Below are 57491 nucleotides of genomic sequence, written 5' to 3' on the forward strand. Positions count from 1 at the left end.
ATCCAGCGGTTAACCCGGTGAACGTTGCCGGTCACAGCACCAGCACGGTGGCAGGGGCACTACCATCGCGGCATGGCCCCCACCAAGGCCGACCTGGAGGCGGCGCGGAACGCGACGATCGACGACGTGCTCGGCCCCGAGCTCGACGTGCTGTTCTGCGGGATCAACCCCAGCCTCTACTCGGCCGCGACCGGTCACCACTTCGCGCGGCCGGGCAACCGGTTCTGGCCCGTGCTGCACCTGTCCGGTCTCGTGCCACGCAGGCTCGCGCCGTCCGAGCAGCACCTGCTCCCGTCGTACGGGCTCGGCATCACCAACATCGTGGCCAGGGCGACCGCGCGGGCCGACGAGCTGACCCCGGACGAGCTGCGCGAGGGCGGCGCGCGGCTCGCGCGGCTGGTCGCGGAGGTCCGCCCCCGCGTCCTGGCGATAGCGGGGGTGTCGGCCTACCGGGTCGCCTTCGCGCGCCCCGCCGCCCGGATCGGCCCGCAGGAGGAGACGGTCGGCGGGACGGCACTGTGGGTGCTGCCCAACCCCAGTGGGCTGAACGCCCATTTTGATCTCGATAGGCTCACTGCCGAGTACGTACGGCTGAGGCGCGCCACGCCGGATTCGCCGGCCGATCGTCCCGAAGGAGGCCGTCCATGACAGCGGCAGCGGATCGCCCCGTCCTCTCACTGATGCTTGCCGTGCCCGACGCGAGCGCGGCAGCACGCTGGTACGCACAGGCGCTCGGCGCCACCACGCTGTGGGACCTCGGCGGGGTCGTCGGGCTGACGGTCGGTGGAGCGCCCTTCTTCCTCGGCGAGCCGGAGAAGAACGGCTGGGCCACCCCCGCCGAGGCGGGCACGAGGACCGTGCGGGTGGAGGTATTCGTCGACGATCCGGACGCCTTCATCGCGCGCGCCGTGGCCGCCGGAGCGGACGGCAGCGTCGATCGGATTCGCGACCACGAGATGCCCTGGGGCGTTCACCGCCAGGGCGGCTTCCTTGACCCGTTCGGTCACCTGTGGCTCGTCGGGGACAGGTCCCCGCTCACGGCCCACGAGGTGTGACCGCCGGCCCGTTCGGCGGACCGTTCGGCGGACCGAACGCCCGCTGGAGGCTGGAGGCCATCGCGGCCGAGATGGCCCGCCTGCGCCCGCCGCCGGCCTGACGGGATCGGCCGCCGCGGTCAGGGACGGCCCGCTCCCGGCTCCTCTCCGCCCAGAGGCCGCTCCACCTCTGCCTCGTGCCCGGCCCGCACCCTGGCGGACAGGAAGCCGGCGGCCTCGTCGAGCGCCGCGTCGGCCTCGTCGAGGTGGCCGAAGTGGTTCTGGAAGACGTGCGGCACCTGCGGCCAGACCCGCAGCGTGACCTCCACCTCGTCGGCGGCCGCGCGCCCGGCGAGCCGGACGGAGTCGTCCAGCAGGAGCTCGTTCGAGCCGGCCTGCACCAGCAGCGGGGGCAGGCCCCGGAGGTCGGCGAAGACGGGGCTGGCCAGCGGCTGGGTGGGGTCCTGACCGGCCAGGTAGGGGGTGGCGAACGCCTGGAGCGCCTCCGGGACGAAGATCGGGTCGGCGTCCTTCTTCGTGTGCATGCTCTCCCCGCTGAGGGTCAGGTCGGTCCAGGGGGAGAAGACGACGGCGCCCGCGGGCTGCGGCAGGCCGGCGTCGCGGGCCGCGACCAGGGTGGCGACGACCAGCCCGCCGCCCGCCGAGTCACCGGCGAGCACCAGTTCCTCCGGTCGCACCCCCTCGTCGAGCAGTGCCCGATAGGCGGCCAGGCCGTCCTCCACCGCGGCGGGGAACGGATGCTCGGGGGCCAGCCGATAGTCGACGGACGTCGCCCGCAACCCCGTACGGCGCACCAACTGGGCGGTGAACCCGGCGTGCGTGCCGGGCGACCCCAGGACGTAGCCGCCGCCGTGGAAGTGGAGCAGCCGCCCGCGTGCGGCGCCGGTGGCCGGGGTCAGGTCGAGCGCGGGACGGCCGCCGAGCACCGTCTCCTGCACGGTGACGTCGCCGGGCACGGGCCGGGAGAGGGCGAGGGCGAATCCGGCGCGCTGCTCCTCCAGGGTCGGGTTCGGGTGGACGGGGGCGTTGCGGTGCAGGGCGTCGACGGCCTCGCGCTGCTGGCGGGTCATCAGAACCTCCGGGGAGTCGGTAGTGAAAGGATGCATTCCGTGGAATGCACGTGTGGCCGGAAACCCGATTCCCGGGAAGATGATTCCCCGGAATCTTCTGCGGCCGAGAATATGACGGACGTCACTCGCCTGTTCACCGATCTCGTCCGCGTCGAGACCCGGCTGTACAACACGGCGAGCGACCGGCTGCGCGCCGAGCACGGCATCGGCCTGGGACAGTTCGAGTTCCTGGACATCATCGACGGCCGTCCCGGCTGCCGGGTGCTCGATATCGTGCGCGAGGTGGGGATCACCGTCGGAGCCGTGAGCAAGGCCGTGGACCGGCTCGAAAGCGCGGGCCTGTGCGTCCGCACGGCGCATCCGGACGACCGGCGGTCCTCCGTCCTCAGCCTCACGCCGGAGGGCTCCCGGCTCCTGGCCGTGGCCCGCCCGACCCTGCGGGACGAGCTGGCCGCCCGCACCGCCGCGGTCCCGGCCGCCGAGCTCGCCAGGACCGCCGCGACGCTCGCGACGCTGCGCGCGGCGCTGGAGGAGCACGGGCGGGACGGGACCTGAGCCCTGCCCCCGCCGTCACCTGCCCGGCCGGCTTGGCCGGGCGCGTCTCACGGGTGGCCGGGGCGGGACAGGATCCGTCCCGTGCCCGGGGGCGGCAGCCGCGCCACCTCGCGGTCGTGGAAGGCCACCATGTCCTCGGCGTCGGCGTACAGCTCGGCGACGGCCCGAGCGCAGCCCTCGACGACCCGGGTGTCGGTGATCCGCCGCCCGCCCACATGGGCGCCGATCTTGTCGTAGAGGATCTCGTACATCAGGTCCCTGGTGAGGATCAGCAGCTCGGGCAGCGGAGCGCGGGTCTCCAGGTGGCGTACGGACCGGGCGTGCAGCGCCCGCGCCCGCTCGCCCGCCCGCGTGCGCGCCGCGAGCAGCACGATCTCCCACTGCAGGTAGGGCGTCGGCGGCATCTCGACGATCCGCAGCCGGCGCAGCTCCGCCCGGGGCGGCAGGTCGTCGGCGAAGCGCATCTCGTTCATCAGCGCGAGCGACCGGTCCCAGTCTCCGCTCATCATGGCGACCCAGCTCGGGGTGTCGGGCTCGTGGAAGTGCTGGGCGCGTTCCAGCTTCCATACGACGCCCTCCATCCGGCGCAGGTGGTCGTAGAGCTCGGTCCGGTACTCCGCGACGGGAAGCACCTCTCCCGCGGCCTGTCTGACGTGCTCGAACGCTTCTCCGGGCATGAAGTCTCCTTCGGCCAGAAGCCGAATCGCTGGTCGGAGCGCGCCAGGCTCCGGCCCGGATATGGAAACTGGCGCGCTTGGGTCTTCCGTGGACGTCTGGTCAGTCAGTTCCCCGTCGAGTTGCTGCACACGGCCGTCTCGGTCGCGTCCAGCAGCCTGATCGTGATCTGCCTCGTCCTCGCCGTTCCTTCGGTTTCCTGCACCACCTCGGGTTCTGGCTCGGCCGGCTTCATCTCACCCTCCGCTCGTCGGCGTGGCCGCAGACTCTCCCCCGAGGGCGACACGTCGATCGTTGGCCGCTGCCGATCCAGGGTCAAGGCCCAATCTCTGCGGACTTCTCCGACAGATCGAGCGGGGGCGGCAGCGGGGCCACCTCGCGTTCGAAGAACGGCATCAGGTCCTCGCCCTCGCCGTACAAAGAGGCCAGAGCGGACAGACAGGGGGCGACGACCGCGGTGTCGGTGATCCGGCGGGCCCCGACAGCGGCGCCGATGTCGTCGTAGCGGACCTCGTACAGCAGGCCAGGGCCGAAGACCACCAGTTCGGGCAGCGGTGCCCGGGTCTCCAGCGGTGCGACCGCCGCCGCTCCGAGCACTCTGATCTCCTCGCCCGCCGCCACCCGTACGGCGAAGATCTGCGCCTCCCACTGCAGGTAGGGAGTCAGGGGCAGCTCGACGACGCGCAGCCGCCGGAACGGGGCCCGCTCGCGGTACATCGCGGTCAGCGGGGCCCGCATCCGCTCGATGAGCTCGACGGCCCGTGTCCAGTCGCCCGCGTCGGCGGCCCGCCAGCTCGGCAGGGCCGGCTCGTGGAAGTGCTGGGCGCGCTCCAGCTTCCACACCACCTCCGACGCGTCGCGATAGACCTCCTCGAACTCGGCCTGGTAGGCCTCCAACCCCAGGAACTCGCCGTCGGCGGCCCTGACCTCATCGAACACATCGCTCGGGATCACGGTTCCTCCTCAGCAATCCGGCGGCACGGCGCGCCTTCGGGCCGTGCCTGCGCCACCACGTCGTGGCCCAGAGGACGTGGAATCCGGTGACGACCAGCACCGTGACCACGCCGTCCGCCGCGGCGACCCAGCCGGGCGGGTCGAGCAGCGCGCGTACGGCACCGGCGAGCAGGCCCAGGGTCGCGGGAATCGTCACCACGGCGGCGAGCCAGAGGCACAGCGCGGTCCCGGCGACGAGCAGCGCGGTGTACGCCCGGACCCACCGGCCCTCGGCCCGCGGCAGCCGGGCGAGCGGGTCGGCCGACCGGCGCAGCAGGGCCCGGCGGCATACGTGCGCGGAGTACGCGACGGAGTCGCCGTACAGGTTCCGGCAGCCCGTCACGTCCTGCAGGACGAAGTAGAGATCGGTGCGCATGAACACCAGGAACTGGGCCGACAGCATGACCAGCGCCGTCAGGGCGACGACGGACAGGGCCGGGCGCGGACCCGCCGCCACGGTCAGCAGGAGGCAGACCGCGCACACGGCGGCGTCCACCGCCATGCCGGCAAGGTAGACCGTCAGCCGGACCCGGCGCTCCGCCAGCCAGATGCCCGACACCTCGGTCTGCGCCGTGAGGAACTGCAGACGGGTGCCGAACCTGATGCGACCCGGCACGCCGGCGGCGCGAGCCGTGCACAGATGGGCCAGTTCGTGCAGGAGGATCAGCAGCCAGCCGGCCGCCGTCTGCGCGAGCAGGACCAGCGTTCCGCGGTCGCTCCAGAGCAGGTCGCGCCAGCCGGGCATGACGCCCGGCCGCAGCAGCGCCACCGCCGCACCGGCGAGGATCACCGCCGCCAGGGCGGCGTGCAGCACCGGATCGAGCGTCCACCGCACGTGGCGGGGCAGCAGCCGCGGAAAGGTGGGCGGCGGGGGAGCGGGCGCGGGAACGGGACGGCCGTCCACCGCCGCCACCAGTCCCGCGCGGACCAGGCCGTCGACGAAGCCGCCCACGTTCATGCGGATCCCGGTCTCCGCGCCGAGCCGGCGCTCCACCTCGGGGACCGTGGCCCCCTCCTGGAACAGGCGGATGACCCGCATGCCCTGCGCGGGCACGGCGATGACGTCGCCGGTCTCCACTCGCCCGACGATCCACTCCTCGCGATCCCGGCGTACGCCGAGGTCGTGCAGGATGACCCGGGTCGGTGTCATGACGAGCGGCCCACGGGGGGCACCGGGGCGGGCGCACGGCCCACCCCGGTCCTGCCTGACGAGTCACACCCCGCTGCGTACGGCACCGCACTGCGGGTCACCCCTGGTGAACTCCTCGCGGAAACGGATTTTCCGGGAGGACCGAAATCGGCGTCCCGCCCGTGATGATTCCGTGCGTGCCTGGAATCACCGCAGATCCCGAAATCACCACACGGCCCGAAACCGCCCCGGGGCCCTAAATCACCACACGGCCCGAAACCGCCCCAGGGCCCGAAAATGCGTTCACGGAAATGCCGCGCGGGCCCGGGCTTTCCGCGGGACCCGGGAAAGACGCCCATGGCTCCGCTGCGGCCTCCTCCGCCTTGCGATGCGTCCACCGGGAAACCCGCTCGTGACGGGCGGCATGTGTCAGGCACCGCTGGGCGGCCTCAGGTCGAGTTCCCCTGGCTGAAGGCCGTCGTTTCGATCTTGTCCAGTCTGCGGATCGCGATATCGGCCGCGACCGGCTCGACCTCTTCCTCCGGCTGGGTCTGGTTTTGCTCTTGAGGGGTCATCGAGCACCTTCTGTTTGTGGATTTGTCTGGTGCGGACCTCGCGCGAGAAAACATCTAAATGTTCGGATGATGCACATGATCGGTCAAGTCCTATTTTTGTGACTCGGCCGATGTCCGCTGAATTCCACAGACCGGGCAGTCGGGGCGGGGCGGATGCCGGACCCACACGTGCTGGTCGGGTGCGATGAGGTTCAGCCCGACGACCGTTCCGGTGGTGGGCTCGGGCACTCCGGTGATCAGCGAGATCACCGAGTGGGCGACCAGGTGCCCCGAAAGGCCGGCCGAGGCGGCGACCACGCCCGGTCCGCCGAGGTCCACCGGAAGGCCCGGCCTGCGGCGGTGCGCCTCGCCCGCCGCCAGGCACTCGTAGCAGGCGCCGCGCCCGGGGGCGAAGGTGCCCACGGTCACGAGCGGGCCGTTGTAGCCTCCGCCGACCCAGGGCACGCCGGCCCGCGCGCAGACACGGTTGGCCCAGATCCGGATGCCCGGCTCCCTCGGCTCGTCAGCGCACAGCGCGAGGACGTCGGCGCCCGCCAGCACGGACAGCAGGTCGGCCTCACTGCCGATCGCCCGCCGCTCGCCGGTGACCTCGATGTCGGAGTTCAGCCGGCGCAATCTGGCGACGGCCGCGTCCGCCTTGGCCCGGCCGAGGTCGTCCTCGGTGTAGAGGACCTGCCGGTTCAGGTTCGACAACTCCACCACGTCGGCGTCGACGCAGTGCAGGCGGCCGGCACCGGACGCGGCGAGGGCCCACGCGGCGTGGCTTCCCGTGCCGCCGAGGCCGAGCACCACGACCCGGGCGGCGCGCAGCCGCACCTGCGCGTCCCACCCCTGCCGTCCCGGTGCCAGGTCGACCTGCTGGAAGAACGCCTGGCTCCTGTCATACCGCGTGCGCTCCCGTTCGGTCAGCTCGCGCGGCGGCGGAGCGGCGGCGTCCTCCACGTGCCCCGAGGCGATGAGAGCGGCGACGATCCGCGCCGCCTGGGGCGCGGAGACGCCGGGCAGCCGCCGGCACACGGCCTCCGCGACGTCGCCGGGAGACCGGGTGCCGTCCATCAGGGTGAGCGCGGCCCACGCGCCCCCTGTCGGATCGCTGATCTCGCCGGCCAGCCCGTAGATCTCGCCGCCGATGCGTACCGTTCCGTCCTCGAAGCGGTGCGGCTCGTGCCTCCGCTTGACCCGTGGCAACAGCACGTCTCCCGGTTCCTCCTCGGCAGAGCGTTGCGTGCGGTCCTACCGAGAAGTCATCACCTGGAGCTCCGATTAGCAAGACCCGGAGTCAGTGCCGGGTGTAGGGCCCTTGACGGCGCCGGTGGTGGGGCATGCCCAGCACCGCGCGCACCACAAGGGCGACGAACACGAGCTTGAGCACCAGGAACGGCGGCCACATCGGACCTGCCACCAGGAGGACGATCGCGGCCACCGGGATGAGGAACATGGCCGGATGCCGGCGGCGGCCGTGCCACCGCGGGGCCATGCCACGTCCCCAGTGCGGGCCGCCGGGCCGGAGGCGATCGTACGGACCGTACGGGCCGGGGCGGGCGCCCATGGGGGAGCCCGGAAGACCGGGGAAACCGGGCAGCCCGGCGGACGGGAAGCCCGGGTGCCACGGGCTCCCGGTCCGCGGGCCGCCGCCTGGCGCGCCCTCGGTCCGGGCGTCGCCCGGCCACGCGCCGGGCAGGTCGGCGGTCACCCGCCGGAGGTCCTCGGCGGTGCGCGCCGAGAGCGTCGCGTCGAGGCGCTCGTCGAGCTCCTCGCGGGTGATGCGGCCCTGCGCGAACGCGTCGTGCAGCAGCCGCGTCACCTCGTCGCGCTCCCGGTCGCCGATCCGCAGCCCGCCGTGCGCCGGACGGCTCGGCGGGGTGCGGCCCGCCGACCCCGCCCTCGGCGTGGCGCCGTCGTGGCCGGCGGGTGCGCCGCCCGCGGCGGCGGGCTCGTCGGGGGAGACCATCGTCATTCCTCCACAGGGTCGCCGTCGGCGAGGATCTGGTAGAGCCGTCGCCTGGTCTCCGTCAGGACCTGCCGCGCCTGCCTGACCTGCCCCTCGGTGCCCGAGTGGGCGATCTGGACCAGCGCCGACGCCGCCTGCCTGGACAGGTCGAACAGCTCGTGGACGTTGTCGCCGATGTCCGGGGTCATCTCCTCCCAGGGCGCCCGGACCTCGTCTCCGTGCTCCTCGACGTAGGCGCGGCCGGCCTCGGTGAGCTGGAACGTCTTGCGCCCGTCGGTCTCCTCGGCGCGCACCAGGCCCTCGTCGGTGAGCTGCTGCAGCGCCGGGTAGACCGCGCCCGGGCTGGGCTTCCACCCGCCCTGGCTGCGCTCGGCGATCTCCTGGATGATCTGGTAGCCGTTGCGCGGCTCCTCGGCGAGCAGGGCGAGGATCGCCGCCCGCACGTCACCGCGCTTGGCCTTCCTGGTCCGCCCGAAGCCCCGCGGGCCGAACGGGAAGTTGCCGCCCGCCCACGGCGGCCCGAACGGGCCCGGTCCGAAACCGCCCCACGGGCCGCGCCCCCGCATGCCGCCCCTGTGCCGGTGCTCGTGAGGACCGCCGCCCTCGTGATGTTCCTGCTGCCACATGGCCGCCCCCTTCATGAACGCCTCGCGCATGGCGCGGCGCATCTCGTGTCTCAACCGGTGCTCGAACCCTGTGCGAGCCCACGGCCCCCCGACCGTGTGTGTCGAACTCATTGCAAAGCCCCCTTTGGTTCCCGATTCGACTGGTTCACGATCTGTTCTCGATGGCTCAACGATATATCGCGATGCTTCTTCCAACAATCCCCGGGTAAGAGTGACATAGCTCACGAGGAAGTTTTTCGAGTAGGGGGAACAGGCCCCGAGACCGTAGCGTTATCTCTCACGAAGACGGGATCGTTCTGCTCTGAGAGGGCTGGGGGGTGCTCTTGGAGCGGGACGATCCCGTCTTTGTCATTTCCCGGCTGACGCCTCGCCGGCCGGCGCGGGTGGCGCTCCGGAGGCCGGGTCAGTCCGGCAGGAGCGTGCGCAGGGCAGGCCGGCGACCTCGCGAAGCTCCTCGCGGGTGCGGCCCGCCGCCGCCTGAGCTCGTGGGCTCCGCGGGCACGCCGACCATCACGCAGCCCAGGCCGGGCGTCTCCATGCACTGGACGGATTGGGTGGCGATCGAGCGCGCGGCCGAGAACGGCGGCACGGAACACGTCTCGTGACATGACCTACAGTGCGGCACTGCCCGCGGTGCTGCTCCTCGTGACGGCGGCCGGGGCTCTGCCGCGGCGACACGCATCCGGAGGGGTGGGTGCTTCGCGGAATTTGTCGGTGCTTTGCCGTAGAGTCTCAAGGCGTGATCTTGTCATGATGGGGCACTCGCACGCCCTCAGCGGGGCCGCGGTGTGGCTGGCGGTCGCGCCGGGCCTGGTGGCACTGCCGGACCTGCTCGGGCATCCCGAGCTGGCGACGCTGACGGGGCCGGTCCTGAGCCCGCCCGAGCTCGTCGCGGGCGCCGTGGTGTGCGCGGGCGCGGCCATGCTGCCCGATCTCGACCACCCCAGTGCCACCATCGCCCAGACGTTCGGACCGGTGACCTGGCTGCTCAGCAAGGGCGTGAACTTCGTGAGCGGCGGGCACCGGCACGCCACCCACTCGCTGCTGTTCAGCGTGCTGGTCGGAGTGGGGGCCCACCTGCTCGGCGACCGCTACGCCGTCGGCCGCGACATCCTGGTCGTCCTGATGATCGGCCTGGCGATCCGCGCCGTGGGCATCGGCGTGCCCGGCAAGACGCTCACCTCCGCGATCGTGAACATCGGCCTCACCGCGGCGCTGTTCGTCACCTTCCTGTCGCTCGGCGTCACCTACTCCTGGCTGGGCTTAGCCATCGGCGTCGGCTGCCTGGTGCACGTGATCGGCGACTGCCTGACCGAGCGCGGCTGTCCCGTCTTATGGCCGATCAAGGGGCGCTGGCTCCTGCCCTGGGACATCGGGATCAAGACCGGCAAGGCGTTCGAGAAGCAGTTCCTCGGCCCGGCCCTGTCGATCGTGGTGATCGCGCTGTTCTGCCTGCGGTTGATGCCCGCCTGAGCGGTGACGCCCCGCGGCCGCCGGCGATGCCCGGACGCTCCACGGCCGGCGCGTACGTAGGAACTTCCTGAAACCGAAAAATCCGCATGCTTGCCGACGTCAGCAATGATGGCCGTCGGCCTACCCATTAGTAACTTGATGTCGAGATATCTTGAGGGATATCTTGATGTCGAGACATCCGCCGACGCCGCACAGGTTAGGGCAACCTAATTGTCAGGAGTGTCCCGTGCGTGCGGGAGGATGCACACGAAACCTGTGACTATCCCGGAACCCTGGGGAGGCGAACTTCGTGTCCGCGAACAGCTTCGGCAGCCGTGACACGCTGCGCGTCGGTGACGCGTCATACGAGATCTACCGGCTGGACGCCGTCGAGGGGTCGGCGCGCCTCCCGTACAGCCTCAAGATCCTGCTGGAGAACCTGCTCCGCACCGAGGACGGCGCGAACATCACCGCCGACCACATCCGCGCCATCGCGGGCTGGGACCCGAACGCCCAGCCGAGCGTCGAGATCCAGTTCACTCCCGCGCGCGTGATCATGCAGGACTTCACCGGCGTGCCCTGCGTCGTCGACCTCGCCACGATGCGCGAGGCCGTACGCGACCTGGGCGGCGACCCGGCGAAGATCAACCCGCTCGCCCCGGCCGAGATGGTCATCGACCACTCGGTCATCGTGGACTTCTTCGGCCACCCCGACTCCTTCCAGCGCAACGTGGAGCGGGAGTACGAGCGCAACCGCGAGCGCTACCAGTTCCTGCGCTGGGGCCAGACGGCGTTCGACGAGTTCAAGGTCGTCCCGCCGGGCACCGGCATCGTCCACCAGGTCAACATCGAGCACCTGGCGCGCGTGGTCATGACCCGCGACGGCAAGGCGTACCCGGACACCTGCGTGGGCACCGACTCCCACACCACGATGGAGAACGGCATCGGCGTCCTCGGCTGGGGCGTCGGCGGCATCGAGGCCGAGGCCGCGATGCTCGGCCAGCCGATCTCGATGCTGATCCCGCGGGTGGTCGGCTTCAAGCTGACCGGCAAGCTGCCGGCCGGCGCCACCGCGACCGACCTCGTGCTCACGATCACCGAGATGCTGCGCAAGCACGGCGTCGTCGGCAAGTTCGTGGAGTTCTACGGCGAGGGCGTCTCCAGCGTGCCGCTGGCCAACCGCGCCACGATCGGCAACATGAGCCCCGAGTTCGGCTCCACCTGCGCCATCTTCCCGATCGACGGCCAGACGATCGACTACCTCAAGCTCACCGGCCGCTCCCCGGAGCAGGTCGCGCTGGTCGAGGCGTACGCCAAGGAGCAGGGCCTGTGGCTCGACCCCTCGGCGCCCGAGCCCGTCTTCAGCGAGTACATCGAGCTCGACCTGTCGACCGTCGTCCCGTCGATCGCCGGGCCCAAGCGCCCGCAGGACCGCATCCCGCTGGCCGACGCCAAGTCGTCCTGGCGCGCGGCGGTCCGCACCTACGTCAGCGACGGCATCGAGGGTCCGGCCGACGAGGCGTCGGCCGAGTCGTTCCCGGCCTCGGACCCTCCGGCGATCGACCACGGCGGGGCGGGCGACGCGCCGCACCCCGTGCGGCGCAACGGTGAACGCCCGCACCGGCCCACGCCGGTGACGCTGTCGGACGGCACGTCCTTCGAGATCGACCACGGCGTCGTCACGATCGCCGCAATCACGTCCTGCACGAACACCTCCAACCCGTACGTCATGCTCGGCGCGGCCCTGCTGGCGAAGAACGCGGTGGACAAGGGCCTGTCGCGCAAGCCGTGGGTGAAGACCTCGCTCGCCCCGGGCAGCCAGGTCGTCACCGGCTACTTCGAGCGGTCGGGTCTCCAGCCCTACCTCGACAAGCTGGGCTTCAACCTCGTCGGCTACGGCTGCACCACCTGCATCGGCAACTCCGGCCCGCTGGAGCCGGAGATCTCGGCCGCGATCCAGGAGAACGACCTCGCGGTCACCGCCGTGCTGTCGGGCAACCGCAACTTCGAGGGCCGGATCAACCCGGACGTCAAGATGAACTACCTGGCCTCGCCGCCGCTCGTGGTGGCGTACGCGCTGGCCGGGACCATGGACGTCGACCTGAACAACGAGCCGCTCGGCGTCGGCGCCGACGGGCAGCCGGTCTTCCTCAAGGACATCTGGCCCGCGCCCGAAGAGGTCGCGGCGGTGGTGTCGGAGTCGATCAGCCAGGACATGTTCAAGCGTGACTACGCCGACGTGTTCAAGGGTGACGAGCACTGGCAGTCGCTGCCGATCCCGACCGGCGACACCTTCCAGTGGGACCCGGAGTCGACGTACGTCCGCAAGGCGCCGTACTTCGACGGCATGCCGGCCAAGCCCGAGCCCGTCACGGACATCCGGGGCGCCCGGGTCCTGGCCAAGCTGGGCGACTCGGTCACCACCGACCACATCTCGCCCGCGGGCTCGATCAAGGCCGACACGCCGGCGGGCCGCTACCTGCGCGAGCACGGCGTCGAGGTCAGGGACTTCAACTCGTACGGCTCCCGCCGCGGCAACCACGAGGTGATGATCCGCGGCACCTTCGCCAACATCCGGCTGCGCAACCTGCTGCTGGACGGCGTGGAGGGCGGCTACACCCGCGACTTCACGAAGGGCGGGGAGCAGGCGTTCATCTACGACGCGTCGCAGAACTACCAGGCCGCCGGCATCCCGCTGGTCGTCCTGGCCGGCAAGGAGTACGGCTCGGGGTCGTCGCGTGACTGGGCGGCCAAGGGCACCGCGCTGCTCGGCGTGCGCGCCGTCATCGCCGAGTCGTACGAGCGCATCCACCGCTCGAACCTGATCGGCATGGGCGTGCTGCCGCTGCAGTTCCCCGAGGGCGAGAGCGCGGAGTCGCTGGGCCTGACCGGCGAGGAGACCTTCGACATCGTGGGCGTCGAGGAGCTCAACGCCGGGTCGACCCCCGCCACCGTCACCGTGCGGGCCGGAGACGTCGAGTTCCAGGCCGTGGTGCGCATCGACACGCCCGGCGAGGCGGACTACTACCGCCACGGCGGCATCATGCAGTACGTCCTGCGCTCCCTGCTCGCCAAGAGCTGAGGGCTCGCGCAGAGCCGAGCGAATCCTCATCGGAGCCGTCCTGGGCGGGATCCCGGTCCCGTCCAGGAGGCGCCGCCCTACAGCATGTCGGCGACCCAGTCGGTGAGCTCCGACAGAATGTCGGGCGGGACGATGCCGATCCGGGTGCCGAAGCGTTGGGGTGAGAGCGCGCGTATCTGTTCGACCATCGCCCAGCTCGTCTTCGGCAGCCCCGTTTCCTCTGGCGCTATCTCCACGTGCGTGTCCCAGCCCCGGAATCGTGTCGTCAGCGGGACGGCGAGCACGGGGTCCCGCACGAGCCTGTTGAAGATGTCGTTGCTGACGACGACAGCGGGCCGGCCATAGCCTTGCTCGCGGCCGGTCGGCGCGCCGAGGTCGGCCCACCAGATGTCGCCTTGCCTAACCCTCATCCCTCTCCTTGGGGTCGTTCCGGAGATCCCCGGGCGGATCGATCAGGCCTTCCCACTCGGGGGCGATGCCGTCTGACGGAGGGCCGAGCCACAGGTCGCGCTCTGCGACGTACTCCGCCCAGCTTTCCGGGTCCTCTCGCCGTGTCCGCTCCATCTGCTCCGCGACACGCTGCCAGCGGAGCTTCTTCCTGTGCTCCCTCACGGCGTCCTCGACCAAAGCGGTCATGCTCTTGCCTTCCTGCTCCGAGAGTTTCGCTATCAGGTCTCTGATCTCGACGCTGACCCGGATCGTCGTGTGGCGTTGCTCGCTCCCCATACTGCGAGGCTACGATCCTGTCTACAAAAAGCGCTATGGCGATGTCGCCATGTGGGAGTCTACGAAGGCTCTGATTACTCTCGCAACAACTTTCGATTACTGACGGTGATTGTCTGAGTTCCTGGGAGGGGATAACCGGTTGCCGGGCGGCATCGGGGCGCGGCTAGGGTCCCGCCCATGGATCACGACGTGGTGTTGCTGCTCATCGGAGGAGTGGCCGTCTTCATCGGGGCGGTCGTACAGGGCGGGGTGGGGTTCGGGCTGGGCCTGGTGGCCGCCCCCCTGATCACGTTGCTCGATCCGTCGGTCATGCCGGGGGCGGTCCAGGTCGTCAACCTGACGATGCCGCTGCTCACCCTGGCCAGGGAGTGGCGCAAGGCCGAGTGGCGGGGAGCGGGGTGGGCCCTGCTGGGCCGGCTGCCGGGCAGCGCGATCGGCGCCCTCGTGGTCGTCTACGTGAGCACGGCGACGCTCGGCGTGCTGGTCGGCATGATGGTGCTGGTCGCGGTCGTGCTGACGGCCCGCGCCGTGTCCGTGCCGCGCAACGGCGCGACGCTGACGGCCGCCGGGTTCCTCTCGGGGATCACCGGCACGGCAACCGGGATCGGCGGGCCGCCGATCGCCCTGGTCTACCAGAGCGCCCGGGGCCCGCAGATCAGGGCCACGCTGGCGCTGTTCTTCTGCGTCAGCGCCGCGCAGTCGCTCATCATCCTCGCGCTCCTCGGCAGGCTTCCGGGGCGGGCCCTGGCCGGTGGGGCGGCGCTGGTGCCGTTCGTCCTGCTGGGCTTCGCGGCCTCGGGGCCGCTGCGCCGCTATCTGGACGGCGGGCGGGTCCGCGCGGCCGTCCTGACCGTGGCCGCCGTCTCCGCCTGCGCGCTGCTCGGGCAGAGCCTCGCCCACTGAACCCCACAACTGGGCCCGCGTGAGAGGTGCCGGCGCGGGTCCAGCCGTACGGCCGGCAGTGGAAACCGTTCAGGCGGACGACTCCCGCAGGCGCTCGACCCGTACGCCGCGCAGTTCCAGGGTGCGCTGACTGGCGGCCGCGTGGAGCGCCAGGACGGGGCGCCAGAGGGCGAGCAGGGCGGCGTCGTCCGCCGCCACGACGTCGCCGGATGTTGATCGTACGTTTCTTCATTGTTACCGCGAACAACAAACGTTACCGTCCTGTGTCTTTCACCACCTGCGCTTTGGGCTTACGTTGTCTCAAACAACATTCCCTGGAGCGGTGAACGCCGTGACCCGGCCCCTGCCGTACCGGGTGGCCAAGGTGCCTGCAACCCACAAGATCTGCCCAGACGGCGGGAAGGGGCACCGGCTCGGCCGCACCCCCTCATAGACCCCCAGTCATAGAAAGGACCCACGCATCATGCGCAAGGGGATCCTCAGCATCGGCGCCGCCGCCGCGGCGCTCACCCTCGGTCTCACCGCCTGCGGGGGCGAGAGCGGTGACACCTCCGCGCAGTCCAGCGGCGCCCCCTCGGCCGCCGCCGGCGACGCCAAGCCGGGCAAGATCGGCGTCATCCTGCCGGACAGCAAGTCCTCGGCCCGGTGGGAGACCGCCGACCGCAAGTACCTGGAGGAGGCGTTCAAGGCGGCGGGTGTCCAGTACGACATCCAGAACGCCCAGGGCGACAAGACCGCGTTCCAGACGATCGCCGACCAGATGATCACCAACGGCGCGACCGTCCTGATGATCGTCAACCTCGACAGCGGCACCGGCAAGGCCGTGCTGGACAAGGCCAAGTCGCAGGGCGTCGCGACGATCGACTACGACCGCCTCACGCTCGGCGGCAGCGCCTCCTACTACGTGTCGTTCGACAACACGGCGGTCGGCAAGCTGCAGGGCGAGGGCCTGGTCAAGTGCCTGACCGACAAGAAGGCCGACAAGCCGATCGTCGCCGAGCTGAACGGCTCGCCGACCGACAACAACGCGACGCTGTTCAAGCAGGGCTACGACGGCGTGCTGCAGCCGAAGTACGACTCCGGCGAGTACAAGAAGGGCCCGGACCAGTCGGTTCCCGACTGGGACAACACCCAGGCCGGCACGATCTTCGAGCAGATGCTCACCCAGGAGCCGAAGATCGCCGGTGTCCTCGCCGCCAACGACGGCCTCGGCAACGCCGCGATCGCGGTGCTGAAGAAGCAGAACCTGAACGGCAAGGTCCCGGTCACCGGCCAGGACGCCACCGTGCAGGGCCTGCAGAACATCCTCGCCGGCGACCAGTGCATGACGGTCTACAAGGCCATCAAGAAGGAGGCCGACGCCGCCGCCCAGCTCGCGGTCTCGCTGGCCAAGGGCGAGCAGCCGCAGGCGAGCGGCACGGTCAAGGACACCGAGGGCAACCGCGACGTCCCCTCCGTGCTGCTGGAGCCCCAGGCCATCTTCTTCGACAACGTCAAGGACGTCGTGGCCGACGGCTTCGTGAGCAAGGACGAGCTGTGCACCGGCGAGTTCGCCGACAAGTGCACCGAGGCCGGCATCAGCTAAGCAACAACCATCCACCGGGTGCGTACGGCGACGCGGACCCCCTACGCGGGTGACGTGCTGAGCCGCGACGAGCACCGTGCGGGGCGCCCTGTCCGGACAGGACACCGTTCTGACCAGGCACAGGGCGCCCCGCACCGCCCGGAGCGACGAGTGGCGGCCCGGACAACGGCGCCGTACCGGCCCCATCGATCTACGGAGTAGCCCATCGTGTCCCAGGGACCGATCCTGGAACTGCGCGGCATCAACAAGAGCTTCGGCCCCGTGCAGGTCCTTCACGACGTCGCCTTCTCGGCCTACCCGGGTGAGGTGACAGCACTCGTCGGCGACAACGGCGCCGGCAAGTCGACGCTGGTCAAGTGCATCGGCGGCATCCACCCGATCGACTCGGGCGAGTACTTCTTCGACGGCGAGCGGGTCCACGTGAGCGGGCCCAGGGACGCGGCGGCGCTGGGCGTCGAGATCGTCTACCAGGACCTCGCTCTCTGCGACAACCTCGACATCGTGCAGAACATGTTCCTGGGCCGCGAGCGCCGCAGCGGTCTGGTCCTGGACGAGGACACGATGGAGGAGATGGCGGCCAAGACCCTGGCCGGCCTGTCGGTCCGCACCGTCAAGTCGCTGCGCCAGCACGTCTCCAGCCTGTCCGGCGGCCAGCGGCAGACCGTCGCGATCGCCAAGGCCGTGCTCTGGAACAGCAAGGTCGTCATCCTCGACGAGCCGACCGCCGCCCTCGGCGTCGCGCAGACCGCCCAGGTGCTCGAACTGGTCCGCCGCCTGGCCGACAAGGGTCTCGCGGTGGTGCTCATCTCCCACAACATGAACGACGTCTTCGCCGTGTCCGACCGGATCGCGGCGCTTTACCTGGGACGGATGGCGGCCCAGGTCAAGGCGTCCGAAGTGACCCACGCGCAGATCGTGGAACTGATCACCTCCGGGCGCAGCGGGGAGCTCGGGCTCAAGAACGGCAACGGAGCGGCATCATGACAACCGAAACGCTCCCCAAGCAGGAGAACGCCGAGTCGTCGCTCGGCGTGCACGTCAAGGGCTATCTCGAGCGGATCAAGGGGGGTGAGCTGGGGGCCCTTCCCGCGGTCTTCGGCCTCATCATCCTCTGCGTGGTCTTCTCGGTGCTGCGCCCGGCCTTCCTCTCGGCGGTCAACTTCGCCAACCTCTTCACCCAGGGCGCGGCGGTCGCCGTCATCGCCATGGGCCTGATCTTCGTGCTCCTCCTCGGCGAGATCGACCTGTCCGCCGGTTTCGCGAGCGGCGTCTGCGCGGCGGTGCTCGCCGTGCTGCTCACCCTGCAGGGCTGGCCCTGGTATCTCGCGGTCCTGGCCGCGATGGTCACCGGCGCGGTCATCGGCCTGGTGCTCGGGTCGCTGGTGGCCAAGCTCGGCATCCCGTCCTTCGTGGTCACGCTGGCGGCGTTCCTGGCCTTCCAGGGCGTCGTCCTGCTGCTGGTGAAGGACGGCACCAACATCTCGATCCGCGACGAGACGATCCTCGCGATCGCCAACAAGAACGTCCCGCCCGTCGCCGGCTGGACGGCGCTGATCGTGGGCGTCGTCGCGTACGCCGCCATCCAGCTCCTGCAGGCGCGCCGCCGCGCGGCCCGCGGCCTGGTCGCCACCCCGATCACGGTCATCGCCGCCCGGGTCGCGACGCTCGCCGTGGTCTCCGGGGTCGCGGTGTACGTCCTCAACCTGGAGCGCAGCCGCAACGCCGCGCTCGTGTCGCTCAAGGGCGTGCCGATCGTCGTCCCGCTGATCGTGATCCTGCTGATCGTCTGGACCTTCGTGCTGCGGCGCACGGCGTACGGCCGGCACATCTACGCGGTCGGCGGCAACGCCGAGGCCGCTCGCCGGGCCGGCATCAACGTGGACCGCATCCGCATCTCCGCCTTCGTCATCTGCTCCTTCATGGCCTCGCTCGGCGGCATCATTGCGGCGTCGCGGGCCAACTCGGTCGACCCCAACACCGGCGGCAGCAACGTGCTGCTGTTCGCGGTGGGCGCGGCCGTCATCGGCGGCACCAGCCTCTTCGGCGGCAAGGGCCGGGCGCTCGACGCGCTGCTCGGCGGCGCGGTGGTCGCGGTCATCGAGAACGGCATGGGCCTCATGGGCTACAGCGCCGGCGTCAAGTTCGTCGTGACCGGTTCGGTGCTCCTGCTCGCCGCGGGCGTGGACGCCCTGTCGAGGAAGCGTGCGGCGGCGACCGGCAGAAGATGACGTGATCGGGCCCCGATAAGGTGATCTCCGACCCCTGACCTGGTCAGGTTCCCCCCGACCCCACGGAATCCGAGGCTCCCCCGATGATGCGCGCCGGTCCCTCACAGGAGGAGATCCGCAAGCACAACCTCGGGACGCTGCTGCGGCACGTCCATCTCGGAGGGCCGACCTCGCGGGCCGAGCTGACCTCGCTGATGGGGCTGAACCGGAGCACCATCATGGCGCTCACGGCGGACCTCACGGCGGCCGGCCTCGTCAGGGAGGAGCTGCCCAAGGACACCGGCCGGGCCGGACGGCCGTCGCTGGTCGTCCGCCCGGAGACGGCCCGCGTCTACGTCCTGGCCTTCGAGGTGGGAGTCGACCGGCTGGCCGCCGCGCGCATCGGCCTCGGCGGGGTGATCCTCGACCGCCGGGAGGCCGCGCGGGCGCGCGGGGAGTTCGACATGGCGCAGGTCGTGGGGACGCTGGCGGGCTTCGCCCGGCAGATGCGGCGCAGGACGCGCGAGGACACGATCTGCGTCGGCGCGGCGGCGGCGGTCTCCGGGGTGGTCCGCGCCTCCGACGGCGTGGTCAGGATCGGGCCCAACATCGGCGCGTTCGAGGTGCCGCTGGGGGAGGAGCTGACCAAGCGGCTCGCGCTCGGGCTGCCCGTGGCGGTGGGCAACGAGGCGAACCTCGGCGCGCTCGCCGAGCACACCCGCGGCATCGGCGCCGGCTGCCGCGACCTCATCTACCTGCACGGCGATGTGGGCATCGGCGGCGGCATCATCGTGAACGGCCAGCTCCTCGGCGGGTACGGCGGGTATGGCGGCGAGGTGGGCCACATGGTGGTCAACCCCGACGGCCGCCCGTGCGCCTGCGGCTCGCGCGGCTGCCTGGAGGCCGAGGTGGGGGAGCCGGCGCTGATGGAGCACGCCGGCCGCTACGGCGAGATGATCGGCAGGGACGCGGTCCGCGCCGTTGTCGACGCCGCCGACCGGGGCGACGTGATGGCCCAGGAGGCCCTCGCCCATGTGGGCAACTGGCTCGGGCTCGGCGTGGCCAGCCTGGTCAACGTCTTCAACCCCGAGATGGTCGTCTTCGGCGGCATCCTGCGGGAGATCTACCTGGGCTCGGCCGCCCAGGTGCGCAGCCGGATCGCCACCGGCACCCTGCGCGCGACGCGGGAGCAGGTGCGGCTGCGCACCTCGGCCCTGGGCGACGACGCGACGCTGATGGGCGCGGCCGAGCTGGCCTTCGCGCAGGTGCTCGCCGACCCCCTCGAAGCGCTGTCCCGGGTCGCCCCGTATGGCGGCTAGGCGACCTTGGAGGCGGGGGCACGGAACGTGTCGCACGCCTGGGGACCGCCGCCCGTCCAGCCGCGCGCGAGCCAGTAGCGGATGTTGCGCGTCGTGCCGTGCCACCTGTCGCCTTCGTCCGCCGTGAGCCGCTCGTCCCAGTCGTGCCGATCACGGCCGAGCGAGGACCAGACGCTGCGGACGAAGGCGGCGGAGAAGCAGTCGGCCTGCAGCTCGATCCGGCGGTTGAGGTCGAGGGCCCGCTTCCCGCTCAGTGTGCGGGACCGCCGCTCGAACTCGGCCAGGATGCCGGCGCGGTCCTGCGCGTAGTGGCCGTACTCGTGGGCGACGACCGTGAAGAGCCCGAGCCCCATGCGGTCCGACAGCTCCTCCTTGGACAGCATGATCCACATCGTCTTGTTCGCGGGGCAGTACTGGCTCGACAGGTAGCTCGCCATGAACTGGCCGCAGCCCGTGTAGACGCTCTTCGTGATGTACCGCACCCTGGGCGGGGAGAACCGCAGCCCCGCCTGCCGGAACTTCTCGCTCCATGCCCGGCCGAGGCAGCCGAGCAGGTCGTCCAGGTAGGCCCGGTAGGAGCCGAGGTCGTCGGCCCGCCGGGCCGGCTCGGTGCAGGCGGAGGACCGGAACGCGCCCGTGGCGTAGAGGGGGTTCCTCGTCAGCGCTCCCTGCCCGGTGGGCACGGGCCGCGAAGAGGCGCCGGAGGCGTCCGCCGCACCGGTGAGGGACAGGGCTCCCACCACCGCCGTGACCGCGACGGCGGCCGCGCGGAGGCTTATGCGAATCATCAGTGGGCATCCCAAGCGGACAGAGAGATAGTCAGGAATGTGGCGAATCGCCCGAAGATCCGGCAATGCGGACTTCCCTTCCAGGGGATCATGAGGGTAGAGCAGGAGGCGGCGGCAGGTAAAGCAGGATCGATGCCTGCGCCGGGAAGGTCTTGTGGAGGTTCGGCGCAACCCCTGATACCCCCGCACCTTCCTCGAACTAGACTCGATCCGTTCGATGGCGAGCGGGAAGGATGAACGGTGGGGATTCTGGAGACGATCAAGGACCCGCTCGACGTGAAGCGCCTTGAGGCCGGGGAGCTGCCCGCGCTGGCGGCGGAGATCCGCGATCTGCTGGTCTCCACCGTCGCGAAGACCGGCGGTCACCTCGGGCCCAACCTCGGCGTCGTCGAGCTGACCATCGCCCTCCACAGGGTCTTCGACTCGCCGCGCGACCCGATCCTGTTCGACACCGGCCACCAGGCGTACGTGCACAAGCTGCTGACCGGCCGGGCCGGGCAGTTCGGCACGCTGCGCCAGGAGGGCGGCCTGTCGGGATATCCCAGCCGGGCCGAGTCGGAGCACGACTTCATCGAGAACTCGCACGCCTCCACCGTCCTGTCGTACGCCGACGGGCTCGCCAAGGCGCTCGTACTGCGCGGCGACACGGACCATACGGTGGTCGGGGTGATCGGCGACGGCGCGCTCACCGGCGGCATGGCCTGGGAGGCGCTCAACAACATCGCCGGGCGCAAGGACCTGCCGCTGATCATCGTGGTCAACGACAACGGCCGGTCCTACTCGCCGACCATCGGCGGTCTCGCCTCCCACCTGTCGTCCCTGCGGATGAGCCAGGGCTACGAGCACGTGCTCGAACTGGTGAAGAACAACCTCGGCCGGGTGCCCGTGGTCGGCGCGCCGTTCTACGACACGCTGCACGGCATCAAGAAGGGCCTGAAGGACATCCTGACCCCGCAGGTCATGTTCGAGGACCTCGGGCTGAAGTACGTCGGCCCGATCGACGGCCACGACGAGCCGGCGGTGGAGGCCGCGCTGCGCCGCGCCAGGGGCTTCCGCGGGCCCGTCATCGTCCACGTGCTCACCCGCAAGGGCAACGGCTACACGCACGCGGAGAACCACGACGAGGACTGCTTCCACTCGCCACAGCCCTTCGACATCGAGACCGGCGAGGAGCGGCCCAGACCGCACAGCTGGACCAACGTGTTCAGCGACGAGATGGTCAAGATCGGTGCTGAGCGGAAGGACGTCGTCGCGATCACCGCGGCGATGCTCCACCCCACCGGTCTGGCGGCGTTCGCCGAGGCGTACCCGGACCGGATCTACGACGTGGGCATCGCCGAGCAGCACGCCCTGACCAGTGCCGCGGGGCTCGCGATGGGCGGTCTTCACCCGGTCGTGGCGGTCTATGCGACGTTCCTCAACCGGGCCTTCGACCAGCTCCTGATGGACGTGGCGCTGCACCGGCAGCCGGTCACCGTCGTGCTCGACCGGGCCGGGGTCACCGGCGACGACGGGGCGAGCCACAACGGCATGTGGGACCTGTCGATCCTCCAGGTGATCCCCGGGCTGTCGGTCGCCGCCCCCCGCGACGGCGCGCGGCTGCGCGAGCTGCTGGCCGAGGCGGTCGGGATCGAGGACGGCCCGACGGTGGTCCGCTTTTCCAAGGGCGCCCTGCCCAAGGACGTGGAGGCCGTCGGCAAGCTCGGCGGGATGGACGTGCTCCGCACCGGCGACGCCGACGTGCTGCTGGTCGCGGTCGGCCCGATGGCCGAGGTCTGCATGGAGGCCGCCACCCTCCTCGACGCGCAGGGCATCTCGGCCACCGTGGTGGACCCGCGCTGGGTGAAGCCGCTCGACGAGGCGCTGGTGCCGGCCGCCGCGGCGCACAAGCTGGTCGTCGTGGTGGAGGACAACGGCCGGGTCGGGGGCGTGGGCGACGCCGTGGCGCGCCTGCTGCGCGACGCCGACGTGGACGTGCCGGTGCGGACCTACGGCATCCCCCAGCGCTTCCTCGACCACGCCAAGCGGGCCAAGATCCTCTCCGACATCGGCCTGACCGGGCAGGACCTCGCCCGTCAGATCACCGAGGCCGTGGCGCGCCGGTCGCAGGTGATGGAGAGCCACCCCGCGCGGCTCGTGCAGCCCACTGATTGACAACCAGGAGTAATACCGGTGTGACCGGGAAGTCTGCAGGTCATCGACGTGATGAGGAGCCTGCGGATGAGCCTTTTCCGGACGAAGCCGGTCGAACAGTCGATTGAGGATGCCGAAGGCGGCGAGCATCGGCTCAGACGCAGCCTGAGCGCTCTCGACCTCACCGTCTTCGGCATCGGGGTCATCGTGGGCACCGGCATCTTCGTCCTGACCGGCGTGGCGGCGCGCAACACGGCCGGCCCGGCCGTCGCGATCTCCTTCGTGATCGCCGGTATCGTGTGCGCGCTCGCGGCCCTGTGCTACGCCGAGTTCGCCGCCACCGTCCCGGTCGCGGGCTCGGCCTACACCTACGCGTACGCCACGATCGGCGAGTTCCCGGCCTGGATCATCGGCTGGGACCTGATGCTGGAGCTGGCACTGGGGGCGGCGGTGGTCGCCTCGGGCTGGTCGGGCTACTTCGCCTCGCTGCTGAAGAACTTCGGCATCTATCTGCCGTCGTCCATCGCCGGCGACCAGGCCGTCTTCAACATCCCGGCGGCGGTGATCGTGATCCTGCTGACCGGGGTCCTGGTGGCCGGGATCAAGATGTCGGCCCGGTTCAACGCCGCCATGGTGGCGGTCAAGCTGGCCGTCGTGCTCCTCGTGATCATCGCCGGACTTTTCTTCATCAAGGGGGCCAACTACCGGCCGTTCGTCCCGCCGCCCCACCACATGGCCGCCGGGGAGGGCATGAAGGCCCCGCTCATCCAGGTGCTGTTCGGCGTGCAGCCGGTCGCGTACGGCGTCTTCGGCGTCTTCACCGCCGCCGCCCTGGTGTTCTTCGCCTACATCGGCTTCGACGTCGTGGCGACCGCGGCCGAGGAGACCCGCCGCCCGCAGCGCGACCTGCCCATCGGGATCATCGCCTCGCTGGTCGTCTGCACGATCCTCTACGTGGCGGTCTCGCTCGTGGTCGTCGGCATGCAGCACTACTCGGAGCTCAGCGCGTCGGCCCCGCTCGCCGACGCGTTCCGGTCGGTGGGCCAGCCCTGGATGGCGACGCTGATCAGTATCGGAGCCATCGCCGGGCTCACCACCGTCGTGATGATCCTCATGCTGGGCCAGAGCCGCGTGCTGTTCGCGATGTGCCGCGACAACCTGCTGCCCCGGGCCCTCGCCAAGGTCCACCCGAAGTTCCGCACGCCGTATCGGATCACGATCGTCATCGGCGCGGCCACCGCGCTGCTCGCGGCGCTGATCCCGCTGAGTGCCATCGCGGAGCTGGTGAACATCGGCACGCTGTTCGCGTTCGTGATCGTCGCGCTGGCCGTGGTGATCCTCCGCAGGACCCGTCCCGACCTGCCGCGCTCCTTCCGCACCCCGTTCGTGCCGGTGGTGCCCATCCTGTCGGTGCTGGCCTCGGCCTACCTGATGCTCAACCTGCCCGTGGAGACCTGGATCCGGTTCTTCGCCTGGATGGTCGTCGGCGCCGTCGTCTACTTCCTGTACGGCCGGCGCCGCAGCAGGGTGGCCGCTACAACCCCTGGGGAAGCAGTCCTCGAACGGTGAGCACGGCGCCGACGGCGGCCAGCAGCGCGCCGCTCGCGCCCAGCAGCAGGCGGTAGCCGCGCGGGGTCAGCCGATGCCGGCCGGCCCCCACGGCCCCCGCCAGCGCCACTTTGGAGCCCACCAGGACCAGGTAGAACCCGCCCACGAAGACCAGCGCGTACGCCGGGGCGTGGTCCCACGCGGAGACGAAGATCGGTGAGCCCACCGCGATCCAGAACAGCCACGGGTGGGGGTTGAGCATGTTCACCACCACCCCACGCAGGACCTCCCGGGCCGAGGAGGGCGCGTCCTCGCCGGGGCGGGGCGGCAGGGCGGTACGGGCCTCGCGCAGCGTCTCGGCGCCGAGGTAGACGACGTAGAGCCCGCCTCCGACCGCCAGGACGCGCAGAAGCACCTGCGGCAGCGCTCCGACCGCCGTCACGGCGAGCAGCACGACGGGCAGGTCGGACAGCAAGGGCACACAGGCCAGGCGCACGCCCGAGCGGAACCCGCCGCGCAGGCTCGCCGTGATGACGAGCGTCAGCAGCGCGCCGGGCGTGACCCCCGCGCCCAGGCCGAGGCTGAGCCCCATCAGCAGTTCCGTCACGCCGCTAACCTCCCGTTTCGTCCGCACGAGAGGCTATCGCCGGTCGCTCACCGGAAATCGCGCGGAGGACGGGATCACCCCGTGCCCTCACACCGTGCCGGGCACACCGCCGTTCCCCGGTTCGCATCCGTATGGCGCCTGCCGCGGATGGAAATCGTGTCGTTTCCGTCGGCGATTCGGTCAAATTTTCAAGGACTCCGTCATGGCGGTGGAATGCCGTTGTGCCGGAAGATCGAGCTCCTCGGGTGCCGCGGAGCTGCTGGCCGGGTGGTGTCCGCACGGGTGGGTCGGCTGCGTCTTGAGCGGCGGAAACGGTCTTGTGTTTCCAAAATGTATCAATTACCTTGACTTCGTGGAATCGCGGGCTGAAAAGGCGCGCGCCGAAAAGTTTCACATTCCATCAATGGGTCGAGTCGATGGGCGGGACCGACCACTGCGGGCCATCAAGGGAGTTTCGGAATGGCGTTATTCCAGCGTGGCAGCGTGCGCCCCACGGGCGTCCGCCGGCTCTCGGCGGTGATCGCCGCTGGAGCCATGGCGGTCGCGGCGGTGTCACTCACGCCGCGACCGGCGGCGGCGGACACGCCCTGGGTGAGCGTCTCGGACGACGGCTACCTGGCGATCAGCATCCCGGCGGCCGCCGTCGAGGCCGGCGTGGGCCAGGTGTCGGAGCTGGCGGTGGAGGGGAACTTCGGCCCCTCCTTCGCGTGGGCGGAGTATGGCCTGACCCGCCGGGGCGACCTCTGGTGGGGAGCCCTCGGCCCGCTCAAGCCGGGGCTGTACACCTACCAGGTCACGGGCGACAACACCAAGAGCCTCAAGGACCCGACGAACGGCACAACCGTCGCGTCCAAGCCCCTCTGGAGCACCTTCCTCGTTCCGGGCGAGTCCGTACGCCTGCTTGCGGACGCGCCGCAGGGACAGGGCGGCCGGGTCGAGACCCTGACCTATCGGGTCAAGAAGGAGGAGCGGTCGGCGCTGGTCTGGACGCCGCCGGGCTACCAGGCGAAGGGCCCCAAGGGTCCGAAGGGTCCAAAGGGCTACCCGGTGCTGTTCCTTCAGTCCGGCAAGGGACAGAGCGCCACCGACTGGCTCGATCTCGGCCGGGCCAAGCAGATCCTCGACAACCTGTCGGCCCAGAAGGCCATCGAGCCGATGGTGGTCGTGATCAGCGACGGTGACGACGACAAGGATCTGAAGGACCTCGGCAAGGCGGTCGGGGACAGGTACAACGTCCTGCGCGACCCGGCGCACCAGGCGATCGCCGGTGTGGCCGAGGGCGGGACGCTGGCGCTGCGCGCCGCTCTCACCGGGGGTCCGGGTCAGTTCGCCTACGCCGGCTCGTTCTCCGGGCTGCTCACGGACGCCGGGCGGCCGGACGCCCGGGCCATCGGCCACGACCTCAAGTTGCTGCGGCTGTACACCGGGAACGTGACCGATCCCGCGTACAACGCGACCGTCCGTCTGACGAAGGCGCTGGACCACGCCCGTGTCAGGTACGAGTTCGACGGGGTCAACCCCGACGGCGGGGCGAACTGGAACGCCTGGCAGGAGAACCTGATCGACTTCTTGCCGCGGCTGTTCCACAACGTGTCGGATCACGGTCCGAGCGCCGGTCACGGACGGCTGAAGGGCGAGTTCCACCCACCCGCGCCCGGCACCACGCCGACGCCGTTCGTGTCCGAGGACGGCTTCGTCACGTTCGAGACCACGACGGAGTTCAAGGACGCCGAGCACGTCACGGTGTGGGCGAACGACGCTCCCAACGGGAGCTGGCTCCGCATCCCGATGTCCCGCGCCGGCGACCGGTGGCGGGTGACCGTGGGTCCCCTGGAGCCCTGGTTCTACTACTACCAGTGGATCGTGGACCGGGTCGCGGCCAAGGACACGTCGAACCCGACCAAGGTGACCTCCGAGCCGAACTGGAGCTCCTTCTTCATCCCCGGTGAGAGGTCGCGTCTGCTCTCGGACGTTCCCGCCGGTCAGGGTGGAAAGGTCGAGAGCCTGACGTACCACAGCAACGTCGCGAACGAGGACCGGACGGCGCTGGTGTGGACACCGCCCGGCTATGACGCCGAGCGCGCGGAGCCGTACCCGGTCTTGTACCTCCAGCACGGCAGCGGCCAGAGCTACACCGACTGGGTCGAGATGGGACGCGCCAAGCAGATCCTCGACCACGAGTTCCTCGACGGGAAGCTCGTGCCGATGGTGGTCGTGATGGGCAACGGCAACGTGCCCGACTTCAACAAGGAGCTGCTGGACAACATCGTCCCGGCGGCCCGCGCCCGCTACAACGTCTCCGGCGACCCGTCGCAGCAGGCACTCGCCGGGCTCTCTATGGGCGGCGTGCAGACGCTCGGCGTGCTGAAGGCCCACCCGGGCCGGTTCGCCTACGTCGCGGCGTTCTCGGCCTGGTTCGGCGAAGGCACCGGCGTCGACGCGGCGGCGATCAACAACGGGACCAAGATGCTGCGCCTGTACGTCGGCGACCAGACCGACTTCGTGCAGCCGTTTTTCCTGGGGTCCCTGCCGACCTTGGACGGCCTCGGCATCCGCTACGAGTTCGACGGGGTCACCCCTGGACCGCACGGCTGGGACGTGTGGCAGAAGAACCTGATCGACCTGGCGCCGCGTCTGTTCAAGCGCTGACCGGCCACCTTCGCCACGGCCCTCCCGCGTATGCCCGGGAGGGCCGTGCCGTCGCGTCCGAGGTCGGCGAGGCGTCAGCCCACCTGGAGGCCACCACGGACGAGGACATGCTGGTCGAGCTGCGCAAGGCCTGGCCTGGCATGCTCATCGTCAACCCGGCCTTCCCGACGGGCCCCGGAAGGCGGACAAGGCTTCGGCCGATCACTGGCTGGGGCTCGGCGCCGGCCTGATCGGCTTCGGCCGCGCGTTCATCGCCAATCCCGGCCCCGTGGAGCGGCTGCGCCAGGGGCTTCCTATCGCGCCGGACGACGAGTCCACGTGATATCAGGGCGGCGACGCGGGCTACCTCACCTATCCCGCCTACCTCCACGCGGGCTGACCGCGCCGGCTGGGACGGCCGGAGCAGAAGCGCCGGCTCCGGCCGGCAGGGTCTGCGCCGTTCGGATCCATGGTCAAGGCGAGGTCGGCGGCGTGCTCGTGAACATTGCCGGGGCCACGTGGCGGAAAACGCTATGGCCATTCGATGCGAACGAGGTAGCTCTCACGCTGCTCCTCAAGGACGACCTGAGTTGCCAGGCCTCGTTCGCCGAATGGGTGCGTGAGCATGCTCGATCTCGGTTTGGCCGGGTTGTACGATCCCCGCTCCACGGAGCGGTCTCCAGAAGTGTGAACAACTCCGCGAGCGGGCGCAGCGCTTCGTCGGGCAGCGCCGCGATCTGCTCTTCGGCTGTCGGATCGACGACGAGCTCGTACACCTACACATCGATCCCGCGAGCGGCGTGGATCTCGCGCCACGGCTTCCCCTCGGAGCAGGGTTCCCCGGCGAGGACATGTTCGGCCCGCTCGTGCATCTGCCGGCGGCCCTCGGGGTCGCGCACCGAGTCGCAGGCGGAGATCCACCATCGGTGCACGAACGCGTTCAGTGCTCCCAGGTCCAGGCTGACCCTGACCTCGTCGAGCACTGCCTTGAGTCCGGCATCGAACGCCTCGCGGTTCTAGGGAACGACCAACGCGGCGCGTATGGCCCGCAGGTTCTTCTCCGGCAACGGCGTCTCACCGGACACGAAGTCGTGCGGTTGCGCTGTCATGGCCTGCTCCCTTCCCGCTCATAGAGCGTACAGAGAAGGGCCGACATCTTCCGGGCCGGCGGAGCGGGAAAGCGGAGCCGTCAGGCCGGTGACTGGTGCGGTGGATCGCCGGGGCCCCGCACAAGCAGGGGCCCCGGCGATCCGCCAGGGCCGGCTAAGGCCGGTCAAGGGCCGGTTCAGGCCAATACGGACGCGACGCCGGGCTCCAGGAAGCGGGAGCCGGTGACCTCCTCGGAGATGCCCGTGCGGTCGAGATAGGGCGTGATGCCGCCCGTGTGGAACGGCCAGCCCGCGCCGAGGATCATGCACAGGTCGATGTCCTGCGGCGCGGCGACCACGCCCTCGTCGAGCATGAGCCTGATCTCCTGGGCGAGGGCCCGCAGCGCGCGCAGCCGCACCTCCTCGCCCGTGGACGGGGACGAACCGCCCTCGAACAGCGTCCGCACCTCCGGGTCGATCTGGAAGTCCGGGCCGTAGAGGCCGGGCTTGCCCGCCGCGACCAGCTTGGCGAGGTTCTCCGCGACGCCGAACCGGTCCGGGAACGCCGCGTGCATGGTCTCGGCGACGTGCAGCGCGACGGCCGGGCCGACGAGCTGGAGCAGCGCGAACGGCGTCATCGGCAGGCCGAGCGAGTCGAGCGCGTGGTCGGCGACCTCCAGCGGGGTGCCCTCGTCGGCCGCCGCCGTGACCTCGCCCATGAAGCGGGTCAGCAGCCGGTTGACGACGAACGCGGGCGCGTCCTTGACCAGCACGCACGACTTCTTCAGCGTCTTGCCGACCGCGAAGGCCGTGGCCAGCGTCGCGTCGTCGGTGGCGGCGCCCCGGACGATCTCCAGCAGCGGCAGCACCGCGACGGGGTTGAAGAAGTGGAAGCCCACGACCCGCTCGGGGTGCCGCAGGCCGGACGCCATGTCGGTGACCGACAGCGACGAGGTGTTCGTGGCGAGCACGCAGGTCTCGGAGACGACCTCCTCCACCTCGGCGAAGACCTTCTGCTTCACGGCGAGGTCCTCGAACACCGCCTCGATCACGAAGTCGGCGTCGGCGAAGGCGTCCTTGGTCAGCGACCCGGTCACCAGGCCCTTGAGCCGGTTGGCCTGGTCGGCGGAGATCCGGCCCTTGCCGAGCAGCTTGTCGACCTCGGCGTGCACGTAGCCCACGCCCTTGTCGAGCCGGGCCTGGTCGAGGTCGGTCAGCACCACCGGGACCTCCAGGCGGCGGGCGAACAGCAGCGCGAGCTGCGAGGCCATCAGCCCGGCGCCCACCACGCCGACCTTGGTGACCGGGCGGGCGAGCGACTTGTCCGGCGCGCCCGCCGGCCGCTTGGCCCGGCGCTGCACCAGGTCGAAGGCGTACAGCCCGGCCCGCAGCTCGTCGCTCATGAGCAGGCCGGCCAGCGCCTCGTCCTCGGCGGCGAAGCCCTCGTCGCGCGACGCCGTACGGGCCAGGGCCATGAGGTCGAGCGCCCGGTAGGGCGCGGGGGAGGCGCCCCGCAGCTTGAGGTCGACAAGGGTCCTCGCCTGGTCGATCACGGGCGCCCAGTCTTCGGCGGTGTGGTCGGCCCGCTCGACGGCGACCTCGCCGCGCAGCACCTGGGCCGCCCACCGCAGCGACTCCTCGATGAAGTCGGCGGGCTCGAACATCGCGTCGGCGATGCCGAGGGCGTACGCGTCCCTGCCCTTGATCATGCGGTTCTGCGACAGCGGGTTCTCGATGATCAGCTTGAGCGCCTTCTCCGGGCCGATCAGGCGGGGGAGGAGCTGGGTGCCGCCCCACCCGGGCACCAGGCCGAGGAAGCACTCCGGCAGCGCGATCGCCGGGACCCCCGACGACACGGTGCGGTAGGTGCAGTGCAGGGCGATCTCCAGCCCGCCGCCCATCGCCGCGCCGTTGACGAACGCGAACGACGGCACGTCCAGCTCGCCGAGGCGGCGGAACACGTGGTGCCCGAGCCGCCCGATGGCGAGCGCCTCCTCGCGGGAGGACACCGCCGCCGCGCCCTTGAGGTCGGCCCCGACGGCGAAGATGAACGGCTTGCCGACGACGCCGACGGCCGCCAGATCGGAGCGGGCGGCGATCGCGTCGAGCGCGTCGTTCAGCGCGAGCAGGCCGTGCGGGCCGAAGGTGTTGGGCTTGGTGTGGTCGAGGCCGTTGTCGAGCGTGATCAGGGCCATCGTGCCCGCGCCGTACGGAAGCTCGACGTCGCGCACGAGCGCCTTGGTGACGACCTCGTCGGCGTTCTTGCCCTCCAGGAGGGCCGTGCAGGTCTCGATCGTGCTCATGCGAGGTTCTCCCAGATGACGGTGCCGCCCATGCCCATGCCGACGCACATCGTGGTGATCCCGTAGCGGACGTCGGGACGCTCGGCGAACTCGCGCGAGAGGTGCGTCATCAGCCGCACGCCCGACGAGGCGAGCGGGTGGCCGAACGCGATCGCGCCGCCGTACGGGTTGACCCGGGGGTCGTCGTCGGCGATGCCGAAGTGCTCCAGGAAGGCCAGCACCTGGACGGCGTACGCCTCGTTGATCTCGATGAGGCCGATGTCGCCGATGGACAGCCCGGCCAGGCGCAGCGCGCGCTCGGTGGAGGGGATCGGCCCGATGCCCATGACCTCGGGGTCGACGCCGGCGAAGGCGTAGGACACCAGCCGCATGCGCGGGGTCAGGCCGAACTCCCGGGCCACGTCTTCGGCGGCCACGATGCAGCCGGTCGCGCCGTCGTTGATGCCGGAGGCGTTGCCCGCCGTGACCCGCCCGTGCGCGCGGAACGGCGTCCTGAGGTCGCGCAGGCCCTCCATCGTGGTGCCGGGGCGCGGCGGCTCGTCCACGGTTGCCAGGCCCCAGCCCTCGGCGGCCTTGCGGGTGGCCATCGGCACCAGGTCGCGCTGGATCCTGCCGTCGGCGTACGCCTTGGCGGCCTTCTCCTGGGAGGCGACGGCGAAGGCGTCGGCGCGCTCCTTGGTGATGGACGGATAACGGTCGTGCAGGTTCTCCGCGGTCATGCCCATGACCAGCGCCGAGCCGTCCACGAGCTGCTCCGACAGGAACCGGGGGTTGGGGTCCACCCCCTCGCCCATGGGGTGGCGGCCCATGTGCTCGACGCCGCCGGCGATGGCCACGTCGTACGCGCCGAAGGAGATGCCGCCCGCCACGGTGGTGACGGCGGTCATCGCGCCGGCGCACATGCGGTCGATCGCATAACCGGGGACCGACTTCGGCAGGCCGGCGAGCACCGCCGCGGAACGGCCGATGGTCAGGCCCTGGTCGCCGATCTGGGTGGTGGCCGCGATGGCCACCTCGTCCACCCGCTCCGGGGGGAGACCGGGGTTGCGCCGCATCAGCTCGCGGATGACGCGGACTACCAGGTCGTCGGCACGCGTCTCGGCGTACAGGCCCTTCGGGCCCGACTTGCCGAAAGGCGTCCGAACGCCGTCGACGAAGACGACTTCACGGGACGCAGGCACGGGTTCGCTCCTACTTGTCAGTAGCTTCCGGCCCCCTATGCTACTGGCCGGTAACCGGTTCTGGCATCGGTGGGCCGACAGCGTTTGTGAGTGATCGTTAACGGGTCGGCAACTGGCGTGAATCAGTGCATGTCCTCGGTGACGATCTCATTCGGGATGCAACCCCTCAAACCCCAAGAATCACTCCTCTAGCTCTCGCAAGCGGATTTCTTGGGGCAATGCACTCGGAGAAAGAACCACATGCGCTCCCCTGTGCGCGCCTGGACCAAGGCGCTCGCCGCGGCCGTCACGGCCGCCACCCTGTCCACACCCCTCATCGCAGGGCCCGCGTACGCCGCGCCGCCCGGCTCGACCGGGAAGGACGGCACCTGGACCGTCGAACCCGTCGGCGGCGGTCACCGGGTCACGCTCCACCTGAACACGCCGCTGCCCGTCCGCGACGCCGTCCCCGAGCTCGCGGCGGACGGCCGGTCGCTCGGCCCGGCCGAGGAGTCGCCCGACGGCATGACGCTGACCGTCGTCACCCCCGACCCCGCCGTCGTCTCCGCGTCGTCCGTCGACGTGGCCTGGAACGGCGAGGTGCCCGAGGCGGCCGCGGCAGCCGGCAAGGCCACGCCGATGCTCGCCGACCCGCCCGCCGATCCGCCCGGCACGCCCGGTAAGCCCGGTAAGCCCGGCACCCCCCCGGGCCCGCCCGGCAAGCCGGATCCCGCGCCGGTCGACCCCGCCGCGCCCGGTCCGTACGCCGTGACCCACGACGAGTACGACCTCGGCGACACCGCCATCACCCTGGAGGGGCTCGGCGGCCGCCCGGCCGAGATCCGGGCGAAGGTCTACCTGCCGGACGGCGCCCGCGGCAAGCGCCCGCTGGTCGTCTTCCTGCACGGCCGCCACTCGGCCTGCTACAACCCGACGGCATGGACGTCGTCCAACACCCAGTGGCCCTGCCCGGCGGGGCAGCAGCCGATCGCCAGCTACCAGGGCTACGACGGCCCCGCCGACGTGCTCGCGAGCAACGGCTACGTCGTCGTGTCGGTCAGCGCCAACGGCGTCAACGCCGCCGACAACCCCTACAGCGAGGACCGGGGCGCGCTGGCCCGGGGCGAGGTCGTCATGCGCCACCTCGACCTGCTCGCCGACGCCGACCGGGGCGTGGGCGACGCGAAGCTCGTGAGCCTGTTCAAGGGCCGCCTCGACATGGCGGACGTCGGCCTGATGGGTCACTCGCGTGGAGGCGAGGGCGTCGTCAAGGCCGCGCTGATGAACGCGGGCCGGGCCAAGCCGTACGGGATCAAGGCGGTGCTCCCGCTCGCGCCGACGGACTTCGCGCGGGCGACCCTGCCCGGCACGCCGATGGCCGTCATCCTGCCCTACTGCGACGGGGACGTCTCCAACCAGCAGGGCCAGCACTTCTACGACGACTCGCGATACGCCGAGGACGACGACCCCGCCTTCCGCTCCTCGCTGATGGTCATGGGCGCCGACCACAACTTCTTCAACACCGAGTGGACCCCGGGCGTTGCGCACGCGCCGGCGTCCGACGACTGGTCCAACCGCAACGACCCGGTCTGCGGCGGCACCGCGCCGTCGCGGCTGACCGCCGCCGAGCAGTACGCCGTCGGCACCGCGTACATCGCGGGGTTCTTCCGCCTCGTCCAGGGCCGTGAGCAGGGTCTGCTGCCGCTGTTCGACGGCAGCGGCGGCACCACCGCCTCCGCCGGGCGGGCCGTCGTGCACGCCGTCGCCCAGGCGCCCGCCGGCAAGCGCTTCGACGTGGCCCCCTTCACGTCGCTCGCGCCGTCCACGCGGGTCTCCGGCGCGGCCACCGCGGTCGTCTGCGCCGGCATGCTCGACCGCTCGCCGCAGAGCGGCCTGCCGTCCTGCGTCTCCACGCTGACCACGTCGCAGGCGCCGTCGTGGACGCCCGCGACGTACGCGAACAACGTCGCCTCGACGCCGGTGCTGCGGTTCTCCTGGAGCGACCCCACGGGCACGGTGACGGTGCCGATCGACAAGCGCGACCAGAACGTCTCCCACTACGACGCGCTCACCTTCCGCGTCGCGAGGGACGAGACGGCGACCGGCGACGTCGACCTCGCGGTCGAGATCGCCGACAAGCACGGCGCGTCCCGCACGGTCAAGGTGTCCGAGGTGAGCGACGCGCTCACCCCGTTCCCCGGCACGGCCTCGCCGCTGCCCAAGACCTGGCTGCGCACCGTACGCGTCCCGCTGAGCTCGCTCACCGGCGTCAAGCCGCAGCAGATCAGCGAGATCCGGATCTCGGGCGCGAGCGGGAAGGGCGCGGTCTACCTCGCCGATCTCGCGTTCAGCACGGTGGCCGCGGGTGACGCCCGCAGCGGCAAACTGCCGCAGGTGTCGGTGGAGGGCGCCACGGTGGACGAGGGCGACGGCCCCGGCACGGCCACGATGACGGTGCGGCTGTCGGACAAGAGCCCCACGCCGGTGACGGTCCAGATCCAGACGATCGCGACCGGCGCCGCCCCGGTGATCGCCTCGGCGGCGCAGGAGGTCGTCATCCCGGCCAGGTCGCTGCAGGCGTCCTTCCAGGTGCCCGTCAACGGCGACACCGCGGTGGCGGCCGAGCCGCAGTCCTATCAGGTGGTGGCCTCGGTGCCGGTCAACGCGACGATCGGGAACGGCTTCGCCCGGCTCGTCGTGACCGACGACGACGCGGTCTGATCACATACGGCTCCCGGGGGCGCGCCGGCCGCGCCTCCGGGAGTCTTCGCGCGCTCACAGGGGTTCGAGGTCACAGGGGTTCGAGGAACTCCAGCCGGTTGCCGATGTTGTCGTGGGCGTAGAAGCGGCGGTGGCCGGGGAAGTGCGGGTCCCAGGAGACCTCGACGCCGGCGGCCGCCAGGCGCGCGGCGAGGTCGTCGAGGCCGGTCACCAGGATGCCCGGGTGCGCCTTGCGCGCGGGGCGGAAGCCGCCCTCCACGCCGAGGTGGATCTCCAGGGCGCCGGCCCGCACCCACAGGCCCCCGCGTGCGGCGAGCGCGGGGGGCTTGCCGATCTCGGTCATCCCGAGCACGCCGACGTAGAAGGCGCGGCAGTCGTCCTCCGTCCCGGGCGGGATGGCGAGCTGGACATGGTGCAGGCGGTAGCCGAAGGAAGAATCCGCGTCCCCGGCGTCGTCCCGCATGTCACACCTCGCCTTTGATCTCCAGTCGTTCGAGCGCCTTGGCCAGCGGGTGGACGGTCAGGCCGATCTGCCACTCCCGCGCGCCCAGCGTGCGCAGCCGCTCCGCCACGGTCTCCTCGCTGATCGGCGCGGGCGGCTCCCAGGTCAGCCTGCGTACGGCGTCGGGCTGGAGGAGGTTCTCCGTCGGCATGCGGTGCTCGTCGGCGAGCGCGGCGACCACGGCACGCGCCGCCGCGAGCCGCTTGGCGGCGGCCGGGTCGCGGTCGGCCCACCGGTTGGCCGGGGGAGGGCCGTCCCCGGGCCCCACGGGCTGCGGCAGCGCCGCCTCCGGCATCGTGCGGGCCCGGTTCACCGCCGCCAGCCAGTCGTTGAGGTGGCGGCGCGCGCTGCGGCCGACGAACGGCGTGATCTCGGTGAGGGCCTTCGTCGTGCGCGGCTGGTCGAGGGCGGCCTGCACGATCGCCGCGTCGGGCAGCACCCGGCCCGGCGCGAGGTCGGCCTCCCGCGCGATCTCGTCGCGCAGCGTCCACAGCTCCCGCACCACGGCTAGCCCGCGTAGCGTGCGCACCCGGTGGATGCCCGAGGTGCGCCGCCAGGGGTCCGTACGCGGGGGATGGGCGGGCGCGGCCAGGATCGACCCGAACTCCTCCAGCGCCCACTCCAGCTTGCCGGTGCCGGCCAGCTCGTCGTGCAGCACGTCGCGGAGCTCGACCAGCACCTCGACGTCGAGCGCGGCGTAGCGCAGCCAGTCTTCCGGCAGCGGGCGGGCCGACCAGTCGGCCGCGGAGTGCCCCTTCTCCAGCCGCAGGCCGAGGACCAGCTCGACCATCGTGCCCAGGCCGACCCGCTCGTAGCCGAGCAGCCGCCCGGCCAGCTCGGTGTCGAACAGCCGCCGCGGGCGGAAGCCGAGCTCGGCCAGGCACGGCAGGTCCTGGTTCGCGGCGTGCAGGACGATCTCGGCGTCGCGTACGGCCTCGTCCAGCGCGGACAGGTCGGGACACTTGATGGGGTCGATCAGCGCGGTGCCCGCGCCGGCCCGGCGCAGCTGCACCAGGTAGGCGCGGCCGCTGTAGCGGTATCCGGAGGCGCGCTCGGCGTCGACGGCCACGGGCCCCGACCCACGGGCGAAGGCGTCGACGGCGGCCGCGAGTGCGGCGGAGTCCTCGATGACGGGCGGGATTCCCTCGCGCGGCTCCAACAACGGCTGGACTACGGGTTCTGTCACGGGCTAAGGAACTTTCGGATCATCTCGGCGGGCGGGGCGCGGATGCAGCGTGGCGACGTCGGGGGGCAGCGGGGGGATGCCCGCGGCCAGGCACATGAGGTCGCACCATGCGGCCGCGTGCGGCGACAGGTCCTCGTCGAGCGGCGACCAGGAGGCCCGCAGCTCGATCTCCGTGGTGACGGGGTCGTCCGCCTTGCCGCCGAACCCCTCAGAGACGGCGCGGGTGACCGTGCCGCCCACCGCGGCGTATGTCGCGCCGTGGGCGTCGAGCGCCTCGGTGAGCCAGCTCCAGGCCACCGGCCCCAGCAGCGGGTCTGTGGTCATCTCCGGCTCCATGTCGGCGCGTACGTAGGCGACGAGGCGGAACGGTCCCTCCCAGCCGCGCTGGCCCTCGGGGTCGAACAGCATGATCAGGCGGCCGACGGCGAGTTCGTCGTCGTCACGGTACACCGAGGCCCCGACGGCACCGGAATACGGTGCGAGCCGCTGGGGTGCGGGAATGTCCTCCAGCTCGATCTCCGGCCGCACCTCGGCGGGGCGCAGCGTCTCGAGAGCGCGCCGGAAGGCGGCGGGAGGCGCAGGCGGTTCACCGAGGGTCATGACGGAAGAGTAGGTCGGATTCGGGATAGCGCGAAGCAGGGGGGTGGCTGTGGGGGGCATCGGAAGTCGTCAAACCGTCGCCGCCAGCCGAGCCGTCACCCGATCGGCCGTCCGCGCCCGGGTGTCTCCGAGCGCGCGATCCCGGCGGTCGCCGCGGCCGTCCGCGCGGTCTCGCCGCCCCGTCGCGCACGGCGCGCCGCTCGGGCGGGCGGGGCGCGCGGCGTCGCTGCCGGCACAGCGCTCAGTGCGGCGTTCGGGGGAACTCCACATCGAAGTCATCGCTCCGGGGCCTCTCGTCGGATCCACGGTCGTGGCGGTCGCTCGGGACTGATCCGACGTTGGCACGTCCCGGCGACATTTCCCCGCATCGCACTCGGCGTGTCTCGAAAGTGGTATTGGAATCGATGCCGGATGGCTGATTGGCGAACACATTGCCGAGCTGTGAGATGACTCACAGGTGGGGATGGGGTTCACCTTACGCGATCAACAGCCGTCCGCGCGGCGTTCTGGAGTCCCAGGTCATGGGTCCCGGCGTAGGGCGCCGCCTGGGCATGGCAGGCTGGTGCCGTGAAACCCCAGCTCGCCGATTCCGTTTTCATTCGCGCGTGCCGGCGCGAGCCCGTTCCGCACACGCCGGTGTGGTTCATGCGCATGGCCGGGCGGTCGCTGCCCGAATACCGCAGGGTGCGCGCGGGCGTCGAGATGCTCACCGCCTGCGCCACACCCGACCTGGTGGTCGAGATCACCATGCAGCCGGTCCGCAGGTACGGCACGGACGCGGCGATCTTCTTCAGCGACATCGTGGTCCCGCTCAAGGCCATCGGCGTCGACCTCGACATCAAGCCGGGCGTCGGCCCGGTCGTCGGGACCCCCATCCGCGACAAGGCGGGCATGGAGGTCCTGCGGCCCCTGGAGCCGGACGACGTCCAGTACGTGACGGAGGCGGTCGGCGCGCTCACCGGCGAGCTGGGCGGCACCCCGCTGATCGGCTTCGCCGGAGGGCCGTTCACGCTCGCGTCCTACCTGATCGAGGGCGGCCCCTCCAAGAACCACGACCGCACCAAGGCCATGATGTACGGCGAGCCCGAGCTGTGGCACGAGCTGATGGAGCGGCTCGCCACGATCACGCTCGCCTTCCTGCGCGTGCAGGTCGCGGCGGGGGCCTCGGCCGTCCAGCTCTTCGACTCGTGGGTGGGCGCGGTCGCGCCGCAGGACTACCGCACCTACGTGCTGCCGCACACCAGCCGGATCTTCGCCGGCCTGGCCGACCTCGGCGTGCCGCGCATCCACTTCGGCGTCGGCACCGGCGAGCTGCTCGGCCTCATGGGCGAGGCCGGCGCCGACGTGGTGGGCGTCGACTGGCGGGTGCCGCTCGACGAGGCCGCGCTGCGCGTGGGCGCGGGCAAGGCCCTGCAGGGCAACCTCGACCCGGCGATCCTGCTCGCGCCGTGGGAGGTCGTCGAGAGGCGGGCCAGGGACGTGCTCGAACGGGGCCGGGTGGCCGAGGGGCACGTGTTCAACCTCGGCCACGGCGTGCTTCCCTCGACCGACCCCGGCCAGCTCACCCGGCTCGCAGAGTTCGTCCACGAGGCGTCGGCCCGCTGAGCGCTACCCCGGCGTGCGCTCGGACTCCCGGTCCCGATCGCCGTCCTGATCCCGGTCCTCGCGGGGCTCCGGCCCCGCGGGCGAACCGGGAACGGGAGGCACGGCGCCGGGGGGCACGGGACCGGCCGGCGGGGCGGCGCGGCCGCGCAACCGGCGCATGACGATCCGTACGGCCAGCCACACCACCCCGGCCACCGCGAGCCAGGGCAGCAGCGCGCCCAGCACGGTCAGCGCCATCACGGTCGACGCGGTGAGGGTGTCCCACCCGGTGCGCAGCCCGGCGAGGAAGCCGTCCTCGTCGTCCTTGTCATCGGGGCGGGGCGAGGGCTGCGGCCGGGGCAGCAGGGTGAGCGTCACGGTGGCCATGCCGGTCTGCGCCTCTAGGGCCTTCTGCCTGGCCTGCAGCGACTCCAGATCGGCCTCGCGGCTGGAGATCTCCCGCTCGATCTCCAGGATCTCGCCGATCTTGTTCGCCTTCGACAGCAGCGTGCGGAACTGCCCGAGCGCGGCCTCGGCCGACTTCACCCGGCTCGCGACGTCGGCGACCTCCTCGGTGACGTCCTGTGCGTTCTGCCGCACAGACAGGCGTTTCCCGAGATCGCGCCCGAGCTGGGCCAGCACGTCGGCGTAGCGCGCCGGGGGCACCTTTAACGTGATCGTCGACTGTTCGCCGCCGGGGATGGTCTCGCTGCGCTCCTCGGAGACGTATCCGCCCGCGCCCGTCACGATCGCCTTCGCGCGGTCGGCCGCGGCCGTGACCTTCTCGGCCTCGACGGTGAGCTCGGCCTGATAGATGATCGCCCGGTCGGCCGGGTCGATCCGGGTCTTCTCCTGCCCGCCGCTCCCGCCGCCCGTCGCGGGCGCCCGCTCCTTGGCCGTGATCGCGGCCACGGGGGCCTCCCCACGGGCTGTGGCCTTCCCGGCCGGGGCCGCCGCGCCGCCGGCCGTGTCGCTCATGGACGCGCCCGAGCCGCCGCATCCCGTCAACAGAAAGGCGACGGCCGCCAGGGCCGCCGCGCCGTACCGGATTCGCCTCATGCCCTTTAATCGGTTCACAGACGGGGACAGGTTCGACGCCGGCGATCACGATGGCATCACGATGCCGCCGTGGTCGCCGGCGTCTCCGCGGACGTTGCGGGGGGTGTGGAGCCCCGTGGGCCCGGCCGGGCCGGGCCGGACCCACGGGGGGCTGGTCAGCCGCGCAGCCGCTCGATGAGCGCCTTCGCGTCGCGGATGAGCGTGTCGCTCGCGGCCTTGTCGGTCACCCGCTTGGCGTCGCCGGCGAAGCCGGTGAACCGCTCCAGGGCCTTGATCGCGTTGGCCGTCTTGCCCTTGCCTGCCTGCATGGCCGCCTGGTCGAGCTGGGCGATCAGGACGTCGCCGTCCTCGGTCACCGTGCCGGCGCCACGGAAGGCGGTGAGGAGGGCCTTCACGTCCTCGAAGGAGGTGGTGACGGTGAAGGCCGCCGTCTTCTCCGTGGTGTGCCCGGCCTTGTCCTTGGCGGTCACGACCAACTCGTTCTCGCCGAGCGGCAGCTTCCACAGGGGCAGCGCCTCGCCCGGCTTGACCTGCAGGTCACCGATGGCCGCCGTCACGCTCGCCACCCCGGACGCGGCGTCCGTGGCGGAGAAGACGGGCGTGATGGAGGTGGAGTCGCCGTGGTCGCCGGACTCGACGCCGCTCACGGTCAGCCCCGGCGCTGTCTTGTCGATCTTCACGGTGACGGTGCCCTGCCCGATGTTGCCGCCGCTGTCGGTCGCGCGATAGCGGACCTCCGTGGCGTCCTCGGTGCTCAGCGTCACCGGGTTGTTGGCGTTCGACCAGGTGGCGCCGCCATTGACCGAGTACTGCCGGCTCGACACCGTGCCGTTGTCGGTCGCGGTGACCGTCATCGTGACGTTGCCGGTGTACCAGCCGTTCTCGCCGTTCGGCTGGGCCGGGTTGAGGGTGGCCGTGACGGTCGGCGGGGTCCTGTCGGCCACGCCGTCGCCCACGAAGGTGAACGCGTCCACGTCCACGCCGCCGGTCGAGGTGACGTACAGCCTGCCGCTGCCCGTGGGGGCGTTCTTCAGGTCGGTGGTCACCGTCTGCCAGCCGGAGCCGGCCGGGACCGCGACGGTCGCGAACGGGGCCGCGGCCGGCGAGTTCCAGCGCAGCGACAGGGTGCCCGCGCCGGTGGCCACGGTCTTCACCGACGTGATGCCGCTGAAGTTCACCGGGTCGAAGCCGATGTAGTCACCGGCGTCGAACGAGGTGACCTTGTTGAGGCCGGAGGCCGTCTCGTCCTGGGTCTTGGTGACGCCCTTGCTGTCGTCCCCGTGCTCGGCCTGCATGAGCTTCGGGTTGAGGATCAGCGTGGCGTCGCTGCTCGCGCCGGGGATGCCGTTGGCGCCGTTGTCGCGGTAGCTCACCACGACGACGCCGAAGATGTTCTCGGTCTCGCCGTGCTCGGGGGCGTCGGCCGGGGTCGCCCAGGTGACGGTGCAGCCGGTGCCCGTGGTGATCGGGTGGGCGTGCGTGTCGTGGCCGAGGCCGAAGGTCCACGCGACCCTGCTGCAGGTCGGGTTGTCGCCGTCCTCCTGGTCGGTCACCTTGACCTTGAACGGAACGGCGTTGCCCCAGTCGATGAAGCCGCCGTCGCCGGGGGTCTCGACGCTGACCGTGGGCGCGGTGTTGCCGACGGTGATCTCGACCGTGGCGAGGCCGAACCTGCCGCCCGCGTCGGTGACGCGGAGCCTGGCGGTGTACTGCCCGAGCTTGTCGTAGGTGTGGCTCGCCGTCACGCCCTCGGCGTCGAAGGAGCCGTTGCCGTCGAAGTCCCACTCGTAGGTGAGGTCGCCCGCCTCGGCGTCGGTGGACTTGGCGCCGCTGAACTGGACGGTGAGCGGTGCGTCGCTGCCCGACGTCCTGTCGACGGTGATCTTCGCCTGGGGGGCCTTGTTGCCCGGCGAGTAGTCGATGCGGTAGAGGCCCGAGTCGGGGTTTGCGCGGAAGAAGCCGTCGCCGTACTCGAGCACGTACAGGGCCCCGTCGGGGCCGAACTCGAGGTCCATCGGGTTGTCCGTGATGGGCATCGCCATCTTGGCCAGCTCGGCGTTCGGCAGGACCTGCTCGATCTTGGTCACCGGGCCGTCCTGGCCGGACACGGTGAACGCCGCCAGGTAGTCCTGGGAGAATTCGCCGAAGAAGTGCTTGTTGTCCCAGTACGCGGGGAACTTCGTCGGCGACGGGTTGTCCGGGTCGAAGTGGTAGACCGGGCCGCCCATCGGGGCCTGGCCGTTCTGCACCGGGTCGAACTCGGTCAGCCCGGACCACTCGGCCGGCTGGTCGCTGGCGCGGTCGCCGTAGTAGAGGTCGGCCGGGGTCGCCGGGGGCAGCTTCTCCAGGCCCGTGTTCCACACGGAGTTGTTGGTCGGGCCGCCCGCGCAGTCGAAGAACTCACGCGGCTTGGAGTTCGCGTAGTCCCAGTGGTTGTAGTTGAAGTTGTCGCCGGTGCAGTACGGCCAGCCGCCGTTCATCGGCTTGTTCAGCGGGGTGACGTTCCACTCGACGTAGCCCATGGGGCCCCGGTTGGGGTCGGGCGCGCCGGCGTCGGGTCCGTAGTCGCCCCACGAGAGCGTGCCGGTCTTCCCGTCGACGTCCATGCGGAACGGGTTCCGCACGCCCATCACGAAGATCTCGGGCCTGGTCTTGGCGGTGCCCTTCGGGAACAGGTTGCCGTCGGGAACGGTGTAGGAGCCGTCGTCCTGCACCTTGATCCGCAGGATCTTGCCGCGCAGGTCGTTGGTGTTGCCCGCGCCGCGGCGGTCGTCGAAGCCCGGGTTCATGCCGGGGGCGTCGTTGTTGGGCGCCATACCGTTGGCGCCGGGGGTGCTGGCCGGGGTGTTGTCGCCGGTGGCCAGATAGAGGTTGCCCTCGTCGTCCCAGTCGAAGTCGCCCGCGACGTGGCAGCACTGCCCGCGGTTGGTCTCGACCTTGATGATGACCTGCTCGGTGGACAGGTCGAGCCTGTCGCCGTCCCACTTGAAGCGGGAGAGCTGGTTGTAGCCCTTCCACTGGTTCCAGTAGGACACGTCGGCGCCCGCGGGCAGGGAGTTGGGCGCCGAGCCGGCCGGAGTCGTCTCCGGGTACGCCGACCCGGTCATCTTCCTCGGCGCGTAGTAGACGTAGACCCACTTGTTGTGCTCGAAGTCGGGGTCGATCCCGATCGTCTGCAGGCCGTCTTCGGAGTTGTTGTAGACGTCGATCGTGTTGACGACCTTGGTGACGCCGGTGGCGGGGTCGGTCATCCGGATCTCGCCGTTGCGGGCGGTGTGCAGCACCCGGCTGTCCGGCAGGATCGCCATGTCGATCGGCTCGCCGACGTCCTTGGTGAGGGTGATCTTCTCGTAGTTCTCCCAGTGCAGCGCGTCGTCGTGCGCCTGGGCGGGTGCGGCGGTGAGTGCCGCCGTGAACGGGAGCGTCAAGGCGGCGGCGAGACCGCCGACCAGAATGCGAGTACGCTTCAAATCTGCTGCGCCTCTTCTTTCAGGGGATGGCAGGAGAAGGCGGGCCGCCGCGTGCCGGTGGAACGGAACGAACGCGTGGCGGTCCGCCAAAGGCCGGCCGTGAGTCAGATGGTCAGGCCGGGGGTGCCCGGGGGCCTCAGCCGCGGAGCTTGGCGATGTTGTTGTAGCTCAGCTCGGCGTACTGCAGCGACTGCGCCGGGTTGGCCGCGCCGCCGGGGGCGTTGTCCTGCTCGTACATCGGGTTGTGGTAGCCCTTGGCGCCCATCTCCGAGAAGAAGCTCTTGTAGTCGATGTCGCCGGTGCCGAACGGAACCATGTCGTAGCCGTTGGAGGTACCGGTGTTGATCTTGCCGTCCTTGGCGTGGAACAGCGGGAACCGCTTCGTCTGGGCCTGCACGACGCCGAGCGGGTTGAAGACCTGCGTCTGGGTGGAGCCGTCGGGCGCGGTGTAGGTCTTGTACTTGTACTGGGCCACGTGCGCCCAGAAGATGTCCATCTCCAGCCAGACGTTGCCGGGGTCGGTCTGCGTGAGGAAGTACTCCAGGCGGCGGATGCCGGAAGAGCGGGTGGGCCTGCCCTGGGCGTCGAGCGGGCCGCTGTCGAGCAGGAAGCTGTAGGCCACGTCGTGGTTGTGGGTGTACAGCTTGAGCCCGGCCGCGGTGGCCATCGCGCCCAGCGTGTTCCACTTCTCGGCGGCCACGTCCCAGTCGGCCTTGTAGGCGCTGCCGGTCGGGTCGCTGCCGGTGCCCACGTGGCTCATGCCGAGGATGTTGGCGATCTCGAGGTGGAGCTTGAAGCGGTCGAGGTCGGCCTGGCTCAGCGGCCACGAGCCGGGGATGAAGCCGTGGTTGCCCTCGGCCTCCAGGCCGTTGTCGTCCAGCCAGGTGCGCAGCAGGCGGGCGCCCTCGACGGTCTCCAGGTTGGCGCCGCCCTCGGCGTTGGCGTGCTGGCTGTAGCCGGCGAACTCCACCTGCTTGTAGCCGATCCGGCTGAGCTCCTCGAACACGGCGCGGAAGCCGGACGGAAGGGTGGTCGACCGCGGGTCCCGTGAGGTGGCGTCCCGGACGGTGTACAGGATGATGCCCCGCTTGCCGGGCGGCACGAGCACGCCGTTGCCCGCGGTCGCCGCCTGCGCGGCCGACTTCATCGGGCCCGCCGCGGCCACGGCGGCGGCCGCCGCCATGCCGGTCGTGGCCGCGAGGAACTGGCGGCGGTTGAGCCCCAGCCTGCGTCCGAGGGTGCCGGCGGTCTCGATCTCTTCTTCGTACGCGCTCATCGTCTTGCCAACTCCATCTGCGTGAAGAACCTTGGTCCCCCCGATGACGCGGCCCGTGCCGCGGGTGCCTCCGCTCCTTCGTCTCACTGCGGCCCCTTGCGACTGTGCGGAGCACTTGGCGAGCAAGTTACGCGACTTTTACTCATCGGGGAAGAAGTTTCTTCATGATCGTTTCGACTTTCGTCACGGAGAGGACAAAGTCAGAGGTCGAGCAAGGAATACGTCAACAGAGGGGTCGTCGTGTCCAGGTCATCGCGCGGTCGTGAGGGGACGGCAGCCCGGGATCCTGTCGCGCCTGTCGTACGCGGGTGATGTGAACTTTCCGTCCTCGGTCCGGAAACTTTTGCTTGTCAGTGCCGAAAGATCCCTCTTAGTATCCGAATGTTCCGGGGTGATCCTTCATACCCGAGTTGACGGGAGAGTTACAGTGCCCATCGGTGTCTGGCTGGTCGGCGCCCGGGGGTCCGTCGCGACCACTGCGGTGGTCGGGGCGGCCGCGGTTCGGGCGGGAGCGGCTCCGCCCACCGGATGCGTCATCGAGGCCGCGAACTTCCCCGGGGACTTCACCCCCCTGGGGGACCTGGTGTTCGGCGGTCACGACGTGGTCGCCGTCCCGCTGCGCAAGAGGGCCGAGCTGCTCGCCCAGGCGGGCGTGCTCCCTCCCGCCCTGACGAGCCTGCTCGCCGCGGACCTCGACGCCGCCGAGGCCGAGATCAGGCACGGCTACGTCCCCGGCGAGGAGAGCCAGGCGCAGGCCGCGCGGCGGCTGGTCGGTGACATCGCGGACTTCCGGGAGCGGCACGGCCTGTCCCGCGTCGTCGTGGTGGACGTGTCGTCGACCGAGCCTCCCGCCGAGGCGCCGTACGCCACGCTCGCCGACCTGGAGGAGGCGCTCGCGTCCGGCCGGGACGCGCTCCCCGCCAGCTCCCTGTACGCCTACGCGGCCTTCACGGCCGGATGCGGCTACGTCGCGTTCACCCCCTCCGCCGGTCCGACGCCGCCCGCGCTGGACGAGCTGGCCCGGCGGCGCGGCCTGCCGTACGCGGGACGTGACGGCAAGACGGGGGAGACGCTGGTCAAGAGCGCGCTCGCGCCGATGTTCGCCGGCCGCGCGCTGCGGGTCCGCTCGTGGTCGGGGCTCAACCTCCTCGGCGGCGGCGACGGCGCCACGCTGGCCGACCCGGCGGCCCGGGAGAGCAAGTCGGCGAGCAAGGCGCGGGCCGTCCCCGCGATCGTGGGCGACGACGTCGAGGGCCTGACGCACATCGACTACGTGGCCGACCTCGGCGAGTGGAAGACCGCCTGGGACCACATCACGTTCGAGGGGTTCCTCGGCGTCCGGATGACCATGCAGTTCACCTGGCAGGGATGCGACTCGACGCTGGCCGCCCCGCTCGTCCTCGACCTTGTGCGGCTCGTCGCGCGGGCCCACGAGGCCGGGCACAGCGGCGTGCTCCCCGAGCTCGGCTACTTCTTCAAGGACCCGCTGGGCGGCGGCGGGCACGACCTGCCCGGCCAGTACGCCCGGCTGGTGGCGTTCGCGCACGCACTGTCGGAGGGGCGGTCGTGAGGGCCTGGCTGGAGCTCGTCCGCGCGCCCGCCGCGCTGTCGGTTCCCGGGGACACGCTCGCGGGCGCGGCGGCGGCCGGACGTTCGGCCCGGCCGGGTGTCGCCGCCGCGTCGGTGCTGCTCTACTGGGCCGGAATGGCGCTCAACGACTGGTCCGACCGGAAGCTCGACGCGAAGGAGCGGCCGGAGCGGCCGATTCCCTCCGGCCGGATCAGCCCGGCGGGCGCCCTCGGCCTCGCCGCCGCGCTGACCGGCGCCGGGGTGGCCACCGCCGCGGTCGCCGGCGGCCGCCGCGGGCTCGCGCTCGCCGGCCTGCTCGCCGGCGCCGCCTGGGCCTACGACCTGCGCCTCAAGCACACGGCGGCGGGCCCGGCCGCGATGGCGGCCTGCCGCGTGCTCGACGTCCTGCTCGGGGCGGGCCCGCGCACGCGGGCGGCCGTCCCCATGGCGCTGGCCGTCGGCGCCCACACCTACGGGATCACCGTGCTCGGCCGCGCCGAGGTGGACGGCGCCACCCCCGCGACCATCGCCCAGGCGCTCGCCGCGACCGGCGCGTCCGCGGCGCTGGCCGCCGTCGCCTGCCGCGGCGGCGACACCACCGGACGGCTGGGCGCCGCCGCGATGATCGCCGGCTACCTCGCCACCGCCGGAAGGGCCCAGGCGGCGCTGCGCGCCGACCCCGACCCCGAGCAGGTGCGGCAGGCGGTGCGGATGAGCATCCTCGGCCTGATCCCGCTGCAGGCGGCCGCGGTGGCCGGGCGGGGCAGGTTCGCCCAGGCGGCGGCGCTGCTGGCCGCGTTGCCGGCCGGCCGGTGGCTGTCGGCGAAGGTGTCCACGTCGTGACCACGCTCACCTGGGCCTACTGCACCAACGGCTTCCGCGACCATCCGCTGGACGAGACGCTGGAGGTGCTCGCCGACCTCGGCTACACCGGCGCGGCGGTCTCACTCGACCACGGGCACCTCATGCCCGGCGCCTCCCCGGCGGAGGTCGGGCGGATCGCGGCGCTGGCGGGGCGGCTCGGCCTCGCCCTCGCCGTCGAGACGGGCGGCCGTTTCACGCTCGACCCCCGGCGCAAGCACTTCCCGACCCTGCTGCATGACGACGCCGAACCGCGCGTCCGCTTCCTGTGCGAGGCGATGCGCATCGCGGCCGACCTCGGCGCCCCCGTGGTGCACCTCTGGAGCGGCATCCGGCCGCCCGAGGTGCCCGAGCACGAGGCCTGGGACCGGCTCGTACGGCACTGCGAGCGCCTGCTCGCCGAGGCCGGGACGGCGGGCGTCACGCTCGGATTCGAGCCCGAGCCCGGCATGCTCGTGGCAGACCTCGCCGGATATGAACGGCTGCGCGGCCTGCTCGGCGGGCACCCGAGGTTCGGCCTCACCCTCGACATTGGGCACTGCCGCTGCCTTGAGCCGTACGACGTGCCCGAGTGCGTCGAGCGGGCGCTGCCGCACCTGGTGCACGTGCAGATCGAGGACATGCGGCGGGGCGTCCACGAGCATCTCGAGTTCGGCGAGGGCGAGATCGACTTCCCGCCCGTGCTCGCCGCACTGGACGGCTTCGGCGGGCTGGTCGCCGTCGAGCTGGCCAGGCACAGCCACGCGGCGCCCGAGGTGGCGAGAAGGTCGATCGAATTCCTGAGGAGGGCACATGACCTGGCTTGCGCGGGCCGTAGCCGACGTTGAGCGTGATCCGGAGACCGTCTACGCGCTGTTCCCGCGGGCCGCGCGGGAGGGCGGCCCCGGCGCCCGCACCGAGCTGCTGACGGCGCTGGGGAAGGCCCTGCCCGACCCGGTGGCGGCCGTCATGAAGCTCTACTGGCAGGGCGACGCGGGGGAGCGGCTGGAGATCCTGGAGTCGCTTCCGCAGCTCGACCTCGGTCCGGCCGCTCTCCCGCTCGTCCACGACGCCCTGCGGACCAACGACACCCGGCTGGTCGCCGCCGCGCTCGGTCCGTACGGCTCGGCCTGGCTGGACGACCACGCCTTCCGGCAGGGCGTGCTCAAGTGCGTCTTCATGTCCGTCCCGCTCACGTCGGTCGAGGGCCTCGACCGGCGGTTCGACGAGGAGCTGCGGCGCATGCTCGCGGACTTCGCCGCCGAGCGCCGCGCGGCCGGGCGTCCCGTTCCCCCCGACGTTCTCGAGAGGCTCTGACTCCGATGAGGATCTTCGACCCCCACGTCCACATGACGTCCCGCACGACCGACGACTACGAGCGCATGTACGCCGCCGGGGTGAGGGCGATCGTCGAGCCCGCCTTCTGGCTCGGCCAGCCGCGCACGAACGTCGGCAGCTTCATCGACTACTTCGACGCCCTGCTCGGCTGGGAGCCCTACCGCGCCGCGCAGTACGGCATCCGCCACCACTGCACGCTCGCGCTCAACCCCAAGGAGGCCAACGACCCGCGCTGCGCGGGCGTGCTCGACGAGCTGCCCCGCTATCTGCTGAAGGACTCGGTGGTCGCGGTCGGCGAGGTGGGCTACGACTCGATGACGCCGGAGGAGGACCGCGTCTTCGAGGCCCAGCTCGCGCTCGCCGAGGAGCACGGCCTGCCGGTGCTCGTGCACACCCCGCACCGCGACAAGGCGGCGGGCACCCGGCGCACGCTCGACGTGGTCAAGGGCATGGACCCCGGCACGGTGCTGGTCGACCACCTCAACGAGCTGACCGTCGGCATGGTCCACGAGGCCGGCTGCTGGATGGGCTTCTCGATCTACCCCGACACGAAAATGGACCCCGAGCGGATGGTGGCGATCCTCAAGGAGTACGGCACCGAGCGGATGATCGTGAACTCCGCCGCCGACTGGGGGCGCAGCGACGTGCTGAAGACCCGCGAGGTCGGCGAGGCCATGCTGGCCGCCGGGTTCACCGACGACGACGTCGACCAGGTGCTGTGGCGCAACCCCGTGGCCTTCTACGGCCAGAGCGGGCGCCTGTCGCTGGACGACGTCGAGTCGGGCGGCGACTACGAGGGCAACACGATCCTGCGTGGGACACGCTGACCATGCGCCTGCTCCATCCCTCGGGATCCGTCGTCCACCTGGCCTACTGCACCAACGTCCACCCCGCCGAGGACCTCGCCGGGATCCACGACCAGCTCTCCGGCGTCGCCGCCCGGGTGCGGGCGCTGACCGGCGCGCCCGTGCTCGGCCTTGGGCTGTGGCTGTCGTCCGGCGCGGCGCGGGCGCTGCGCGCCGATCCCGGCGAGCTCGCGCGGCTGCGCGCCCGGCTGGACGAGCTGGGCCTGGAGGTCGTCACCCTCAACGGCTTCCCCTACCAGGGCTTCCACGACCAGGTCGTGAAACTCCGGGTGTATCGGCCCGACTGGGCGGAGCCGGAGCGGCTCGCCTACACCCTCGACCTGGCCGAGATCCTCACCGCGCTGCTGCCGGACGACGTGACCGAGGGCTCGATCTCGACGCTGCCCCTCGCCTGGCGCACCGGCTGGACGCCGGACAAGGCCCAGGCCGTCGCCGCGAACCTCGACGCGCTCACCAGCGGCCTGCGGGCGCTGGCGGAGCGCACCGGCAAGACGATCCGCGTCGGGTTCGAGCCCGAGCCGGGCTGCATCGTGGAGACCACCCCGCAGGCGGTCGAGCTGCTGGCCGGCACCGACCCCGCGCACCTCGGCGTCTGCCTCGACGCCTGCCATCTCGCCGTCGGCTTCGAGGACGCCGCCGACTCGGCCGGCCTGAGGCTGCCGATCGTGAAGCTCCAGGTCTCGTCCGCCGTCGAGGCGCCGCCGGGCGGCCAGCCGGCGCTGGCGGCGTACGAGGAGGAGCGGTATCTCCACCAGACGCGCTGCGCGGCCGGATACACCGACGACCTGCCGGAGGCGCTGGCCGGCGGGCTCCCGGCGGACCTGCCGTGGCGCACGCACTTCCACATGCCGCTGCACGCCGCGCCGCCGCCCCCGCTCACCACGACCACCCCCTATCTGGAGGACCTGCTGAAGCGCCTCATGGCCTCCCCCGACGCGCCCCTCACCCGGCACCTCGAGGTCGAGACCTACACCTGGAGCGTGCTGCCCGGCCCGGTGGACGTCGCCGAGGGCATCGCGGCCGAGCTGGACTGGACCCGGCGGCGGCTCGCCGCACTCGGACTCAAGGAGATCTGATGGCACCCGTCGTCGTCGTGAACGTCGTCGGCCTGACCCCGCGCCTGCTGGCGCACATGCCGAACGTGGCCAAGATCGGCGCCGCCGCGTCCCTGCGGCCCGTGCTGCCCGCCGTGACCTGCTCGGTGCAGGCGACCCTGCTGACCGGATCGATGCCGCGCGACCACGGCATCGTCGGCAACGGCTGGTATTTCCGGGACCTCGGCGAGGTCTTCCTGTGGCGGCAGCACAACCGGCTGATCCAGGGCGAGCAGCTGTGGGACGCGGTGCCCGGGATCCGCACGGCCAACGTCTGCTGGTGGTACGCCATGGGCGGGTCCAGCGACTTCATCGTCACCCCGCGCCCGATCTACTACGCCGACGGGCGCAAGGAGCCCGACTGCTACACCAGGCCGCCGTCGCTGCACGACGACCTGGTCGCCGAGCTGGGCGAGTTTCCGCTGTTCACCTACTGGGGTCCGACGGCGAGCATCACCTCGTCGAAGTGGATCATCGCGGCCGCCCGCCGGATCCTCGCGAAGGAACGGCCCGACCTGCTCATGGTCTACATCCCGCACCTCGACTACGACCTGCAGCGCTTCGGGCCCGACGCGCCCCAGGCGGTCGCGGCGGCCCGGGAGGTGGACGCCGCGCTCGCGCCGCTGCTGCGGGAGGACGCCACCGTGATCGTGTTGTCCGAGTACGGCATCACCAACGCGTCCCGCCCCGTCGACGTCAACCGGGCGCTGCGCCGGGCCGGGCTGCTGGAGGTCTACACCCAGGACGGCATGGAGTATCTCGACACCTGGGCCTCCCGGGCCTTCGCGGTCGCCGACCACCAGGTCGCCCACGTCTACGTGAACGACCCCGCCGACCTGCCCCGCGTACGGGACGTCGTGGCGGAGCTGCAGGGCGTGGACGAGGTGCTGGACCAGGAGGGCAAGGCGAGGTACGGCCTCGACCACGAGCGGGCGGGGGACCTGGTCGCCGTGGCGGAGCCGGACGCGTGGTTCACGTACTACTACTGGCTGTCCGACGACCGGGCGCCCGACTTCGCCAAGCTCGTGGAGATCCACCGCAAGCCGGGATACGACCCGGCGGAGCTGTTCATGGACCCCGACGACCCGATCGTGAAGCTGCGCGCGGGCGCGGCGCTGGCCCGCAAGAAGATGGGCATGCGCTACAAGATGTCGGTGGTGCCGCTCGACCCGGAGCCGGTGCGCGGCAGCCACGGCCGCCTGCCCGACGCGGCGGCGGACGGACCGGTGCTGCTCGGCCCCTTCGACCGGGACGCCTACGCCGCGACCGAGGTCAAGGGCCTGATCACGCAACTGCTGAAGGGCTGAACCGCTGGAAGACGGCCGCCGTTCCCTCCGGGGGCGGCGGCCGGCCGGCGTTCTGACCGGCTTACGCGGGGCGCGTGCTCGTTCGGCGCATGCTTATTCGACAGAGAAGACGTGGTCGCTGATCAGCCGGGCCGCCCCGACGATCCCGGCCGTGTCGCCGAGCTCGGACAGAACGATGGGCAGGTTGCCCGTCGCCAGCGGCAGCGAGCGCTGGTAGACGACGCTGCGGATCTCCGCGAGCAGCGCGTGGCCCAGGCCGGCCACCCCGCCTCCGATGATCACCAGGCCGGGGTTGAAGAAGCTCACGAGCGACGCCAGCACCATGCCCACGTGCCGCCCGCCCTCGCGGATCATCCGTACGGCGGCGGCGTCCCCCGAGGCGGCCGCGGCGGCGACGTCCTCCGCCGTCAGCGTGCCCTCCTGCGCGAGCCGTTCGGCCAGGAAGGGGGAGTCGCCCGACTCCGCGGCGGCCCGGGCGTCGCGGGCCAGCGCCGCGCCGCCGAAGTAGGCCTCGAGGCAGCCGGTGTTGCCGCAGGTGCACAGCGGGCCGTCGTCGGACACCCGGATGTGGCCGATGTCACCGGCGCTGCCGGTCACCCCGCGGTAGATCTCGCCGTCGACCACGATGCCGCAGCCGATGCCGGTGCCGATCTTCACGAGCAGGAAGTCGCCGACGGCCCTGGCCAGGCCCGCGTGCAGCTCGCCCAGTGCCATGATGTTCACGTCGTTGTCCACGAGCACCGGGCAGCCGAACTCGCGGCTCAGCGTCTCCCGCACCGGGAAGCGGTCCCAGCCCGGCATGATCGGGGGCGAGACCGGCGTCCTGTCGAGGAAGCTCACCGGGCCAGGGACCCCGATCCCGACGCCGTGGATCTCGGTCGTCTCGCCGGTCCGGAGCTTGCCGACCAGCTCCAGGGCCTGCTCCAGCACGGCCTCGGGGCCGTCGCGCACGTCGGCCGGCTTCGACAGGTGGCCGAGCACCTCCAGCTCGCCGTTGGTCACCCCGACGTCGATCGACGTGGCGCCGATGTCGATCCCGACGAACCGCAGGTGTGAGGCGACCCGTACGATGCCCGACCGGCGGCCGCCCCGCGAGGCGGCGAGCCCGCCCGATTCGAGGAGGTTCAGCTTGGCGAGCCGGTCGAGCTCGAGTGCGAGCTTCGACGGTGACAGACGGGCCACCTCGCCGAGTTCGGCGCGGGAACGCGCGCCGTCCTGACGCAGGAGGCGCAGGATCCGCGCCTGGTGCGGGTTCTCGGGGCGAGCCGTCATTCGCTTCCGCTCTTCGGGGTCGGGGACTCGGGATGCCTATCAGAAGTGACTGGACTTCTGCTCTTACTACAACAACTTTATTACAAGGAACCCTTACTTTTTGCCCGGCGGGTGAAAAGTTTCTAAGAATCTTGCGTTCCTGTCGGGTTTGTCGGCAGGTGTCCGAGGCGTGACCATACGTGCTCCTGCCCAGGTGGCCGGGTTGCCCGTTTCGCGGCGGACACGCCCCGCGCCGGTGCGGGACCCGGGCGTACGGGCCGGTAGCTTTGCCCCATGGACGGGATTGCGGGTCGTCATGTGGTCGTCGTCGGCGGGGGCATCGCGGGTCTGGCCGCGGCGCTGCACCTGAACCGGGCCGACGCCGGCCTGCGGGTGACAGTGCTGGAGGCGGCGCCGAGGATCGGCGGCAAGCTGTACGCGTCGCAGGTGGCGGGGATCGAGGTCGACGCGGGCGCCGAGTCGATGCTGGCGCGGCGGCCCGAGGGCAAGGAACTGGCCCGGCTGGCCGGCCTCGGCGACGACCTGGTGGATCCCGGCACGACCCGGGCCGCCGTCCTGTCACGCGGGGCGCTGCGCCCGCTGCCCCGGGAGCAGGTGATGGGCGTCCCCTCCGACGTGGTCGCCCTCGCGCGCTCGGGCGTCCTGTCGCCGGCCGGGCTCGCCCGGGTGCCCCTCGACCAGTTCCTGCCGCCCACGCTCGTGACCGGAGACGTCTCCGTCGCCGCGTACATCCGTGCCCGGATGGGGAGCGAGGTCGTCGACCGGCTGGTCGAGCCGCTGCTCGGCGGCGTGTACGCGGGCCGGGCCGACATGCTGTCGCTGGACGCGACCATGCCGCGGATCGCCGCCGTCGCCCGCACCGAGCGGTCGCTGCTGCAGGCGGCCCGGAGCATCACGGCGGAGGCCCCCGCGAACGCCGGGCCGGTGTTCACCACGCTCAGGAACGGCATGGGCGCGCTGCCCGCCGCGGTGGCCAAGGAGTCGGGCGCGCAGATCCGCACCGGCGTCACGGTCCGCGACCTGATCAGGACGGCGGACGGCTGGCGGCTGGTGACCGGTCCCACCAGGGACGAGGAGACGATCGACGCCGACGCCGTCATCCTCGCGGTGCCCGCGCGGCCCGCCTCCCGCCTGCTCCGCCGTGAGGTGCCGAAGGCGGCGGCCGAACTGGCCGCGATCGAGTACGCCAGCATGGCGATCGTGACCCTCGCCTATCCCAGGACGGCGTTCCCCGAGCCGCCGGAGGGCAGCGGCTACCTCGTGCCGCCGGTCGAGGGCAGGCCGGTCAAGGCGGCGACGTTCAGCAGCGTCAAGTGGCCCCACCTCGCCGAGGCCGACCGCAACGTCCTGATCGTGCGGTGCTCGATCGGCCGCCTGGGCGAGGAGCTCGTGCTCCAGCGCGACGACGCCGAGCTGACGGCCCTGGCGATGAACGAGATGGCCGAGGTCATGGGCGTGCGGGGGCTGCCGCTGGACACCCGGGTCACCCGCTGGGGCGGCGGGCTCCCGCAGTATGACGTGGGCCACCTCGACCGGGTCGCCCGCGTGCGCGCCGCGATCGCCGGGCAGCCCGGCCTCGCCGTCTGCGGCGCCGCGTACGAGGGCGTCGGCATCCCGGCCTGCGTCGCGACCGCCCGCACCGCCGCCAAGCTCGTGCTCGAACACCTGCGGGAGGCACAGGGGACGCCGGCCGCGGACGCCTGACGGGTGGCGGGGGCGCCCGCCGCCGGCTCCGCCGCCGCCATGCCGCGTGCACGCCGCCGCCGGCGCGGCTGATCGGCGGCACCCGGAAGCCGGACCGCCGCCCCCTACCGGCAGAATGGAGGCATGACGGAGCCCGCCCCGCGGCCCAAGGCACGCGATCTCAACCTGGTCATCCGCTACACGATGTGGTCGGTCTTCCGGCTGCGCGACCAGCTCCCCGCCGCCCGTGAGGGCGTGGCCGACGAGGTCGAGGAGCTGCTCGCACAGGCGGCGGGCAAGGACGTGACGACCCGAGGCTGCTACGACGTGGCCGGGTTCCGCGCCGACGCGGACTTCATGTTCTGGTGGCACGCCCCCTCCGCCGAGGACCTGCAGGAGACCTACACCCGCTTCCGCCGCACCGCCCTCGGGCGCGCCAGCGAGCCGGTCTGGTCGGCCATGGCCCTGCATCGCCCGGCCGAGTTCAACAAGTCCCACATCCCGGCCTTCCTCGCGGACGAGGAGCCCAGGGGCTTCGTCTGCGTCTACCCCTTCGTACGGTCCCTGGAGTGGTACCTGCTGGAGGACTCCGAGCGGCGCAGCATGCTGGCCGAGCACGGCAAGATGGCGCGGGAGTACCCCGACGTGCGGTCCAACACGGTCGCCTGCTTCGCCCTCAACGACTACGAGTGGATGCTGGCGTTCGAGGCCGACGAGCTGCACCGCATCGTCGACCTGATGCGCCACCTGCGCGGAGCCGAGGCGAGGCGGCACACGAGAATCGAGATCCCCTTCTACACCGGCACCCGCAAGCCGGTCAGCGAGCTCGTCGCCGCGCTGCCCTAGCCTTCGCGAGCCCCTGCAAGCGCCCGCCCGGCGCACTCTGCGGCCGGGCGGGTGGGCCGGCCCGGCGTGGTGGAGCGACGCAAGGGACATTTAGGTTGATCTCGCGCGAAGCGTCGGAAACGGTCTTGGCGGCCCGAAGTCTTTGCCATACTGTGACGAAGAATCGACGTCTAGGTGGGGCAGAGTGGCTAGCGGGCTGGCACGTTCCAGGGGGCGCCGCCGCAAGAGGCGGGCCCGTTCGCATGTCGTCGAGGTGTCCCTGGGGGTGGCCGCCTTCGCCGTCGGGGCCGTCGCGATCGCCTGGCCGCTGTCGCGGTCCGGCGCGGAGCCCGGGCACGTGGTCGCCGCGCCGGCGCCGCCCGCCTCCCCGGCCGGCGAGCTGACCGTCGCCAGCGTCGACACCGACAAGAAGCCGGCCGCCAAGCGGGACAAGAAGGCGGCGGAACAGAAGGCGTCGGGACCGTCGAAGTACACCGACACCAAGGCGGAGGCCTACTTCCGCAGCAGGTGGAGCGACAAGACCGCCAAGCGGGTCAAGGACATCCGCACCGAGGGCGGCTACCTGCGCATCTACACGAACCTCCCGGAGAACGCCGACAACTCCAAGACCGCGATCACGCTGTGCAAGCGCGGCCTGGAGTATCTGGCCGAGCGGGGGGAGAGCAACCCCGTCGTGTTCGTCCAGTCGAGGTTCGGCGAGAACGGCAACCCCGTCCTCGCCAACGTCCTCGGCCCGGACGACGACGACTGCCGGGTCACCCACCCCAAGCCGAAATAGGCGTCACTCGCCCGGCAGCAGCGTCAGGCAGACGGAGTTGATGCAGTAGCGGTCGTCGGTCGGCGTGGGATAGCCCTCGCCGTGGAACACGTGCCCGAGGTGCGAGTCGCAGCGGGCGCAGCGGACCTCCACCCGGCGCATGCCGAGCGAGTCGTCCTCGTGCAGGGTCACCGCCTGCGACTCGGACGGCTCGTAGAACGACGGCCAGCCGCAGTGCGACTCGAACTTCGTCTCCGACCGGAACAGCTCCGCCCCGCAGGCGCGGCAGGAGTAGACGCCGACCGTCTTGGTGTCGACGTACTCGCCGCTGAACGGGCGCTCGGTCCCCGCCTGCCGGAGGACCCGGTATTCCTCGGGGGAAAGCCGCGCGCGCCACTCGGCGTCGCTCTTGATTACCTTCTCCATGCTCACCACCCTGCCTTCGGCGGCCCCTCGCGGGGATTACGAAGTGGGAAACTCCGCGGAGGCCCCGGATCTTCCCCGCACATGTTGGCGCGCCGGAGCATCCTTTCCCGGGTCTTCCGGCGTCTTCATTGACGAGGGGGTTGATCGCCGTCACCCGCGCGGGGGCGGTCACCCACACCGCCGTCAGGGCGGCGAGGCACCCGACCCGTGCTGGACGCCGCCGGACGGCGAGAGGAGGCCGCCCGCGGGCGGCCGTCGTGGTCCGTCCCGTCGCGTGCGGCGCCGTCCGAACGCGAGCGCGCCGTACGCGACCACGTGCCTGCGCCGGGAGGGCGCGGCCGTGGGAGCGCCCGGTCCGGCCGCCGTCGGCAGCCCGGGACGGACCCCCTCATCCGGGTAGGGTCACGTGCATGGCTTCGCCGTACATCGAGATAGAGGTGGGTGGCCGCACGATCAAGGTCACCAATCCGGACAAGGTCTACTTCCCCGAGGTCGGCGCCACCAAGCGCGACCTGGTGGAGTACTACGTGAGCGTGGGGGACGGCGTGCTGCGCGCTCTGTGGGAGCGGCCGACCTACCTCAAGCGGCACCCCGGCGGCGTCGGCGCCGACGCCATCTACCAGAAGCGGATGCCCCGGCATCCCGACTGGATCGAGACCGTCACGGTGCGCTTCCCCAGCGGGCGTACGGCCGACGCGTTCTGCCCGACCGAGGTGGCGGCCATCGCGTGGTGCGCCAACCTCGGCACGATCGACTTCCACCCGTGGCCCGCCCGCCGCACCGACCTCGACCACCCCGACGAGCTGCGCATCGACATCGACCCGCAGCCTGGCACGTCGTTCGAGCAGGCCCGCCAGGTGGCCTTCACCGCCAAGGAGATCCTCGACGATCTGGGCATGACGGGCTTCCCCAAGACCTCGGGCAGCCGCGGCATCCA

The 57491-nt window shown here is 71.4% G+C and carries 50 protein-coding genes and 1 pseudogene (1 of these 51 running past the window's edge); 26 read left to right on the forward strand and 25 right to left on the reverse strand.

Translation table 11 applies throughout. The features are described 5' to 3' along the window. Positions 1–72 precede the first annotated feature (72 nt). Together mug and FLX08_RS32525 are read left to right on the forward strand one after the other, a co-directional pair. A complete protein-coding gene (gene mug, locus FLX08_RS32520; RefSeq protein WP_142624090.1) occupies positions 73–648 on the forward strand; it encodes a G/U mismatch-specific DNA glycosylase in 576 nt (191 codons plus the stop codon). Further along, positions 645–1055, forward strand: coding sequence for a VOC family protein (locus FLX08_RS32525; RefSeq protein ID WP_142624091.1), 411 nt, complete (start codon positions 645–647; stop codon positions 1053–1055). The genes mug and FLX08_RS32525 overlap by 4 nt, the downstream gene beginning before the upstream one ends. Positions 1056–1174: 119 nt before the next feature. On the opposite strand, the gene FLX08_RS32530 is transcribed toward FLX08_RS32525, so the two are convergent. Continuing rightward, positions 1175–2125: an alpha/beta hydrolase gene (locus FLX08_RS32530; RefSeq protein ID WP_142624092.1), complete on the reverse strand. Its 951-nt coding sequence runs from the start codon at positions 2123–2125 to the stop codon at positions 1175–1177. A gap of 111 nt (positions 2126–2236) precedes the next feature. Between FLX08_RS32530 and FLX08_RS32535 the strand changes: the two genes are divergently transcribed. Continuing rightward, on the forward strand, positions 2237–2680 hold the full coding sequence (locus FLX08_RS32535; RefSeq protein ID WP_142624093.1) for a MarR family winged helix-turn-helix transcriptional regulator: 444 nt from the start codon (positions 2237–2239) through the stop codon (positions 2678–2680). 47 nt (positions 2681–2727) lie between these two features. Here the strand turns inward: FLX08_RS32535 and FLX08_RS32540 are convergent, their stop codons facing one another. From FLX08_RS32540 to FLX08_RS32565, 8 genes are all read right to left on the reverse strand, one after another. Next, a complete protein-coding gene (locus tag FLX08_RS32540) occupies positions 2728–3357 on the reverse strand; it encodes a DUF6879 family protein (protein WP_142624094.1) in 630 nt (209 codons plus the stop codon). Positions 3358–3461: 104 nt separating this feature from the next. After that, on the reverse strand, positions 3462–3590 hold the full coding sequence (locus FLX08_RS43090; RefSeq protein WP_269321757.1) for a hypothetical protein: 129 nt from the start codon (positions 3588–3590) through the stop codon (positions 3462–3464). Between the two features lie 80 nt (positions 3591–3670). Then, a complete protein-coding gene (locus tag FLX08_RS32545) occupies positions 3671–4309 on the reverse strand; it encodes a DUF6879 family protein (protein WP_142624095.1) in 639 nt (212 codons plus the stop codon). Beyond that, positions 4284–5498, reverse strand: a complete 1215-nt coding sequence (locus FLX08_RS32550) for a hypothetical protein (protein WP_142624096.1) — start codon at positions 5496–5498, stop codon at positions 4284–4286. The genes FLX08_RS32545 and FLX08_RS32550 overlap by 26 nt, the downstream gene beginning before the upstream one ends. Before the next feature lie 428 nt (positions 5499–5926). Further along, entirely contained in the window at positions 5927–6052 is a 126-nt protein-coding gene (locus tag FLX08_RS43095; protein ID WP_280117145.1) for a hypothetical protein, read from the reverse strand. A 90-nt stretch (positions 6053–6142) separates the two neighbouring features. Further along, positions 6143–7246, reverse strand: a complete 1104-nt coding sequence (locus FLX08_RS32555; RefSeq protein ID WP_208761799.1) for a HesA/MoeB/ThiF family protein — start codon at positions 7244–7246, stop codon at positions 6143–6145. 85 nt (positions 7247–7331) lie between these two features. After that, on the reverse strand, positions 7332–8003 hold the full coding sequence (locus FLX08_RS43100) for a DUF1707 SHOCT-like domain-containing protein (RefSeq protein ID WP_167530655.1): 672 nt from the start codon (positions 8001–8003) through the stop codon (positions 7332–7334). A gap of 2 nt (positions 8004–8005) precedes the next feature. Then, a complete protein-coding gene (locus FLX08_RS32565) occupies positions 8006–8683 on the reverse strand; it encodes a PadR family transcriptional regulator (RefSeq protein WP_244313073.1) in 678 nt (225 codons plus the stop codon). A 696-nt stretch (positions 8684–9379) separates the two neighbouring features. On the opposite strand from FLX08_RS32565, the gene FLX08_RS32570 reads away from it, so the two are divergent. Both FLX08_RS32570 and FLX08_RS32575 read left to right on the forward strand, forming a co-directional pair. Continuing rightward, positions 9380–10102: a metal-dependent hydrolase gene (locus FLX08_RS32570; protein WP_142624099.1), complete on the forward strand. Its 723-nt coding sequence runs from the start codon at positions 9380–9382 to the stop codon at positions 10100–10102. 289 nt (positions 10103–10391) lie between these two features. Continuing rightward, positions 10392–13163 (forward strand): aconitate hydratase, encoded by a 2772-nt coding sequence (locus tag FLX08_RS32575; RefSeq protein ID WP_142624100.1) that lies wholly within the window; start codon positions 10392–10394, stop codon positions 13161–13163. 77 nt (positions 13164–13240) lie between these two features. Here the strand turns inward: FLX08_RS32575 and FLX08_RS32580 are convergent, their stop codons facing one another. Both FLX08_RS32580 and FLX08_RS32585 read right to left on the reverse strand, forming a co-directional pair. After that, positions 13241–13573, reverse strand: coding sequence for a type II toxin-antitoxin system PemK/MazF family toxin (locus FLX08_RS32580; protein WP_142624101.1), 333 nt, complete (start codon positions 13571–13573; stop codon positions 13241–13243). Continuing rightward, the gene (locus tag FLX08_RS32585; protein WP_142624102.1) at positions 13563–13889 is read right to left on the reverse strand and encodes a type II toxin-antitoxin system TacA family antitoxin; all 327 of its coding nucleotides are present in this window, start codon (positions 13887–13889) and stop codon (positions 13563–13565) included. The genes FLX08_RS32580 and FLX08_RS32585 overlap by 11 nt, the downstream gene beginning before the upstream one ends. 177 nt (positions 13890–14066) lie before the next feature. Between FLX08_RS32585 and FLX08_RS32590 the strand changes: the two genes are divergently transcribed. Next, positions 14067–14792, forward strand: coding sequence for a sulfite exporter TauE/SafE family protein (locus tag FLX08_RS32590; protein WP_244313074.1), 726 nt, complete (start codon positions 14067–14069; stop codon positions 14790–14792). Between the two features lie 69 nt (positions 14793–14861). Here the strand turns inward: FLX08_RS32590 and FLX08_RS43105 are convergent, their stop codons facing one another. Further along, positions 14862–14990, reverse strand: coding sequence for a hypothetical protein (locus FLX08_RS43105; RefSeq protein ID WP_280117146.1), 129 nt, complete (start codon positions 14988–14990; stop codon positions 14862–14864). A gap of 265 nt (positions 14991–15255) precedes the next feature. On the opposite strand from FLX08_RS43105, the gene FLX08_RS32595 reads away from it, so the two are divergent. From FLX08_RS32595 to FLX08_RS32610, 4 genes are all read left to right on the forward strand, one after another. Beyond that, a complete protein-coding gene (locus FLX08_RS32595; protein WP_142624103.1) occupies positions 15256–16377 on the forward strand; it encodes a sugar ABC transporter substrate-binding protein in 1122 nt (373 codons plus the stop codon). Between the two features lie 207 nt (positions 16378–16584). Then, positions 16585–17361: an ATP-binding cassette domain-containing protein gene (locus FLX08_RS32600; protein WP_030505450.1), complete on the forward strand. Its 777-nt coding sequence runs from the start codon at positions 16585–16587 to the stop codon at positions 17359–17361. After that, positions 17358–18605, forward strand: a complete 1248-nt coding sequence (locus FLX08_RS32605) for a sugar ABC transporter permease (RefSeq protein WP_142624104.1) — start codon at positions 17358–17360, stop codon at positions 18603–18605. The genes FLX08_RS32600 and FLX08_RS32605 overlap by 4 nt, the downstream gene beginning before the upstream one ends. Before the next feature lie 83 nt (positions 18606–18688). Continuing rightward, positions 18689–19903 (forward strand): ROK family transcriptional regulator, encoded by a 1215-nt coding sequence (locus tag FLX08_RS32610; RefSeq protein WP_142624105.1) that lies wholly within the window; start codon positions 18689–18691, stop codon positions 19901–19903. On the opposite strand, the gene FLX08_RS32615 is transcribed toward FLX08_RS32610, so the two are convergent. Next, on the reverse strand, positions 19900–20691 hold the full coding sequence (locus tag FLX08_RS32615) for a neutral zinc metallopeptidase (RefSeq protein WP_142624106.1): 792 nt from the start codon (positions 20689–20691) through the stop codon (positions 19900–19902). The genes FLX08_RS32610 and FLX08_RS32615 overlap by 4 nt on opposite strands. A gap of 240 nt (positions 20692–20931) precedes the next feature. Here FLX08_RS32615 and dxs point away from each other — a divergent pair, with 240 nt between their 5' ends. Next, complete coding sequence (gene dxs, locus FLX08_RS32620) at positions 20932–22845, forward strand: 1-deoxy-D-xylulose-5-phosphate synthase (RefSeq protein ID WP_142624107.1); 1914 nt, start codon at positions 20932–20934, stop codon at positions 22843–22845. A 66-nt stretch (positions 22846–22911) separates the two neighbouring features. Next, positions 22912–24393 (forward strand): amino acid permease, encoded by a 1482-nt coding sequence (locus tag FLX08_RS32625; RefSeq protein WP_142624108.1) that lies wholly within the window; start codon positions 22912–22914, stop codon positions 24391–24393. Here the strand turns inward: FLX08_RS32625 and FLX08_RS32630 are convergent. Then, the gene (locus FLX08_RS32630; protein ID WP_142624109.1) at positions 24359–24979 is read right to left on the reverse strand and encodes a LysE family translocator; all 621 of its coding nucleotides are present in this window, start codon (positions 24977–24979) and stop codon (positions 24359–24361) included. The two genes, FLX08_RS32625 and FLX08_RS32630, sit on opposite strands and share 35 nt — an antisense overlap. Before the next feature lie 459 nt (positions 24980–25438). Here FLX08_RS32630 and FLX08_RS32635 point away from each other — a divergent pair, with 459 nt between their 5' ends. Then, positions 25439–27628 carry an alpha/beta hydrolase gene (locus tag FLX08_RS32635; protein ID WP_142624110.1) on the forward strand — a complete coding sequence of 730 codons (2190 nt, stop codon included), beginning with the start codon at positions 25439–25441 and terminating at the stop codon, positions 27626–27628. 755 nt (positions 27629–28383) lie between these two features. Here the strand turns inward: FLX08_RS32635 and FLX08_RS42560 are convergent. The 3 genes and pseudogenes from FLX08_RS42560 to FLX08_RS32655 form a co-directional block, all read right to left on the reverse strand. Next, positions 28384–28608: pseudogene (locus FLX08_RS42560) on the reverse strand (DUF6247 family protein); the annotation flags it as partial. Positions 28609–28892: 284 nt separating this feature from the next. Further along, on the reverse strand, positions 28893–30998 hold the full coding sequence (locus FLX08_RS32650; protein ID WP_142624111.1) for a 3-hydroxyacyl-CoA dehydrogenase NAD-binding domain-containing protein: 2106 nt from the start codon (positions 30996–30998) through the stop codon (positions 28893–28895). After that, complete coding sequence (locus FLX08_RS32655; protein WP_142624112.1) at positions 30995–32179, reverse strand: thiolase family protein; 1185 nt, start codon at positions 32177–32179, stop codon at positions 30995–30997. The genes FLX08_RS32650 and FLX08_RS32655 overlap by 4 nt, the downstream gene beginning before the upstream one ends. Positions 32180–32419: 240 nt before the next feature. On the opposite strand from FLX08_RS32655, the gene FLX08_RS32665 reads away from it, so the two are divergent. After that, positions 32420–34879 (forward strand): acetylxylan esterase, encoded by a 2460-nt coding sequence (locus tag FLX08_RS32665; RefSeq protein WP_167530656.1) that lies wholly within the window; start codon positions 32420–32422, stop codon positions 34877–34879. 70 nt (positions 34880–34949) lie between these two features. On the opposite strand, the gene FLX08_RS32670 is transcribed toward FLX08_RS32665, so the two are convergent. From FLX08_RS32670 to FLX08_RS32680, 3 genes are read right to left on the reverse strand one after another with little or no spacing between them, the layout of a single operon-like run. Further along, complete coding sequence (locus FLX08_RS32670) at positions 34950–35342, reverse strand: VOC family protein (RefSeq protein WP_142624115.1); 393 nt, start codon at positions 35340–35342, stop codon at positions 34950–34952. 1 nt (position 35343) lies between these two features. Further along, a complete protein-coding gene (locus tag FLX08_RS32675; protein ID WP_142624116.1) occupies positions 35344–36567 on the reverse strand; it encodes an HRDC domain-containing protein in 1224 nt (407 codons plus the stop codon). Between the two features lie 3 nt (positions 36568–36570). Next, positions 36571–37167, reverse strand: coding sequence for a DUF3000 domain-containing protein (locus FLX08_RS32680; RefSeq protein WP_142624117.1), 597 nt, complete (start codon positions 37165–37167; stop codon positions 36571–36573). Positions 37168–37734: 567 nt separating this feature from the next. Between FLX08_RS32680 and hemE the strand changes: the two genes are divergently transcribed. After that, the gene (gene hemE / locus FLX08_RS32685; RefSeq protein ID WP_142624118.1) at positions 37735–38772 is read left to right on the forward strand and encodes a uroporphyrinogen decarboxylase; all 1038 of its coding nucleotides are present in this window, start codon (positions 37735–37737) and stop codon (positions 38770–38772) included. 3 nt (positions 38773–38775) lie between these two features. Here hemE and FLX08_RS32690 read toward each other — a convergent pair whose 3' ends face one another. From FLX08_RS32690 to FLX08_RS32700, 3 genes are all read right to left on the reverse strand, one after another. After that, positions 38776–39810 (reverse strand): DUF4349 domain-containing protein, encoded by a 1035-nt coding sequence (locus FLX08_RS32690; RefSeq protein ID WP_142624119.1) that lies wholly within the window; start codon positions 39808–39810, stop codon positions 38776–38778. Between the two features lie 155 nt (positions 39811–39965). Next, positions 39966–43280 carry a PQQ-dependent sugar dehydrogenase gene (locus FLX08_RS32695; RefSeq protein ID WP_208761800.1) on the reverse strand — a complete coding sequence of 1105 codons (3315 nt, stop codon included), beginning with the start codon at positions 43278–43280 and terminating at the stop codon, positions 39966–39968. A gap of 136 nt (positions 43281–43416) precedes the next feature. Beyond that, positions 43417–44556: a sugar phosphate isomerase/epimerase family protein gene (locus FLX08_RS32700; RefSeq protein ID WP_142624120.1), complete on the reverse strand. Its 1140-nt coding sequence runs from the start codon at positions 44554–44556 to the stop codon at positions 43417–43419. Between the two features lie 427 nt (positions 44557–44983). Between FLX08_RS32700 and FLX08_RS32705 the strand changes: the two genes are divergently transcribed. The 7 genes from FLX08_RS32705 to FLX08_RS32735 are packed head-to-tail and all read left to right on the forward strand — an operon-like array spanning position 44984 to position 51570. Then, positions 44984–46126, forward strand: a complete 1143-nt coding sequence (locus FLX08_RS32705; protein ID WP_244313076.1) for an inositol-3-phosphate synthase — start codon at positions 44984–44986, stop codon at positions 46124–46126. Next, complete coding sequence (locus FLX08_RS32710) at positions 46123–46968, forward strand: SCO3242 family prenyltransferase (RefSeq protein WP_142624122.1); 846 nt, start codon at positions 46123–46125, stop codon at positions 46966–46968. Before FLX08_RS32705 ends, FLX08_RS32710 begins: the two co-directional genes overlap by 4 nt. Beyond that, positions 46965–47813: a sugar phosphate isomerase/epimerase family protein gene (locus FLX08_RS32715; RefSeq protein ID WP_142624123.1), complete on the forward strand. Its 849-nt coding sequence runs from the start codon at positions 46965–46967 to the stop codon at positions 47811–47813. Before FLX08_RS32710 ends, FLX08_RS32715 begins: the two co-directional genes overlap by 4 nt. Then, the gene (locus tag FLX08_RS32720) at positions 47779–48282 is read left to right on the forward strand and encodes an EboA domain-containing protein (protein WP_142624124.1); all 504 of its coding nucleotides are present in this window, start codon (positions 47779–47781) and stop codon (positions 48280–48282) included. Before FLX08_RS32715 ends, FLX08_RS32720 begins: the two co-directional genes overlap by 35 nt. A 5-nt stretch (positions 48283–48287) precedes the next feature. After that, a complete protein-coding gene (locus FLX08_RS32725) occupies positions 48288–49130 on the forward strand; it encodes a TatD family hydrolase (protein ID WP_142624125.1) in 843 nt (280 codons plus the stop codon). Positions 49131–49132: 2 nt separating this feature from the next. Then, complete coding sequence (eboE, locus tag FLX08_RS32730) at positions 49133–50245, forward strand: metabolite traffic protein EboE (protein WP_142624126.1); 1113 nt, start codon at positions 49133–49135, stop codon at positions 50243–50245. Then, positions 50245–51570, forward strand: a complete 1326-nt coding sequence (locus tag FLX08_RS32735) for an alkaline phosphatase family protein (protein WP_142624127.1) — start codon at positions 50245–50247, stop codon at positions 51568–51570. Before eboE ends, FLX08_RS32735 begins: the two co-directional genes overlap by 1 nt. A 93-nt stretch (positions 51571–51663) precedes the next feature. Here FLX08_RS32735 and FLX08_RS32740 read toward each other — a convergent pair whose 3' ends face one another. Beyond that, positions 51664–52842 (reverse strand): ROK family transcriptional regulator, encoded by a 1179-nt coding sequence (locus FLX08_RS32740; RefSeq protein ID WP_142624128.1) that lies wholly within the window; start codon positions 52840–52842, stop codon positions 51664–51666. 273 nt (positions 52843–53115) lie between these two features. Here FLX08_RS32740 and hemG point away from each other — a divergent pair, with 273 nt between their 5' ends. The 3 genes from hemG (at position 53116) to FLX08_RS32755 (ending at position 56149) form a co-directional block, all read left to right on the forward strand. After that, positions 53116–54546: a protoporphyrinogen oxidase gene (gene hemG, locus FLX08_RS32745; protein WP_142624129.1), complete on the forward strand. Its 1431-nt coding sequence runs from the start codon at positions 53116–53118 to the stop codon at positions 54544–54546. A gap of 123 nt (positions 54547–54669) precedes the next feature. Beyond that, positions 54670–55371: a hydrogen peroxide-dependent heme synthase gene (gene hemQ / locus FLX08_RS32750; RefSeq protein WP_142624130.1), complete on the forward strand. Its 702-nt coding sequence runs from the start codon at positions 54670–54672 to the stop codon at positions 55369–55371. Positions 55372–55555: 184 nt separating this feature from the next. Then, positions 55556–56149: a hypothetical protein gene (locus tag FLX08_RS32755; protein ID WP_142624131.1), complete on the forward strand. Its 594-nt coding sequence runs from the start codon at positions 55556–55558 to the stop codon at positions 56147–56149. 3 nt (positions 56150–56152) lie between these two features. On the opposite strand, the gene msrB is transcribed toward FLX08_RS32755, so the two are convergent. Next, on the reverse strand, positions 56153–56554 hold the full coding sequence (gene msrB / locus FLX08_RS32760; protein ID WP_142624132.1) for a peptide-methionine (R)-S-oxide reductase MsrB: 402 nt from the start codon (positions 56552–56554) through the stop codon (positions 56153–56155). Between the two features lie 410 nt (positions 56555–56964). Here msrB and ligD point away from each other — a divergent pair, with 410 nt between their 5' ends. Then, positions 56965–57491 carry the 5' portion of a non-homologous end-joining DNA ligase gene (gene ligD / locus FLX08_RS32765; RefSeq protein ID WP_142624133.1) on the forward strand. Its footprint extends 469 nt past the window's final position, so 527 of the gene's 996 nt are visible here — the first part of the coding sequence; its start codon is at positions 56965–56967; its stop codon lies off the right edge, out of view.

The organism is Microbispora hainanensis, assembly GCF_006874475.1.
GTDB classification, from domain to species: Bacteria; Actinomycetota; Actinomycetes; order Streptosporangiales; family Streptosporangiaceae; genus Microbispora; species Microbispora hainanensis.

Bases quoted from the DNA above. Each gene is read 5' to 3' on its own strand.
- mug (WP_142624090.1), top strand. From the start codon at position 73: ATGGCCCCCACCAAGGCCGACCTGGAGGCGGCGCGGAACGCGACGATC.
- FLX08_RS32525 (WP_142624091.1), top strand. From the start codon at position 645: ATGACAGCGGCAGCGGATCGCCCCGTCCTCTCACTGATGCTTGCCGTG.
- FLX08_RS32530 (WP_142624092.1), bottom strand. From the start codon at position 2,125: ATGACCCGCCAGCAGCGCGAGGCCGTCGACGCCCTGCACCGCAACGCC.
- FLX08_RS32535 (WP_142624093.1), top strand. From the start codon at position 2,237: ATGACGGACGTCACTCGCCTGTTCACCGATCTCGTCCGCGTCGAGACC.
- FLX08_RS32540 (WP_142624094.1), bottom strand. From the start codon at position 3,357: ATGCCCGGAGAAGCGTTCGAGCACGTCAGACAGGCCGCGGGAGAGGTG.
- FLX08_RS43090 (WP_269321757.1), bottom strand. From the start codon at position 3,590: ATGAAGCCGGCCGAGCCAGAACCCGAGGTGGTGCAGGAAACCGAAGGA.
- FLX08_RS32550 (WP_142624096.1), bottom strand. From the start codon at position 5,498: ATGACACCGACCCGGGTCATCCTGCACGACCTCGGCGTACGCCGGGAT.
- FLX08_RS43095 (WP_280117145.1), bottom strand. From the start codon at position 6,052: ATGACCCCTCAAGAGCAAAACCAGACCCAGCCGGAGGAAGAGGTCGAG.
- FLX08_RS43100 (WP_167530655.1), bottom strand. From the start codon at position 8,003: ATGGTCTCCCCCGACGAGCCCGCCGCCGCGGGCGGCGCACCCGCCGGC.
- FLX08_RS32570 (WP_142624099.1), top strand. From the start codon at position 9,380: ATGATGGGGCACTCGCACGCCCTCAGCGGGGCCGCGGTGTGGCTGGCG.
- FLX08_RS32580 (WP_142624101.1), bottom strand. From the start codon at position 13,573: ATGAGGGTTAGGCAAGGCGACATCTGGTGGGCCGACCTCGGCGCGCCG.
- FLX08_RS32585 (WP_142624102.1), bottom strand. From the start codon at position 13,889: ATGGGGAGCGAGCAACGCCACACGACGATCCGGGTCAGCGTCGAGATC.
- FLX08_RS32590 (WP_244313074.1), top strand. From the start codon at position 14,067: ATGGATCACGACGTGGTGTTGCTGCTCATCGGAGGAGTGGCCGTCTTC.
- FLX08_RS32595 (WP_142624103.1), top strand. From the start codon at position 15,256: ATGCGCAAGGGGATCCTCAGCATCGGCGCCGCCGCCGCGGCGCTCACC.
- FLX08_RS32605 (WP_142624104.1), top strand. From the start codon at position 17,358: ATGACAACCGAAACGCTCCCCAAGCAGGAGAACGCCGAGTCGTCGCTC.
- FLX08_RS32610 (WP_142624105.1), top strand. From the start codon at position 18,689: ATGATGCGCGCCGGTCCCTCACAGGAGGAGATCCGCAAGCACAACCTC.
- FLX08_RS32615 (WP_142624106.1), bottom strand. From the start codon at position 20,691: ATGATTCGCATAAGCCTCCGCGCGGCCGCCGTCGCGGTCACGGCGGTG.
- FLX08_RS32625 (WP_142624108.1), top strand. From the start codon at position 22,912: ATGAGCCTTTTCCGGACGAAGCCGGTCGAACAGTCGATTGAGGATGCC.
- FLX08_RS32635 (WP_142624110.1), top strand. From the start codon at position 25,439: ATGGCGTTATTCCAGCGTGGCAGCGTGCGCCCCACGGGCGTCCGCCGG.
- FLX08_RS32650 (WP_142624111.1), bottom strand. From the start codon at position 30,998: ATGAGCACGATCGAGACCTGCACGGCCCTCCTGGAGGGCAAGAACGCC.
- FLX08_RS32665 (WP_167530656.1), top strand. From the start codon at position 32,420: ATGCGCTCCCCTGTGCGCGCCTGGACCAAGGCGCTCGCCGCGGCCGTC.
- FLX08_RS32670 (WP_142624115.1), bottom strand. From the start codon at position 35,342: ATGCGGGACGACGCCGGGGACGCGGATTCTTCCTTCGGCTACCGCCTG.
- FLX08_RS32680 (WP_142624117.1), bottom strand. From the start codon at position 37,167: ATGACCCTCGGTGAACCGCCTGCGCCTCCCGCCGCCTTCCGGCGCGCT.
- FLX08_RS32690 (WP_142624119.1), bottom strand. From the start codon at position 39,810: ATGAGGCGAATCCGGTACGGCGCGGCGGCCCTGGCGGCCGTCGCCTTT.
- FLX08_RS32700 (WP_142624120.1), bottom strand. From the start codon at position 44,556: ATGAGCGCGTACGAAGAAGAGATCGAGACCGCCGGCACCCTCGGACGC.
- FLX08_RS32720 (WP_142624124.1), top strand. From the start codon at position 47,779: ATGACCTGGCTTGCGCGGGCCGTAGCCGACGTTGAGCGTGATCCGGAG.
- FLX08_RS32725 (WP_142624125.1), top strand. From the start codon at position 48,288: ATGAGGATCTTCGACCCCCACGTCCACATGACGTCCCGCACGACCGAC.
- eboE (WP_142624126.1), top strand. From the start codon at position 49,133: ATGCGCCTGCTCCATCCCTCGGGATCCGTCGTCCACCTGGCCTACTGC.
- FLX08_RS32735 (WP_142624127.1), top strand. From the start codon at position 50,245: ATGGCACCCGTCGTCGTCGTGAACGTCGTCGGCCTGACCCCGCGCCTG.
- FLX08_RS32740 (WP_142624128.1), bottom strand. From the start codon at position 52,842: ATGACGGCTCGCCCCGAGAACCCGCACCAGGCGCGGATCCTGCGCCTC.
- hemG (WP_142624129.1), top strand. From the start codon at position 53,116: ATGGACGGGATTGCGGGTCGTCATGTGGTCGTCGTCGGCGGGGGCATC.
- hemQ (WP_142624130.1), top strand. From the start codon at position 54,670: ATGACGGAGCCCGCCCCGCGGCCCAAGGCACGCGATCTCAACCTGGTC.
- msrB (WP_142624132.1), bottom strand. From the start codon at position 56,554: ATGGAGAAGGTAATCAAGAGCGACGCCGAGTGGCGCGCGCGGCTTTCC.